General features: G+C 61.9%; 59 protein-coding genes and 3 tRNA genes (2 of these 62 cut by a window edge). 14 read left to right on the top strand and 48 right to left on the bottom strand.

Annotated elements, in window-relative coordinates; translation table 11 throughout:
* The 16 genes from secD to AAC029_RS09390 all read right to left on the bottom strand — a co-directional run.
* Positions 1-9, bottom strand: the 5' end (the start) of a protein-coding gene (gene secD, locus AAC029_RS09315) for a protein translocase subunit SecD (protein WP_339746727.1). The gene continues 1650 nt to the left of window position 1, outside the view; the window shows 9 of its 1659 coding nt (coding positions 1-9); it begins with the start codon at positions 7-9; its stop codon lies off the left edge, out of view.
* Positions 10-37: 28 nt separating this feature from the next.
* Positions 38-346 carry a preprotein translocase subunit YajC gene (gene yajC, locus AAC029_RS09320; RefSeq protein ID WP_339746730.1) on the bottom strand — a complete coding sequence of 103 codons (309 nt, stop codon included), beginning with the start codon at positions 344-346 and terminating at the stop codon, positions 38-40.
* Between the two features lie 123 nt (positions 347-469).
* Complete coding sequence (locus AAC029_RS09325) at positions 470-1327, bottom strand: M23 family metallopeptidase (RefSeq protein WP_339746733.1); 858 nt, start codon at positions 1325-1327, stop codon at positions 470-472.
* A gap of 189 nt (positions 1328-1516) precedes the next feature.
* Entirely contained in the window at positions 1517-2170 is a 654-nt protein-coding gene (locus tag AAC029_RS09330) for a protein-L-isoaspartate(D-aspartate) O-methyltransferase (protein WP_339746736.1), read from the bottom strand.
* 5 nt (positions 2171-2175) lie between these two features.
* On the bottom strand, positions 2176-2970 hold the full coding sequence (surE, locus tag AAC029_RS09335) for a 5'/3'-nucleotidase SurE (RefSeq protein WP_339746739.1): 795 nt from the start codon (positions 2968-2970) through the stop codon (positions 2176-2178).
* 177 nt (positions 2971-3147) lie between these two features.
* Positions 3148-3441: a type II toxin-antitoxin system RelE/ParE family toxin gene (locus AAC029_RS09340; protein ID WP_339746741.1), complete on the bottom strand. Its 294-nt coding sequence runs from the start codon at positions 3439-3441 to the stop codon at positions 3148-3150.
* 3 nt (positions 3442-3444) lie between these two features.
* Positions 3445-3687 carry a type II toxin-antitoxin system ParD family antitoxin gene (locus AAC029_RS09345; protein WP_339746744.1) on the bottom strand — a complete coding sequence of 81 codons (243 nt, stop codon included), beginning with the start codon at positions 3685-3687 and terminating at the stop codon, positions 3445-3447.
* A 310-nt stretch (positions 3688-3997) separates the two neighbouring features.
* Complete coding sequence (gene serS, locus AAC029_RS09350; protein WP_339746747.1) at positions 3998-5275, bottom strand: serine--tRNA ligase; 1278 nt, start codon at positions 5273-5275, stop codon at positions 3998-4000.
* An 83-nt stretch (positions 5276-5358) separates the two neighbouring features.
* Positions 5359-6165, bottom strand: coding sequence for a twin-arginine translocase subunit TatC (gene tatC / locus AAC029_RS09355; RefSeq protein WP_339746750.1), 807 nt, complete (start codon positions 6163-6165; stop codon positions 5359-5361).
* Between the two features lie 5 nt (positions 6166-6170).
* The gene (gene tatB / locus AAC029_RS09360; protein ID WP_339746753.1) at positions 6171-6662 is read right to left on the bottom strand and encodes a Sec-independent protein translocase protein TatB; all 492 of its coding nucleotides are present in this window, start codon (positions 6660-6662) and stop codon (positions 6171-6173) included.
* 5 nt (positions 6663-6667) lie between these two features.
* Positions 6668-6898: a twin-arginine translocase TatA/TatE family subunit gene (locus AAC029_RS09365; protein WP_339746756.1), complete on the bottom strand. Its 231-nt coding sequence runs from the start codon at positions 6896-6898 to the stop codon at positions 6668-6670.
* A gap of 67 nt (positions 6899-6965) precedes the next feature.
* Positions 6966-7769 (bottom strand): SMC-Scp complex subunit ScpB, encoded by an 804-nt coding sequence (gene scpB / locus AAC029_RS09370; protein ID WP_339746759.1) that lies wholly within the window; start codon positions 7767-7769, stop codon positions 6966-6968.
* A complete protein-coding gene (locus AAC029_RS09375; protein ID WP_339746762.1) occupies positions 7762-8571 on the bottom strand; it encodes a ScpA family protein in 810 nt (269 codons plus the stop codon). Before AAC029_RS09375 ends, scpB begins: the two co-directional genes overlap by 8 nt.
* Before the next feature lie 7 nt (positions 8572-8578).
* On the bottom strand, positions 8579-9595 hold the full coding sequence (nagZ, locus tag AAC029_RS09380; protein ID WP_339746765.1) for a beta-N-acetylhexosaminidase: 1017 nt from the start codon (positions 9593-9595) through the stop codon (positions 8579-8581).
* The gene (locus tag AAC029_RS09385; protein ID WP_339746767.1) at positions 9592-10440 is read right to left on the bottom strand and encodes an SPOR domain-containing protein; all 849 of its coding nucleotides are present in this window, start codon (positions 10438-10440) and stop codon (positions 9592-9594) included. The genes nagZ and AAC029_RS09385 overlap by 4 nt, the downstream gene beginning before the upstream one ends.
* 115 nt (positions 10441-10555) lie before the next feature.
* Complete coding sequence (locus tag AAC029_RS09390) at positions 10556-11746, bottom strand: deoxyguanosinetriphosphate triphosphohydrolase (RefSeq protein WP_339746769.1); 1191 nt, start codon at positions 11744-11746, stop codon at positions 10556-10558.
* Positions 11747-11849: 103 nt separating this feature from the next.
* On the opposite strand from AAC029_RS09390, the gene erpA reads away from it, so the two are divergent.
* Both erpA and AAC029_RS09400 read left to right on the top strand, forming a co-directional pair.
* On the top strand, positions 11850-12179 hold the full coding sequence (erpA, locus tag AAC029_RS09395) for an iron-sulfur cluster insertion protein ErpA (RefSeq protein WP_339746772.1): 330 nt from the start codon (positions 11850-11852) through the stop codon (positions 12177-12179).
* Positions 12179-12853 (top strand): nitroreductase, encoded by a 675-nt coding sequence (locus AAC029_RS09400; protein ID WP_339746775.1) that lies wholly within the window; start codon positions 12179-12181, stop codon positions 12851-12853. The genes erpA and AAC029_RS09400 overlap by 1 nt, the downstream gene beginning before the upstream one ends.
* A 3-nt stretch (positions 12854-12856) precedes the next feature.
* On the opposite strand, the gene AAC029_RS09405 is transcribed toward AAC029_RS09400, so the two are convergent.
* A complete protein-coding gene (locus AAC029_RS09405) occupies positions 12857-14119 on the bottom strand; it encodes a M1 family aminopeptidase (RefSeq protein WP_339746777.1) in 1263 nt (420 codons plus the stop codon).
* Positions 14120-14271: 152 nt separating this feature from the next.
* On the bottom strand, positions 14272-15384 hold the full coding sequence (locus AAC029_RS09410; protein WP_339746779.1) for a hypothetical protein: 1113 nt from the start codon (positions 15382-15384) through the stop codon (positions 14272-14274).
* 77 nt (positions 15385-15461) lie between these two features.
* Between AAC029_RS09410 and AAC029_RS09415 the strand changes: the two genes are divergently transcribed.
* Positions 15462-16250: an exodeoxyribonuclease III gene (locus AAC029_RS09415; protein ID WP_339746781.1), complete on the top strand. Its 789-nt coding sequence runs from the start codon at positions 15462-15464 to the stop codon at positions 16248-16250.
* Positions 16251-16259: 9 nt separating this feature from the next.
* On the opposite strand, the gene AAC029_RS09420 is transcribed toward AAC029_RS09415, so the two are convergent.
* On the bottom strand, positions 16260-16703 hold the full coding sequence (locus AAC029_RS09420) for a GFA family protein (RefSeq protein WP_339746783.1): 444 nt from the start codon (positions 16701-16703) through the stop codon (positions 16260-16262).
* A 121-nt stretch (positions 16704-16824) separates the two neighbouring features.
* On the opposite strand from AAC029_RS09420, the gene AAC029_RS09425 reads away from it, so the two are divergent.
* Positions 16825-17220 (top strand): helix-turn-helix domain-containing protein, encoded by a 396-nt coding sequence (locus AAC029_RS09425; protein WP_339746786.1) that lies wholly within the window; start codon positions 16825-16827, stop codon positions 17218-17220.
* Here AAC029_RS09425 and AAC029_RS09430 read toward each other — a convergent pair.
* The 5 genes from AAC029_RS09430 to AAC029_RS09450 all read right to left on the bottom strand — a co-directional run bounded on the left by AAC029_RS09430 (position 17217) and on the right by AAC029_RS09450 (position 24047).
* On the bottom strand, positions 17217-18173 hold the full coding sequence (locus tag AAC029_RS09430; RefSeq protein ID WP_339746789.1) for a DUF3137 domain-containing protein: 957 nt from the start codon (positions 18171-18173) through the stop codon (positions 17217-17219). The two genes, AAC029_RS09425 and AAC029_RS09430, sit on opposite strands and share 4 nt — an antisense overlap.
* An 11-nt stretch (positions 18174-18184) precedes the next feature.
* Entirely contained in the window at positions 18185-20977 is a 2793-nt protein-coding gene (locus AAC029_RS09435) for a valine--tRNA ligase (protein ID WP_339746791.1), read from the bottom strand.
* 62 nt (positions 20978-21039) lie between these two features.
* Positions 21040-21684: a DUF2497 domain-containing protein gene (locus AAC029_RS09440; RefSeq protein WP_339746794.1), complete on the bottom strand. Its 645-nt coding sequence runs from the start codon at positions 21682-21684 to the stop codon at positions 21040-21042.
* 91 nt (positions 21685-21775) lie between these two features.
* A complete protein-coding gene (locus AAC029_RS09445) occupies positions 21776-23167 on the bottom strand; it encodes a TolC family outer membrane protein (protein WP_339746797.1) in 1392 nt (463 codons plus the stop codon).
* Between the two features lie 226 nt (positions 23168-23393).
* The gene (locus AAC029_RS09450) at positions 23394-24047 is read right to left on the bottom strand and encodes a protein-L-isoaspartate O-methyltransferase (RefSeq protein ID WP_339746799.1); all 654 of its coding nucleotides are present in this window, start codon (positions 24045-24047) and stop codon (positions 23394-23396) included.
* A gap of 186 nt (positions 24048-24233) precedes the next feature.
* Here AAC029_RS09450 and AAC029_RS09455 point away from each other — a divergent pair.
* Positions 24234-24307, top strand: a tRNA-Cys gene (locus tag AAC029_RS09455).
* Positions 24308-24364: 57 nt separating this feature from the next.
* Here the strand turns inward: AAC029_RS09455 and AAC029_RS09460 are convergent.
* Positions 24365-24721: a DUF962 domain-containing protein gene (locus AAC029_RS09460; RefSeq protein ID WP_339746802.1), complete on the bottom strand. Its 357-nt coding sequence runs from the start codon at positions 24719-24721 to the stop codon at positions 24365-24367.
* A gap of 394 nt (positions 24722-25115) precedes the next feature.
* Between AAC029_RS09460 and AAC029_RS09465 the strand changes: the two genes are divergently transcribed.
* Positions 25116-25191, top strand: a tRNA-Asn gene (locus AAC029_RS09465).
* Positions 25192-25283: 92 nt separating this feature from the next.
* Here the strand turns inward: AAC029_RS09465 and AAC029_RS09470 are convergent.
* The 5 genes from AAC029_RS09470 to AAC029_RS09490 all read right to left on the bottom strand — a co-directional run bounded on the left by AAC029_RS09470 (position 25284) and on the right by AAC029_RS09490 (position 31785).
* Positions 25284-27608, bottom strand: a complete 2325-nt coding sequence (locus AAC029_RS09470) for a mechanosensitive ion channel domain-containing protein (RefSeq protein WP_339746805.1) — start codon at positions 27606-27608, stop codon at positions 25284-25286.
* A gap of 117 nt (positions 27609-27725) precedes the next feature.
* Positions 27726-28406, bottom strand: coding sequence for an SET domain-containing protein-lysine N-methyltransferase (locus AAC029_RS09475; RefSeq protein ID WP_339746808.1), 681 nt, complete (start codon positions 28404-28406; stop codon positions 27726-27728).
* An 87-nt stretch (positions 28407-28493) separates the two neighbouring features.
* Entirely contained in the window at positions 28494-30371 is a 1878-nt protein-coding gene (locus AAC029_RS09480; protein ID WP_339746810.1) for an ABC transporter ATP-binding protein/permease, read from the bottom strand.
* Positions 30372-30431: 60 nt separating this feature from the next.
* A complete protein-coding gene (locus tag AAC029_RS09485; protein ID WP_339746812.1) occupies positions 30432-30782 on the bottom strand; it encodes a hypothetical protein in 351 nt (116 codons plus the stop codon).
* 7 nt (positions 30783-30789) lie between these two features.
* The gene (locus AAC029_RS09490; protein WP_339746814.1) at positions 30790-31785 is read right to left on the bottom strand and encodes an Ig-like domain-containing protein; all 996 of its coding nucleotides are present in this window, start codon (positions 31783-31785) and stop codon (positions 30790-30792) included.
* 104 nt (positions 31786-31889) lie between these two features.
* Here AAC029_RS09490 and AAC029_RS09495 point away from each other — a divergent pair, with 104 nt between their 5' ends.
* Positions 31890-32483 carry a TIGR00730 family Rossman fold protein gene (locus tag AAC029_RS09495; protein WP_339746816.1) on the top strand — a complete coding sequence of 198 codons (594 nt, stop codon included), beginning with the start codon at positions 31890-31892 and terminating at the stop codon, positions 32481-32483.
* Here AAC029_RS09495 and AAC029_RS09500 read toward each other — a convergent pair.
* The 4 genes from AAC029_RS09500 to gltX all read right to left on the bottom strand — a co-directional run bounded on the left by AAC029_RS09500 (position 32480) and on the right by gltX (position 35493).
* Entirely contained in the window at positions 32480-32683 is a 204-nt protein-coding gene (locus AAC029_RS09500; protein ID WP_339746818.1) for a helix-turn-helix transcriptional regulator, read from the bottom strand. The two genes, AAC029_RS09495 and AAC029_RS09500, sit on opposite strands and share 4 nt — an antisense overlap.
* A complete protein-coding gene (locus AAC029_RS09505) occupies positions 32680-33066 on the bottom strand; it encodes a hypothetical protein (RefSeq protein ID WP_339746821.1) in 387 nt (128 codons plus the stop codon). Before AAC029_RS09505 ends, AAC029_RS09500 begins: the two co-directional genes overlap by 4 nt.
* 9 nt (positions 33067-33075) lie before the next feature.
* Positions 33076-33975: an alpha/beta hydrolase gene (locus AAC029_RS09510; protein WP_339746823.1), complete on the bottom strand. Its 900-nt coding sequence runs from the start codon at positions 33973-33975 to the stop codon at positions 33076-33078.
* Positions 33976-34149: 174 nt separating this feature from the next.
* Positions 34150-35493: a glutamate--tRNA ligase gene (gene gltX, locus AAC029_RS09515; RefSeq protein ID WP_339746825.1), complete on the bottom strand. Its 1344-nt coding sequence runs from the start codon at positions 35491-35493 to the stop codon at positions 34150-34152.
* Between the two features lie 160 nt (positions 35494-35653).
* Here gltX and AAC029_RS09520 point away from each other — a divergent pair, with 160 nt between their 5' ends.
* A complete protein-coding gene (locus AAC029_RS09520) occupies positions 35654-36910 on the top strand; it encodes a pentapeptide repeat-containing protein (RefSeq protein WP_339746828.1) in 1257 nt (418 codons plus the stop codon).
* 900 nt (positions 36911-37810) lie between these two features.
* Here AAC029_RS09520 and AAC029_RS09525 read toward each other — a convergent pair.
* From AAC029_RS09525 to AAC029_RS09535, 3 genes are all read right to left on the bottom strand, one after another.
* A complete protein-coding gene (locus AAC029_RS09525; protein ID WP_339746830.1) occupies positions 37811-39472 on the bottom strand; it encodes an NAD+ synthase in 1662 nt (553 codons plus the stop codon).
* Between the two features lie 42 nt (positions 39473-39514).
* Positions 39515-40441, bottom strand: a complete 927-nt coding sequence (locus AAC029_RS09530; RefSeq protein ID WP_339746832.1) for a Gfo/Idh/MocA family oxidoreductase — start codon at positions 40439-40441, stop codon at positions 39515-39517.
* Positions 40442-40546: 105 nt separating this feature from the next.
* The gene (locus AAC029_RS09535; protein ID WP_339746835.1) at positions 40547-41050 is read right to left on the bottom strand and encodes a GNAT family N-acetyltransferase; all 504 of its coding nucleotides are present in this window, start codon (positions 41048-41050) and stop codon (positions 40547-40549) included.
* A gap of 229 nt (positions 41051-41279) precedes the next feature.
* Here AAC029_RS09535 and AAC029_RS09540 point away from each other — a divergent pair, with 229 nt between their 5' ends.
* Positions 41280-42275: an NADP-dependent oxidoreductase gene (locus tag AAC029_RS09540; RefSeq protein WP_339746837.1), complete on the top strand. Its 996-nt coding sequence runs from the start codon at positions 41280-41282 to the stop codon at positions 42273-42275.
* A gap of 122 nt (positions 42276-42397) precedes the next feature.
* Here the strand turns inward: AAC029_RS09540 and AAC029_RS09545 are convergent, their stop codons facing one another.
* Positions 42398-42559, bottom strand: a complete 162-nt coding sequence (locus AAC029_RS09545) for a hypothetical protein (RefSeq protein ID WP_339746839.1) — start codon at positions 42557-42559, stop codon at positions 42398-42400.
* Between the two features lie 232 nt (positions 42560-42791).
* Here AAC029_RS09545 and AAC029_RS09550 point away from each other — a divergent pair, with 232 nt between their 5' ends.
* Positions 42792-43058 carry an HU family DNA-binding protein gene (locus AAC029_RS09550; protein ID WP_091767795.1) on the top strand — a complete coding sequence of 89 codons (267 nt, stop codon included), beginning with the start codon at positions 42792-42794 and terminating at the stop codon, positions 43056-43058.
* 93 nt (positions 43059-43151) lie between these two features.
* Here AAC029_RS09550 and AAC029_RS09555 read toward each other — a convergent pair whose 3' ends face one another.
* The 5 genes from AAC029_RS09555 to glmU are packed head-to-tail and all read right to left on the bottom strand — an operon-like array spanning position 43152 to position 49471.
* Positions 43152-44519, bottom strand: coding sequence for a 3-deoxy-7-phosphoheptulonate synthase class II (locus AAC029_RS09555; protein ID WP_339746841.1), 1368 nt, complete (start codon positions 44517-44519; stop codon positions 43152-43154).
* A 1-nt stretch (position 44520) separates the two neighbouring features.
* The gene (gor, locus tag AAC029_RS09560) at positions 44521-45912 is read right to left on the bottom strand and encodes a glutathione-disulfide reductase (RefSeq protein ID WP_339746843.1); all 1392 of its coding nucleotides are present in this window, start codon (positions 45910-45912) and stop codon (positions 44521-44523) included.
* Between the two features lie 36 nt (positions 45913-45948).
* The gene (rpiA, locus tag AAC029_RS09565; protein WP_339746845.1) at positions 45949-46650 is read right to left on the bottom strand and encodes a ribose-5-phosphate isomerase RpiA; all 702 of its coding nucleotides are present in this window, start codon (positions 46648-46650) and stop codon (positions 45949-45951) included.
* The gene (locus AAC029_RS09570) at positions 46647-48116 is read right to left on the bottom strand and encodes an NAD-dependent succinate-semialdehyde dehydrogenase (RefSeq protein ID WP_339746847.1); all 1470 of its coding nucleotides are present in this window, start codon (positions 48114-48116) and stop codon (positions 46647-46649) included. The genes rpiA and AAC029_RS09570 overlap by 4 nt, the downstream gene beginning before the upstream one ends.
* Positions 48113-49471 (bottom strand): bifunctional UDP-N-acetylglucosamine diphosphorylase/glucosamine-1-phosphate N-acetyltransferase GlmU, encoded by a 1359-nt coding sequence (glmU, locus tag AAC029_RS09575; protein WP_339746849.1) that lies wholly within the window; start codon positions 49469-49471, stop codon positions 48113-48115. Before glmU ends, AAC029_RS09570 begins: the two co-directional genes overlap by 4 nt.
* A 117-nt stretch (positions 49472-49588) precedes the next feature.
* Between glmU and AAC029_RS09580 the strand changes: the two genes are divergently transcribed.
* A complete protein-coding gene (locus tag AAC029_RS09580) occupies positions 49589-50278 on the top strand; it encodes an HAD hydrolase-like protein (protein ID WP_339746852.1) in 690 nt (229 codons plus the stop codon).
* Between the two features lie 6 nt (positions 50279-50284).
* On the opposite strand, the gene AAC029_RS09585 is transcribed toward AAC029_RS09580, so the two are convergent.
* Entirely contained in the window at positions 50285-50503 is a 219-nt protein-coding gene (locus tag AAC029_RS09585) for a phosphoglycolate phosphatase (protein WP_091767813.1), read from the bottom strand.
* 249 nt (positions 50504-50752) lie between these two features.
* Here AAC029_RS09585 and AAC029_RS09590 point away from each other — a divergent pair.
* Positions 50753-50827, top strand: a tRNA-Val gene (locus AAC029_RS09590).
* Positions 50828-51210: 383 nt separating this feature from the next.
* On the opposite strand, the gene AAC029_RS09595 is transcribed toward AAC029_RS09590, so the two are convergent.
* The 3 genes from AAC029_RS09595 to AAC029_RS09605 all read right to left on the bottom strand — a co-directional run bounded on the left by AAC029_RS09595 (position 51211) and on the right by AAC029_RS09605 (position 53229).
* Positions 51211-52284: a Glu/Leu/Phe/Val dehydrogenase dimerization domain-containing protein gene (locus AAC029_RS09595; protein ID WP_339746856.1), complete on the bottom strand. Its 1074-nt coding sequence runs from the start codon at positions 52282-52284 to the stop codon at positions 51211-51213.
* Positions 52285-52394: 110 nt separating this feature from the next.
* The gene (locus tag AAC029_RS09600) at positions 52395-52985 is read right to left on the bottom strand and encodes a uracil-DNA glycosylase family protein (RefSeq protein WP_339746858.1); all 591 of its coding nucleotides are present in this window, start codon (positions 52983-52985) and stop codon (positions 52395-52397) included.
* Positions 52972-53229, bottom strand: a complete 258-nt coding sequence (locus tag AAC029_RS09605) for a DUF3253 domain-containing protein (RefSeq protein WP_339746860.1) — start codon at positions 53227-53229, stop codon at positions 52972-52974. Before AAC029_RS09605 ends, AAC029_RS09600 begins: the two co-directional genes overlap by 14 nt.
* A gap of 44 nt (positions 53230-53273) precedes the next feature.
* Here AAC029_RS09605 and AAC029_RS09610 point away from each other — a divergent pair, with 44 nt between their 5' ends.
* Positions 53274-53996: an acyltransferase gene (locus tag AAC029_RS09610; protein ID WP_339746862.1), complete on the top strand. Its 723-nt coding sequence runs from the start codon at positions 53274-53276 to the stop codon at positions 53994-53996.
* Here the strand turns inward: AAC029_RS09610 and AAC029_RS09615 are convergent.
* Positions 53993-55282, bottom strand: a complete 1290-nt coding sequence (locus tag AAC029_RS09615) for a nucleoside transporter C-terminal domain-containing protein (protein ID WP_339746865.1) — start codon at positions 55280-55282, stop codon at positions 53993-53995. The genes AAC029_RS09610 and AAC029_RS09615 overlap by 4 nt on opposite strands.
* A 98-nt stretch (positions 55283-55380) precedes the next feature.
* On the opposite strand from AAC029_RS09615, the gene AAC029_RS09620 reads away from it, so the two are divergent.
* Positions 55381-55396, top strand: the start of a protein-coding gene (locus AAC029_RS09620) for a DUF1289 domain-containing protein (RefSeq protein ID WP_339746867.1). Its footprint extends 197 nt past the window's final position; only the first 16 of its 213 coding nucleotides appear in the window; the start codon lies at positions 55381-55383; the stop codon falls past the right edge of the window.

Genomic DNA, 55396 nt, shown 5'->3' on the forward strand with positions numbered 1-55396 from the left:
TTGCAGCATGACGGCGAACCTTGTTCAGCAGGAGCGGTTAGGTATTGGCCGCATCATTGGCCGGCTTCGGTTCAGTCCGACCGCGCACATCAGCAATGGTGTGCTTGATGACCCGCACTTCGACGCCCTTGGACAATTCGACGACGGCTTCGCCCTCTTCGACCTTGACCACTTTGCCGACCAAACCGCCCTGGGTGACGACGACATCGCCGCGCTTCAGGCTTTCGATCAGGTCGCGGTGTTCCTTGGCGCGCTTTTGTTGCGGCCGGATCAGCAGAAAGTAGAAAACGAGGCCCATCAGGACGAGCATCGGGATCGGCGATTCGAGAATGGTCTGGAGATTCATAGCGGGCTCCGCTTGCCGGTGACGCGCTGCCGCAGGGGCAGCAGGCCAAATTCGATTTCGCCGGGACTATATCGGTGCGGGGGCCGGTTGCAACAAGGGTGACTGCAGGAATTCCCGCCACGCTCAGCGCAAATAGCGCATCGGGTCTTCCGGATTGACGCCGCGGCGGATTTCAAAATGCACCTGGGCGATCTCCACAGTGCCGCTGGAGCCGGCCGATGCGATCACCTGGCCGCGCGTCACCTGGTCGCCTTCGCGCACCAGAAGCCGGCTGTTATGAGCATAGGCGGTGACAAAACCACCCTCATGGCGCAGCAGGATCAACTGGCCATAACCGGCCAGTTCCGAACCGGCATAGACCACCTGGCCCGGCGCGGCCGCATGGACCTCGGCGCCGGCCCGCGCTTCGATATTGATGCCGTCATTGCGGCTGCCATCGGGTTTGCGGCCAAAGCCGGACAGGACAGTGCCGCGGATGGGCCAGTCGAAACTGACGGCGGCATTGGTCACTTGCTGCGCGGCCGGCAAGGTCGATTGCGCAGGCGGCGGACTGCGATAGGGCGTGCTCGGCGCGCTGGCCGCAGAACTGGCGCTCGAACTGGCCCCGGAACTGGCCACCGCTGCACCATAGGGCAGCTGGATCGACTGACCGACCTCCAGCTCGTAGGGCGAGCGGATACCATTATGGCTGGCCAATTGCTGGAAAGGAATATTGTAGCGAAGCCCGATCCGGTAAAGATTTTCACCGCGCTGCACCACATGCACCGGCGGATGCGGCATCGACAGGGTCTGTCCCGGACGCACCGTGTAGGGCCGGTTGAGCCCGTTAGCCTGGGCCAGCTCTGCCATCTGAACGCCGCAGCGCTCGGCGATTTCCGACAGCGTATCGCCGGACCGCACAGTGTAACCGCCATTGGCGCAAGCGCGCGAGACCGTTTGCGAACTGCCGGAATAGCTCGACGAGCCGGTGCGATAATCCACGTGCGCAGGCTCGCGCGGCACCGAAGAGCACCCCGCCAACCCTGCACCCAGAGCCGCTACCACGCAGATCAAAACATTCCAGCGCATCGTCCCGACACACACCTCCGGCCAGTCATTCCGGCGATATCAAGCCAGAGAAGGCTTAACCGGCGGTTAGCCATGCGGGAGAAAACGACACAAGGGAAAATTCTAAAGCGATTTCGCTTCGCCCTTCACCAGCGGAACAAAGCGTACATCCATGATATCGGTGCGGGTCAACTCATCGCCTTCGCGCTGATAGCGCACCAGCACCTGTTTGGTACCACGGTCGAGCGGAGCGATGGCGATGCCGCCATCCTTGAGCTGGGCCAGGATTTCGTCGGGGCGCACCGGGGCCGAGGCGGTCAGGATGATGCGGTCGAACGGGGCCTGTTCCGGCCAACCCAACGTGCCGTCGCCGACGCGGGTGGTGATATTGGTCAGCCGCATTTGCGCAAAGCGCGCCTCGGCCTCGCGTGACAGGGTGCGATAGCGTTCGACCGAATAGACCCGCCGCGCCAGGCGCGACAGAACGGCCGCCTGATAGCCGGAGCCGGTGCCGATCTCGAGCACTTTGCAACGATCATCGAGTTTGAGCGCCTGGGTCATCAGCGCCACGATCAGCGGCTGGGAAATCGTCTGGCCGCAATCAATTGGCAAAGCGCGATCATCAAAGGCCTGGTCGCTGAAACGCTCCGGCACGAAAAGATCGCGCGGTGTGCGCTCGATGGCCGCGAGCACGCGCGCATCGGTCACGCCGCCGCCCCGCAGCGCCATCACCAGCTGGATCATGCGCGGATCGGGCATTCGCATCGCGTCAGACATGGATTTCAGCTCCGCGGCGGGACGCCGCCCAGCATGCGCTTGAGCTTGCCCAGCGTCTCGCCATGGGTGAGGTCCATATGCAGCGGCGTCACCGAAATCTTGCCTTCATAGATGGCGCGCAGATCAACGCCCTCGGGCGGATTGGACAACAGGCCCTTGAAGGCCAGCCAGTAATAATCATCGCCGCGTGGATCGACGCGATGTTCGGCGTGCAGGATATGCTGGTCACGCCGGCCCTGACGGGTGACCTCAACCTCGGTCACATCCTCAACCTTGGCGTCGGGGAAATTGATATTCATCAACACATCCTCCGGCCATTGCAGATCGAACAGCCTGCGCAGGATCGGCGCGCCGAAAGTCTGCGCCGTCTCCCACTCGATCGGGTCGCCCTTCTTGAAACCATAGGCCTGCGACAGGGCAACGGAGGGAATGCCCAGCTGCATGCCCTGCATCGCACCCGCCACCGTGCCGGAGAAAGTGACGTCCTCGGCGATATTCTGGCCGCGATTGACGCCGGACAAGACCAGATCGGGCTTCTTGCCCTTGACCAGATCCTGCACCCCGATCAGCACGGCATCGGTCGGCGTGCCGGACACGGAAAAGCGCCGCTCATCATATTGACGAATCCGCAGCGGAGCATGCAGCGACAGCGACCGCCCTGCCCCCGACTGCTCAAGCGCCGGCGCCACGATCCAGACATCATCCGACAATTCCCGCGCAATCGCCTCAAGCACCTTGAGCCCCCGCGCATGCACGCCATCATCATTGGTCAACAGAATGCGCGGATTTTCCGGGATCATGGCGGACAGCTTTCATGGCGGCGATTGAGTGGCCCGCTTCTAAACGATGGGAGACGCGCTGGACATAGCGCGATGCGGTGACGGGGGGCGTCGCGCGTGTTTTTAGCGGGCGCCCGCCTCTTCCTTGATGGAAGAGGTGTCGGCAAGCTGACAGAGCTGGTGACGATGTGAGTCGATCTATCGCCCCGCCCGGTCCCAATCCTCCCGTCCATGGCGGATACGCAGAATTTCGATGCGCCCCGCATCAGCCTCCCGATAGACCATGATATGCGAGCCGCACGGATGTATCCGCACCGGCGGATCGATCTCCATTCGCAGACGGGCCATATGCGGATTGGCGGCGATCCGCTCGAAGCTCGCGACCAGTGCTGCGAAATAGGCCTCTGCCTGGGCGACACCAAACAGTGCGACCCCCTCACGATAAATACCGACGAGATCGGCCTCCGCAGCCCGCGTCAGCCGATAGCGCATGACCTATTCCGTCTCTGACATGTCGCGCACCTGCGCCAGCACATCGGCAATCGGCCGATCGCTGAACCCGCTCGCAAGACCCTCGCTGACCAGATGCTGCATGTTCGCCAGCTTCGAGGCTCGATCCTGGTCGCGCCGGATCAGGTCGCGGACATAATCACTGGAATTGCTGTAGCGCCCGGTCAGGGCCTGCGCCTCGACCCAGTCCTTCATCCCGTCAGGGAGTGAGACATTCATAGTCGCCATTTTTGCCTCCTCAACCGATATGGCAAAGATTGGCGGATATTGATCAATAATTCAAGCGCGCCGCCGGGAAATATGCCTCTTGCGCCTATCCGCTCCCTACAGCGCTCCGCTATAGTGGCGACACCATAATCGGCGCAAGGAACGCAGAACTCAGAAAATAGCGCTAAAAACTGAGGCAGAAGCAACCTATCCAATTGATTTTTATGAAATTTCCAAAAAACCAACCCGAGACAATCCAACCACCCAACCGCAAGCCAGCGCCCGGCTAACGCCAGCCCAGCGATAACCCGGCGATAGCCTAACAGCAGGCTTACGCCTCCAGCCGCTCCAGCCCGCCCATATAGGGCCGCAGCACGGTCGGGATGGTGATCGAGCCATCGGCGTTCTGGTGATTTTCCATAACCGCGAGCATGCCCCGTCCGACGGCGACGCCGGAACCGTTGAGGGTGTGCAGGAAGGCGGGTTTCTTCTCGCCCTCCTTGCGATAGCGCGCATTCATCCGCCGCGCTTGGAACTCACCGCAATTGGAGCAGGACGAGATCTCGCGATAGGCGTCCTGGCTGGGCAGCCAGACTTCGAGGTCATAGGTGCGCTGGGCCGAGAAACCCATATCGCCATTGCACAACAGCATCACCCGATAGGGAAGCTCCAGCAATTGCAAGACTTTTTCGGCACAACCAGTCATCCGGTCGAGTTCGGCGGCGCTGTCTTCCGGCTTCACCAGGGAGACCATTTCGACCTTCTGGAACTGGTGCATGCGGATCATGCCACGCGTATCGCGGCCGGCCGAACCGGCTTCGGCGCGGAAACAAGGCGTATAGGCGGTCATCCGCATCGGCAGCGTGTCGTCGGCGTGGATCGCATCGCGGGCCAGATTGGTCAGCGGCACTTCGGCGGTCGGGATCATCCAGCGACCATCTGTGGTGCGGAAGAGATCCTCGGCGAATTTGGGCAATTGGCCGGTGCCGAACAGGGCTTCGTCGCGCACCAGATAGGGCGGGCTGACTTCGAGATAGCCGTGCTCGCCGGTGTGCAGATCGAGCATGAATTGCGCCAACGCCCGCTCCAGCCGCGCCAGACCGCCCTTCAGTGCCACAAAGCGCGCACCGGACATGGCAGCAGCACCCTCGAAATCCATCTGGCCAAGGCCCTCGCCGAGATCGACATGGTCTTTCGCCTTGAAACCCAAAGGCTTCGGCTCGCCCCAGCGGCGCACTTCCTGATTGTCAGCCTCATCCTTGCCCAGCGGCACATCGGCCTCGGGCAGATTGGGCAGGGCCGCGAGATGCTGGTTCAGCGCCTCGTCGAAATGCTTCGCCTGCTCGCCGCTCTCTTCGAGCACGGTTTTGAGCCGGTCGACTTCACCGCGCAGGCGATTGAACTCGGCCTCATCGCCGCTCGCCTTGGCGCGCCCGACCAGCTTGGACAGGGCATTACGCTCTGTCTCGGCTTCCTGCTGGCGCCCGAGCGCTTCGCGGCGCTTGCTGTCGAGCTCGAGCAGGGCCGGCGATTGTGGCTGCAGGCCACGCCGGCCAAGGGCGGCGTCAAAAGCGGCAGCATCGTCACGGATGAGCTTGATATCGTGCATGGCGGTGATCTCGGTTCAACAATCTGTGAGCGGGCTATAGCCTCAGCCGCCATTTTCGTAAACCGGGTCAGGCTCAGGCCGGATCAGGCCTCGTCGACCTCTGTCGTCTTCGGTTCCATCCAGCGCATCATCACGATGGACAGGAAATACAGCAGCAGCAGGGCCGAGCCGAGCATGATCTGGCTGATCGGATCGGGCGGCGTCACGAAGGCCGCGAACAGCGCGATGCCAACGACGGCAAAGCGCCAACTGCCCAGCATCTGCTTGGAATTGATGATCCCGGCCTTGGCCAGCAACATCATCAGGATCGGCATCTGGAAGGAGATCCCAAACACCAGCATCAGCGTCGTGATCAGATTCATATAGTCGGAGACATTGAGCAGAAGCTCGATCGAAATCCCCGGCCCCGCACTGGCCTGTTCCTGGCCCAGCGAGAAACGCATCACCATCGGCAAAACAAGGAAATACACAAAGCTCACCCCGGCCGCGAACAGCACCGGCGACAGGCCCAGGAAGGGCGCGAAAGCGCCACGTTCATTCTTGTACAGACCCGGCTGCACGAAGCCATAGATCTGCCAGGCGATCACCGGGAAGACGACCATGATCGCGCCGACCAGAGCCAGCTTCAGCTTGACGAAAAAGAATTCCAGCGGCGCAAAGAAATTCGCCGTCAGGTCGAGATCCTCGACCGGCACGCCGCGCACGATCGAAGCCGCGTGGCTATAGGGCGCGAGCAACCATTCATACAGGATCGCCGAAGCGAAGAAGCAGCCGATAAAGGCGACGGTCAGAAAGCCGATCACCACCAGCAGGCGCTGACGCAGCTCGATCAGATGATCCATCAACGGCGCGCGGCTCGCCTCAACCTCGTCGTGTTCAATCTCGGCCATGATGGCTATTCGTCATCCCTGGAAGGTTCTGGCCTGGCCGGTTCTAGCTTGGAAGGTTCTGGCTTGAAAGGTTCTGGCTTGGAAGGTTCTGGCTTGGAAGGTTCTGGCTTGGAAGCTTCCGGCTTTTTGGCCTCAGGCTTTTTGGAGTCCGGCTTGGGCGCATCGAAGCGCTCATCGCCGATCCGATTGGCGCTGGCCATTTTCAATTGCCGGATCTTGTCATTCTGGGCTTCAAGTGCGGCCTTATCGAATTCGCCGGAAATTTCCTCGATCGGATTGCCGCGCTTCAGGGCTTCGATTTCCTTGCGCAAATCGGACAATTCTGTCTCGCGACCGAGTTCCTCGAAACTGGCTTGGAATTCCCGGGCCATGCCGCGGGCCTGGGCCAGCATGCGACCGATCCGCCGCATCAACACCGGCAATTGCTGCGGGCCGACCACAACGAGCGCCAGCACCAGCACCACCAGCATTTCCGGCATTCCGATGCCGGGTGCCATAGCGATTAAACTCCGGTTTTTTCGTCTTCACGCGCAGCGGCGTCGAGTCCGGGTGCGGGAGCGGCGGCGTCATCGCTTTCGCCCTCACCCTCGTCATCCTCATCTTTCAGCCCCTTGCGGAAGCTGGTGATGCCCTTGGCGAAATCGCCCATCACGGCTGCAATCTTGCCGCGGCCGCCAAACAGCAGCACTGCGAGCAATACGACGAGAAGGATTTGCCACATTCCGGGAGCCATCTGCCCCTCCGTCTAACCAATTGTCACAAGGTCTAATCCAGTTACCCGGTCGCGTCCAATACGGCGATCAGATATCTGCTTCCCCACCTTCGCCATCATCATCCATGAAGTCGACATGGAATGTGCGTTGATCTTCAGCATCCAGCGGATCTTCATCGGCCATATCGCCTTCACTGCGACCGGGGTCAGGCATGAAGAAATCAGCCGGGATGCGCGCATCGAGCAGGCCGGCTGCCTTGAGATCGGCTTGCCCGGGCAAATCGCCGATTGCCGCCAGTCCGAAATACTCGAGAAAGCGCGGCGTGGTGCCATAGGTCAAAGGCCGGCCCGGCGTGCGGCGGCGGCCACGCGGACGGATCCAACGCAGTTCGAACAGCAGGTCGAGCGTGCCTTTCGAGACCGCGACGCCGCGAATCTCCTCGATCTCGGCCCGCGTCACCGGCTGGTGATAGCCAATGATGGACAGGGTTTCGAGCGCCGCTTGCGATAGCTTGCGCGGCTCCTGACGGACTTCGTTGAGGGCTTCGGCCAGATCGGGCGCCGTCTCGAAGCGCCAGCGTCCGCCGACATCGACCAGACGCACGCCGCGCGAGGCGTATTCCTCGGCCAAGGCGGCGAGCAGGGCCTGGATATTGGCTTCCAGCGGAAGTCGCCCGATCAGGGTTTCTTCGTCAAGCGGTTCGGCGGCGGCAAACAAGAGCGCTTCGAGCAAGCGCAGATTTTGCCGCTGCGTGTCGACCGCCAACCTCAGACCGAGCGCCTCAGAGGCCTCGCGATCCGAGCTGGGGCCCTGATGCGCCGCCTGGGCACGCAGACTGGCGATTGCATCGGCGATCGGGTCAGCGGTCTGGATATCGTCTTCATCACTCATCAGCGGTCTCATTCCTGTCGCAGCCGCGCACATAGAGCGGTGCATAGGGCGCACGCTGGCGCAGCTGCGCCTGCCCGTCCTTGGTGATCTCAAGTGCCGCCAGCACCGAGCTGGCCCGCACCGAAATGCGTGGCGGCGGGTTGGGGCCGAGATCGGCCTCGCCCGGCAGAAGGCTATCAAATTCGCGCCAGTCTTTCATCTGCGGCAGCAGCGATTCGAACCGCGCACGCGCAGTTTCCAGACCGTAAACGCGCGGCACTTGCGGCCGGTAGACCGAGCGGGTCAAGGCCGAACGGCGCGTCGCATAGGCGCTCAACAGATCGTGCAGATCGGCCTCGTAAAGCACCGAACGGGTCGAGCGCACGCCTTCGGGCGCACCGCGCATGAAGACATCGCGATTTTCCAGTGGCCGCGCGTGCAGCGCCTCACCGGCGGCGCGCATCGCATCAAGCCGCCGCAAACGGAAGGCCAGAGCCTGGGCCAAAACCTCAACCGGTTCTTCGTCATCGCGCGGCGGTTTGGGCAGGAGGAGTTTGGATTTGAGGAAAGCCAGCCAAGCGGCCATCACCAGATAATCAGCCGCGAGATCGAGCCGCTTTCGGCTGGCTGCAGCCATGAAGCCGAGATATTGCTCCGCCAGTTCCAGGATCGAGATGCGCGCGAGATCGATCTTTTTCTTGCGCGCCAGCGCCAACAGCAAATGCAACGGCCCTTCGAAACCATCCAGATCGACGACAAGCGCTTCCGTCTCGGCCTCTTCGGCCGCCTCGAAGCGAAGGTCTTCCTGGAAGTCGTCGGTCACATCATCCTCAGCGCTTGGCCAGTTTCAACAATGCATTGAGCTCTGATTCGCCGGTCTCCGGATCAAAATCCTCGATCACATTGCGGGCCTGCTCGGCCAGCGCGGCCCGCTCCAGTGCCTTGCCGGCCAATCGCGGCGCCGCTTCGGCGACCTGGCGCATTTCGCCGCGATCACCATTGCAGTGTAGCAGAATATCGCAGCCGGCGCGGATCGAAGCCTCACCACGCTGGCGGAATGTGCCCGAGAGCGCCTTCATCGAGAGGTCGTCGGTCATCAGGAAACCGTCAAATCCGATCTCGCCGCGAATGACATTCTGCACCACATCGCGCGAGGTGGTGGCGGGATTTTCCGGGTCGATATCGGCATAGACAATATGCGCCGTCATCGCCATCACCGCCTTGTTGAGCTTGCGGAAAGCGGCAAAGTCCGTCTCCGAGAGCAGGCCATGCTCCTCGGCAACACGTGGCAGCGACAAATGGCTGTCGGCATCGGCGCGGCCATGGCCTGGAATGTGTTTGATCACGGGGGCAACACCGCCCGCGATCAGCCCGTCCATCGCCGCCTGACCCAACAGGGCCACGATATCGGGTGTCTCACCGAAGGAGCGGTCACCGATAATATCGTCGGCGCCGGGAATGCGCAGATCGAGCACGGGCGCGCAATCGACATCGACGCCAACACCGCGCAGTTCATGCGCCAGAAGGCGGTGATTGAGCCGCACCGCTTCAATCGCCGCTTCCGGCTCACGTTCGAACAAATCGCCGAAATCCTGCGCTGGCGGGGCCTTGCGCCAGGTTGGCGGTTTGAGCCGGGCGACGCGTCCGCCTTCCTGATCAATCAGGATCGGCACATCACGCCCGAGCGCATCGCGCAGGCTGCCGGTCAGACGGGTGAGCTGGCGCGGACCGTCGATATTGCGCGCAAACAGGATGAAGCCCCAGGGATCGGCATCGCGAAAGAAGGCCTTCTCGACTGTCGTCAGCTTGGGCCCCGACAATCCGTAGATCGCGGCACTGATGCTCATCGGCGCGCGACCAGGCAGTCCTGCCCGCCCTGCTGCAAGCGGGCGCAATACGCCACAGCCGCGTCGCGACTGGCAAAGGCGGCGATGCGCAGGCGGTGATAGACGCCGCGCTCAGGAATATTCACCTCGGCAACGTCCGGCGCGACACCGGCGGCGATGCTGGAAAAACGGGTCCGAAAGGCCAGCCAGGCCGCTTCGGCATCGGCTTGCGAGCGGAAAGACGCGATCTGCACCACCCACTCACCACTGGTATCAACGGCGATGTCGGAGGCTGCCGGCGTCGCCACCGGGGCCGGCTCTGGCTCACGCACGGCTTCGCGCACGGGCGCGGCAGGCCGTGTTTCCGGCTCAACCTGTTGCGGTTGCGGCCGGTCGGGCGCTCGACGCGGTGTCACATCCGGCGTGGCGGCTGATTCAGGCGCAGGCTGATCGCCGGTCTGATCGGCGTCGACGGTCTCGATCCGCAGGGCCGGCCGGCTCTCATCGAGTGGCTCTTCTGGTCCGGGACGCGTGGTGACAGCTTCATCGCTGTGATCATCGCCGGTCAGGCGGTCATAGACATCCATGTCGGTGTCAGGCGTCTGGACGCCACCCGGATCGAGCGGCCGCTCGCGATAGGGCTCGCTATTGGCCAAAAGTCGTGGTGCACCATCGCGGCCGCTCTCGCGCAGGCCCTGATTATAGGCGCTCCACACCACTCCAAGAAACAGTACGAACACGGCAAAGGCCGCGGCCAGCAAGAGCGGGCCGCGCCGCGAATCCTCGTCGCGCGCGTCGAATGTTGCGAACTCGTCAGTCGGGGGAGCATAGGCCCCGAGGCGCGCGTCGTCGTCCTGATCCGTCATCTTGTCCTGGCGTCTGGCAATGATCCTGCGGCGCGCGAATCGCGCGTCACCCCATCACGATAACACTGTCTGCCCCATGCACTTACCGATCTCGCAGCCTGACAGGCCCGCCGCATCAATAATAGCCCTGTACGGTAAACAGTCGGCGATGCTCCTCGACCGCAAAGCGATCCGTCATGCCGGCAATATAATCGCAAACTGCGCGCGCTGTCTGCGCCGAACCGGCCTCGCCCATATCCCTTTGAACATCGGGCGGCAGGACGCCGGGATCGCCGAGATAGAGATCGAACAGATCGCTCATCACCCGCTGGCCCTGGCTCATCATGCGGTTGACCTTGTAATGGCGATACATATTGGCAAACAAATGCCGCCTCAGGGCCGCGAGAATCTCGAGCATATCCGTTGAGAAGGCGACCACGGGTTGGCCGAGCTGACGCAAGGCAGCGGCACTCTCGGGCCGCGCTGCGTCCAACAGCCCGCTGGTCTCGACCAGCACATCGCTGACCATCACACCGATCAGTTCACGCACCGCTTCATGGATCAACACCGTGCGCTTGATCTTCGGCCAGCGCGCCCGCACGCGTCGGAAAATGTCGCCGACCAGCGGCAAGTCGAGCAAGGGGTCGATCTCCAATATGCCGGAGCGCAGGCCGTCATCGAGATCGTGATTATTGTACGCAATGTCATCGGAAAGCGCCGCGATCTGCGCTTCAAGCCCGGCATGGGTGTGCAGCTCCAGCGCTTTCCAGTCGGAATAATCGGTGAAGGCCCAGGCGAGCTCGGATCCATCGCCGCCAGCCGGCATAAGCGGGCCATTATGCTTGACCACGCCTTCGAGCGTTTCCCAGGTCAAATTGAGCCCATCGAATTCCGGATAACGCACCTCCAGCTTGGTGACGACGCGCAGCGCTTGGGCATTATGATCGAAGCCACCGAATTTTTTCATCTTGTCAGCCAGAACACGCTCGCCGGCATGACCGAAAGGTGGATGACCGAGGTCGTGGGCCAAGGCCAAGGTCTCGGCGAGATCCTCATCGCCGCCCAGCGCCCGCGCCAAGGTGCGGGCGATCTGTGCCACTTCCAGCGAATGCGTCAGCCGGGTGCGGTATTGATCACCCTCATGGGCGACGAAGACCTGGGTCTTCTCCTTCAGCCGCCGGAAGGCGCCGGAATGGATGATCCGATCGCGGTCACGCTGGAAGGCGTTGCGCATCGCGCTCTCGGGCTGGGCGAACTGCCGGCCGCGCGATTGCGACGGGTGGCAGGCATAGGGCGCGCGAAATCGGTCATTGGCCGCTATTTTCATGTCGCCCGATCTTTCTTCATACCGTTCTGGTCTTTCATCACCGTCTGTGCGGGTCCATATAGAGCATCAAGCTCTGAAACTGAACGCCGGATATGGTCTGATCATGACGACACCTGTGACGCTCTCCGCCAATGCGGCGCAACAAATCAATTCCATCCTCGCTGCCCAAGCCGCTGGAAACCTGCTGCGGATCGGCGTGATCGGTGGCGGCTGCTCCGGTTTCTCCTACACATTCGACCTCGACACCGCCGTCAATGCCGATGATCTCGTGCTTGAACGCGATGGCGCCAAAGTGGTGATCGACGAAGCCTCACTGCCCTTCCTGGAAGGCGCAGAGATTGATTATGTTGACGAGCTGATCGGCGCCTCCTTCCAGATCCGCAACCCCAACGCCACGGCGGCCTGCGGCTGCGGCACGAGTTTTTCGATTTGATGGACGTGAGTGAAGCGCTCACCGCCCGCATCTCCACGCGCGCCTATCTCGACACCCCGGTCAGCGAAGCACAGGTGCGCGACTTGCTCGCCCTCGCCGGCCGATCGCCTTCGGGCGGCAATCTCCAGCCCTGGCAGGTTCACGTCGTCACCGGCGAAGCGCGTCAGCGCGTGATCGATGCCGTTAAGGCGACCCAGGCCGTCCACCCAATGGGTGAACCGGCGCTGGAATACCAAGTCTATCCCAAGCCGATCACCGATCCCTGGCGCGCCCGGCGCTTTGCCTGTGGCGAAGCCATGTATGCCACGCTTGGCATTACCCGCGAGGACAAGATGGCGCGGCTGATCCAGTTTGCGCGCAATTTCGAATTCTTCGGTGCGCCGGTTGGCCTGTTCGTCTCGCTGCACCAATCGATGCAGCCGGGCCAATGGTCCGATTGCGGCATGTTCATCCAGAGCTTCCTGCTCGCCGCCCAAGAGGCAGGCCTCGCCACCTGTGCCCAGGAATTCTGGTCAGCCTTTCCACAAGCCGTCAAAACCAGCGTCGGTATCGCCGACGACTACACCCTGTTCTGCGGCATAGCCCTGGGTCATGCCGACCCCGACGCGCCGATCAACGCGACCCGCACAGCACGGGCGGATGTCGATGAATTTGCGAGCTTCGACGGTTTCTAGCGGCTATTCGGCGAGGATCACCTCGAACGCCGTACGGGCCTCTGCGCCGGCGACAGACTGGAACACGTCCAACATTTGCGGCGTCGTGGAGACACGCGCCTGCATGGCCGCCTGAAGGAAGCGCGCGAACAGCTCGCGTCCAATCAGCCCCTCGGCACGCGCCAGCGCCAGCGGACCCTTTCGATAGGCCACCAGATAGGGCGGACGCTCCGTTGTCGCCGGCGTCCAGACCGGTGGGAGGTCGTCCGGGGCTTCGTCGATCTGACGCTGATAGGCGGCCATGCGCTCGTCATAGGCAGCCTCGCCCAACGCAGCCCGCATGCCAATGACGGCGGTATAATCGGCGAAGCTTTCATTGAGCCAGTTCTCGACCGTCATCGCATTGCCATGGCTCCAGTAGTGGCCCAGCTCGTGGCAGATGAACTGGGTCAGGCTGGCCTCGGAAGTCTCCGCGATATCGGTCAGTGCGATCAGCGTGCCACGGGAATAGCCGCCCTCATGGCGGCTGGTCACAATGATCGAAGCGTCCGGCAAGGGTCCGGCCCCGGCTGCGAGGTCGTTGAGAAAGCCGGTGCAATGTTCCAGCGCGCCGACCAGGGCGTCGAGATTGCCACCGCCCGGATTGCGCGTGTCATAGATGACATAGCCGGGCGCCTCGACGCGCTGAAAGTCCGACATCAGGGTAAAAGCGAGATCTAATGCCGGTGTGTCCTGGTCGATATGAAACCCGCCAGCCGTGCGCGCGATGGTCTGCATGGTGACGCCATCCCACTCACCCGGCAGCCAGATATCCAGATCAGCGGTCAGCAAGGACGAAAAACGCTGATCGAAGGGCATCCAGAAACTGTCGACCGTGAACTCGACCTTGCCCGGATCCAGCGTGTTGATCGCCGATTGGGGCGGTTCGGGAAAGAGCGGGCCGGCATACTGCATCAGCATAACCCGGTCGGCGCCCTCGAGCGCGGGGGCCAGCGTCACGGTGTAGACACGCAACGGGCCGTTGAAACCCTCGGTCAGAGCGCTGGTAACCGCGACAACATCCGGTCCGTCAATCTGCGCCTCACCCAGCGCGGCATTGAGCAGGAAGCTGACCTCGGTCAAATCATCCTCATGGGCGGTGATGGTCCAGTGGGCCGACAAGCTCCCCGTCTGCGGGCTCAGGCGGAGATCGCCATCATAGTGAAAACTGGCCTCCTGAGCCGCCACAGGAGCACCCAGGCAGGCCGCAGCGACGCAGGCGAAAAACATCACTTTGAGGACAGTCATCTGATCCACCGAATCGAGCTTCGGTACTTTGATGCGCCAAGGGGGCGGATTGGATGCAAAGGACGATACGCCTCGCACCGCACTGGCGGAGGTTGATGAGATTGCGATTTCCGCGGCGTTTCAGGCGGCAGGGAAAACCAGTTAACCCTCGTTCAGCCAGGCCGACTGAATGCCGGCGCATCCGGTGCCCATTCCGGCCCCAGGAGCAGAACAATGTCCGCGCGGTCAGGGCGTTCAAACCGGATCTGTGAGCCGTCGACGGGCCCTGCGGCCTGACCAGGTCGAACCGAGACCAGCAGGACCTGCCCCGACTCAGGGTCGCCCGGCCTGAGCTCCATTTCCGGGTAGCCATCATGACCGCTGGGATCAGACAGCGGCGCGAGCCGCACACCGTCCTCGGTGAACACGACCCGGCCTTGCCGGCTGCCCGACACCGAGGAATAGGCGTCAAAGCGAGCCTCTCCCGCTTCGGCGTCCCAATAATAGATCGTCTCCTCGCGAACATCGCCGCCCGAGCCCGTCACGACCTCAAGCTGGCGAAGGAAATGCCCGCCATACATCGGCTCGCCGCCGCGAACATGGTGAAGTCCGTCGCCCGGGTCATCCGCCACGCCAATCCGGAGCATGAACTCCATCGGCGCGAGTTGATGGCTGAGGTGAGCCGCCATGTATGACGGCACACCAAGGCGGCGATAACTGTCCCACTCGGCGACTTGCCAGGCCCCGTCACAGCAGGCCCCTCGATCCTTATTCAGTCTCGGCGGCCGACGCTCAAACCGTAGAGGCTGTTGCAAACCTCGCCCGGAACCCGGTGCCAGTTCCGCCGCATCAAGCGCGTCGGATGAGACGAACCGGAATTGATAAGGGCTTGCACTGCCCGCATCGGGACTGAGGCGGATACCGTCGCCGCGAAATGCGAGGCTGTCGGCTGTGACGATAATCCACCCCTCCGCCACATCCCCGCTTGAGGTATATTGCCGGTAGGCGATGCGGTGCTCAGCCGCGTCCCAGTACAGGATCAGATCGGCCCCACTAAAGGTCATGGTGTCATTCCAGTCTGTCTGGACCGCACGAAGAATTTGTCCGTCCAACTGGGTATCGAAACAAAACTCCAGCCCGTACAAATCACGGTCGAAACTCCAACAGGCGTTCGCCAAAACCTCCAGCGCTGCGAGCTCCGGACGCAAAGCCTGACGGGTCTCTTGCGCATCGCATGCCGGCATCAGGCCGAGGGCCACGCCAAGCAATATCCACCACTGCCTCATCTGGTGCCTCCGCGCTTCACTCAGCCTGCAAATCGCCTATGGTGCCACCACCCGCAGGCAACCCCGAGCGATCCACCATGACTCTGACCCTCGCATCCTGGAACGTCAATTCCATCAAGGCCCGTCTGCCCAATGCGCTCGACTGGCTGCGCGAGGCCAAGCCGGACATTGTCTGCCTGCAGGAAATCAAGACGGTCGATGAGGGCTTCCCACGCCTGGAGATCGAGGATCTCGGCTATAACGTCATCACCCATGGCCAGAAGAGCTATAACGGCGTCGCCATCCTGTCGAAATTCCCGATAGAGGAAGCCCTGCCCGGCCTGCCCGGCGATGAGAGCGACGAACAGGCGCGCTATCTCGAAGCAGTGATCGCGGCGCCGAATGGCCCTGTGCGCGTGGCCTCGATCTATCTGCCCAATGGCAATCCGGCACCGGGCCCGAAATATGATTACAAACTCGCCTGGATGGACCGCCTCGCGCGCCATGCCGAAGACCTGCTCAAGCTCGAAGAACCGCTCATCCTCGCCGGCGATTACAACGTCATCCCGCGCGACAGCGATTGCTGGGATCCGGAAGTCTGGGAGATGGACGCGCTCGCCCTGCCGCAAAGCCGCGCCGCCTTCGACCGCCTCAAATGGCTCGGCCTGACCGAAGCCTTCGAACAGCTCGATGGCCGCGCGCACCAATACACATTCTTCGACTATCAGGCCGGCCGCTGGCAAAAAGGCCATGGCATCCGCATCGACCATTTGCTGTGCTCACCACAAGCCGCCGACCGGCTGGAAAGCATCGAGATCCACAAGAAGACCCGTGGCGAACCCAAGGCGTCCGATCACATTCCGATCGTCGGGACGTTTTCGCTTTAGCGGTCCGGCCTATCCGGCTCCCTCAATGACCTCCTTGGGGCCGCCTGCTGGTAGTTCCGCAAACGATGGCAGATTGGGATCAACCGGATCCCAAGACGCAGCGCGACTGGCATAAACCGACATGGCCGGATGCGCGATTTCTGGATCGTCGAGGCTGGACGCGCGGGGAAACACCACCCCCGGCATGCCCGAATTGGTCGAATAGACCGCCGAGCCGCAATTCGGGCAGAAGCCGCGGCTGACGATATTGCCGCTATCGGCCGGGCGATCATAGAATTTGACGGTCCCGGTCGAGGTGAAGCCCGCCTCGGGGCTGACGAGATGCGTACAATGGCCCGTTCCGCTCGCCTTGCGGCAATCGACACAATGGCAATGCGCCGCCAGTTGCGGCGCCACAGCGCTTTCGTAGCGAACGGCGCCGCACAGGCAACCGCCGGTAAATCCATCAGACATGCGTGTCTCCCTGTTTGGCGGCACCCTTGAATGCCGCAGTTTTGCCAGGCATTAATAGCATATTAATTGTTAATTGCAATTTACAAGTTACTACCAAATAGCCGGGTATGGAGTCGCTTCGATGAAACAGATCATTTCCAGGTCCGGCTGCCCGATTGCCTCGACGCTCGACCTTGTCGGGGATCGCTGGACGCTGGTCATTCTACGAGACCTGATCAATGGCAAGCGGCGCTTCACCGACTTCCTCACCTCGCCTGAACGGATCACCACGAATGTGCTCACCGACCGGCTTGGTCAGATGGAGCAGGCGGGCTTGATCACCCGCACCGCCTATCAGACACGTCCGCCGCGCTTCGAATACCGGTTGACGGCGAAGGGTGAAGGTCTGCTGCCCGTGATCCAGGAAATGTGCCGCTGGGCCAACATCAACATGCCCAGCACCTGGGAAGCGCCCGAGAGCTTCATGGCGCTCAAACCCGGTGCGATCCCGGCAGCACCGCCCCCCAAGCGAAGCTAGCCGCTCTCGCCCAGCTCCGGCGGTTTGACCAGGTTTTCGATGATCTCGGTGACGAGCAACATTTCCGAGACCAGTGTGGTTACGCGGGCTTCGTCAGCGAGTGGTTTGAACATTGAACCGGCTTCGAACAGATTGCCGGTCTCGGCCGCGATCAGCAGTTCGCCCTGGCCGCTATGCTCGTCGAAGGCGGCGCGAACATTCTTGCCCTTCAGCGCCGTCTCCAGCTTGAGCAGGCGTTCCATGAAGGCCGGGTCCAGCATATAGCGCGCCAACACCTGGTCGGTGCCATAGACCTCGAAGGCCTTCTCGAATCTCGGATCAACGAGCGCGATGCGTTCAAGCTTCTTCGAGCCGAAAGAGCGCCCAAGAGCTCCCAGCCCGTTGAAGACACCCATATCGCGCGTGATCACGGTGACGCCCTCAACCTTGCGCGGGAAATTGATCCGCAACAGCACGCCGCGAAAGACGGTCACGTAATGGGAGGATTTCCCATTGCTGCGGCGTTGTTTGAGATGAGCTTCATAGAGCTCGAAATCACATCCCAGCCGCTCGCCGCTGAAATGATCCTCGAAGGCGCAACGCGTATAACTGGGCAGCAGGCCGTAACCACGGAATGTCTCGAAGCGCGCCGGCGTCGATGGCTTGAGTGCATAGCTGAGCTGGCAAACTTCCGCGATCTTGGTGTTGAGTTCGCACTTCACCGATTTGCGCAGGCGCTCCAGACGCCGCCCACCGATGAGGACGCCAGCCACGCCGCCGAAAACCAGCCCGACCGGCAAAAAGAAAATATCGCCCCCGCGGGTGAAAAAGTAAGCCGCTATCGCGAGCCCGAGCAGGACGCCGCCAATCGTCCAGACAAGAAATTGCGTCACGCTGCCTTTGCGTTCAGCTTCCAGACCTGCCAGCCAAGGCTCCAGCGTATCGCGCCAGAGCCCCTCAAATTCCTTGTTCACGCCGTCCCCCGTCACATCGCGGCGAGCCGCTCCAATGCTTCCGCCATCTTATCGCGTTGCGTCGCATAATCAGCCAATTTCTCGCGCTGCTCGGCAACAAGGGCTTCAGGCGCATTGGCGATGAAACGCTCATTGCCCAGCTTGCCTTCCAGCCGTTTGATCTCGCCCTCGAGCTTGGCGATCTCTTTGCCAATTCGGGCGCGCTCGGCGTCGAAATCGATCACACCAGCCAGCAGCAGGGCGTAAGTCGCCTCGCCGACCACGGTCTGGGCCGAGGCCTGCGGTGCGCTGTCCGAGGCCGTCACACTGGCCAACCGTGCCATGCGTTTGACCAGCGTGTCCTGACGCTCAAGGCGCGCCAGGGTCTCGGTCGAGGCACCGATGACGGCGACATCGAGCTGGGCGCCCGGCGGGATATTCATTTCGGCGCGCAGACGGCGCAGATCGGTCACCAGGCCGATCAGCCAGTCCATCTCGGCCTGGGCGTCGGTATCGGTCAGCCCGTCCAGCTGTGGCCAAGCGGCGGTGATCAGCTGGCTGTCGCGCGTGCCGGTCTGGGCCCAGAGCTCTTCGGTGACGAAGGGCATGAAGGGGTGGAGCAGCTTGAGCGCTTGATCGAGCACGAAAGCGGTGGTCGCCCGTGTCTCGGCCTTGGCCGCCTCGTCATCGCCCATGAAGAGCGGTTTGGCGAGTTCGAGATGCCAGTCGCAGAACACATTCCACACGAAGCGATAGGCCGCAGCAGCAGCCTCGTTGAAGCGGAAACCATCGAGACCGGCATTGACGGCTTTCACCGTCTGCTCGCACTCGGACAGGATCCAGCGATTGACCGTCTGCTTGACCGATTTGGGATCGAAAGCGGCGTCCGGCTTGCACTCATTCATCTCGCAGAAACGTGCCGCATTCCACAGCTTGGTGGTGAAATTGCGATAGCCTTCAACGCGATCCTTGGACATGCGGATATCGCGGCCCTGCCCGGCTTGGGCGGCGAGGGTGAAGCGCACGGCATCGGCGCCGTATTCATCGATCAACTCGAGCGGATCGATCACATTGCCCTTGGATTTCGACATTTTCTGACCGTGCTCATCACGCACCAGGGCATGGATATAGATGTCCTTGAACGGCACCTCGCCCATGAAATGGATCCCCTGCATCATCATGCGGGCGACCCAAAAGAAAATGATGTCGAAAGCGGTGATCAGAACCGAGGTCGGATAGAAGCGCGCCACTTCAGCGGTCTTCTCCGGCCAGCCCAGGGTCGAAAACGGCCACAGGGCGGAAGAGAACCAGGTGTCGAGCACGTCTTCGTCTTGAGCGAGCACAGCGGTTGTCAGTGTGTGATGCTCGTTGTTGTCTGTGTCCCCGACGCCGAGCGGAATCGTTCCAAATTCAACCGAGACGCTCTCACCGTAATATGCCCGCGCTTGTTCCAGCGCTTCGGCCTCACTGGCCGAGACGAATATCTTCGCTACCGGGCTGCCCCCTGCACTATATCCGTCTTCATTACTCTTCGGCCCGTACCAAGCCGGAATGCGATGCCCCCACCAGAGCTGGCGCGAGACGCACCAGGGCTGAATATTGCGCATCCATTCGAAATAGGTCTTTTCCCAATTCTTCGGATGGAAAGTCGTACGCCCGTCCTCGACGGCCGTAATGGCGTCTTTCGCCAGCGTGGCGGCATCGACATACCATTGGTCGGTCAGCCACGGCTCGATCACCACATTGGAGCGATCACCGAAGGGCTGCATCACCAGCTTGTCCTCGACTTCGCGCAGCAGGCCGAGCTCGTCCATGCGGGCGACCAGTAGCTTTCGCACTTCGAAGCGATCCAGGCCGCGCCATTCAACGGGAATCCGATCCAGACCGCCCGTGCCATCATCCTCGGTCAGGAAACGGGCTTCCCGGTCGAGCAGATTGATTTTGGGCAGATCATGGCGTTTGCCGACTTCGAAATCGTTGAAGTCATGCGCCGGCGTGATCTTGACGCAACCGGTGCCCTGTTCCGGGTCGGCGTGTTCGTCGGCAACAACGGGAATTTCGACATTGGCGATCGGCAGTCGGATCATCTTGCCGATCAGATGGCTGTAGCGCTCATCATCGGGATGCACGGCCACGGCGGCATCACCGAGCACGGTTTCCGGGCGTGTGGTCGCGACCACCAGCTCGCCGGAACCATCGGCCAGCGGATAGGCGAAATGCCAGAAATGGCCCTGGACTTCGCGATTCTCGACTTCGAGATCGGAGATCGCGGTCTGAAAATGTGGATCCCAGTTCACTAGCCGCTTGTCGCGATAGATCAGGCCCTGCTCATGCAGCTCGATAAAGACTTTCTGCACCGCAGCGGAGAGGCCGTCATCGAGGGTAAAGCGCTCACGGCTCCAGTCACAGGAGGCACCGAGACGGCGCAATTGCCCCATGATCTCGCCGCCGCTTTCCTCTTTCCAGGCCCAGACGCGCTCAATGAAGGCGTCGCGGCCCATATCACGGCGCGATTGATTGCCTTCCGCGGCCAGCTGGCGCTCAACCACCATCTGGGTGGCGATGCCGGCATGGTCGGTGCCCGGCTGCCACAGCACGCTGTCGCCGAGCATGCGCTTATAGCGGATCAGCACATCCTGCAGCGTGTTATTGAGCGCGTGGCCGATATGCAGACGGCCCGTCACATTCGGTGGCGGGATGACGATGCAGAAGGGATCCGCGTCGGGATCGTCTTTCGGCTTGAAGGCACCGGATGATTCCCAAGCCTGATAGAGGCGGGTTTCGGCTTCGCGGGGGTCGAATGTCTTTTCCATCATGACGGGCATGAATAAAGGGCACCGACGATGCCGTCGATGCCCTTTTATGAATTCAGTGCTGCCTGCTGCAGTTAGCGGCGGCGGCGCGCGACCCGGTCGATCTCAGCCTGGACCTTTTCATCAACGATGGCCGGCAGATTGGTATCGAGCCAATCTTTCAGCATCGGACGCAGCAAGGCGCGGACAACGCCTTCCAGCGTGCGGCCTTCCTCATCGGAAATCCGGATCGTATCGGCCAGTGAATGGAAGGAGCCCATCGCCGCAGACACCGCGGGCTCGCTCATAATCCCGTCTTCGACTTCGGTTTCGAGCGCCGAAAAATCAATCTCAGGCTCGGGTGCCGGTTCGGGCGGCGAATCATATTCCGCTTCTTCCGCGACCACAGGTTCGAAATTGTCTTCGCGGTCGACAATCATCAGATCGTCGTCCCCGACAATCGGATCGGTACCGCCTGCGGGCTCTTCAATCCGGTCGGTCAGTTCGAGAACATCGCCGCCATCATCATCACCGGCATCGCCGAAAATATCGTCGATCGCGCCCTGGTCATTGCCAGCTGGCTCGGCTTCGGGCTCAGGCGCCGCAGCGGCGGGCTCGGGCGCCGCAGCAGCGGGCTCAGCCTCGGCTTCAGCCGGAGCGTCGTCTTCATTGATGATCCGTCGAATTGAGGAGAGAATCTCCTCCATTGATGGTTCGTTTTCGGCGGCTTGCTCTGCCATGATCGCGCACGTCCCTAACCGGTCGTTTCTCGTATCAGGCGAATAAAGCGGGCCTTGCCCCGCCTGTCCAGCCCAAGAATCTTTTATAAAGTTAATTCCAGGGTGTTAAATCAAAGTTAGGGAAAGCAGAATGATCGCCCTGGTCAGCCACATCATAATAATCGACGTTCAGTCCCATACGTTCAGCCGATAACAGCCCCATCGCTTGCAACAGGCGATAACCGGCGACGTATGAGTCACGTTCGGCGGTCACGAGCGTCAAGCGCGAGGCCAGTAATTCCTGTTCCGCATCAAGCACATTGAGGGTAGTACGCAGGCCGACATAGGCTTCCTGCTCAACCCCGTCGAGGGCGATCTGATTGGCCCGAACCGCTTGGCGGCTCGATTCGATCACAGCCAGCGAGGTGTTGTAGGCACTCCAGGTATTGGTGACACCTTCGGTCACCTGACGGCGCGCAAGCAAGACCTGCTGGCGCGCCTGTTCTTCCTGGGCGAGGGCCGCGCGTACGCGCGACCGATTCAACCCACCGGTGAAGAGCGGCACCGAGACCTGACCGACAATCTGGGTCGAATTGCGTTCGTCACCGGCATAGGACGTATCGCGCGCGCTTGAGGCCGAGGCCGAGAGTGAGACTTGCGGTCGCAGCGAGCTGCGCGCCATCCGGATGGAATGGCGGGCGGCATCTTCGCCATACTGGGCCGCCGCCAATTGCGGGCTGAAGCGGTAGGCGGTCTCGGCTGCATCGGCGAGCGCCGCCGGCAAATCGGGCAGCGCCGGCGGATCCTGCAGCGTGGCCGGTGGCTGGCCGGTAACGCGCTCATAAGCGGCCCGGCTGGTCGCCAGCTGCGACTGCGCCTGGGACAACTCAGCCTGGGCGCCGGACAGGCGCGCCTCAGCTTGCGCGACGTCGGTGCGGGTAATCTCGCCAACTTCGAACCGGTCGCGCGCGGCCTGGAGATGCTGGTTCAGCACATCGGCATTGTTGCGGCGGATATTCACCACCTCAGAATCGCGGCGCACATCCATGAAAGCGGTGATCGCATCAACCAAAACCGTCTGTTCGACCGAGCGCAGGGATTCGCGGCCGGCATAAATCAGCGCCGTCGCCTGGTCGACCGCGCCGCCATTATAGCCCCCGCGATAGATCGACTGGCTTGCGGTGACCGAATAATTTTTCGGCGTCGAATCGGTGGTGCTGCCGGTCGAGAGCGGCACGCCGTTAATGACAAATGTGCTATGCGATTCGCTATGCTGTGAGCTCATCGACGCCGAGGCTGAAACCTGGGGCAAATATCCGGCCCGGGCCTGGATGCGGCCTTCATCGGTCGCGCGCAACCGCGCACGTTCCGCCAGCAGGGTCGGGTTGGAATTATAGGCCAGCGCCAGGCTTTCTTCGAGGCTCTGAGCCTGCGCCGAAGCCCCCATCGCCAGAAGCGACACACTGCCGGTCACGGCCATTGCCCATAATTTCAAACGCGTCATCTGCAAATCCCTTTGCCAGCAGCAAACCGTCCCGGCCGCAGCTCAATCATCATAGCGCTTCAGGCGCGAGTGGCCAGCACCACTCCTATTGCAGCCATATAGGCCCTTAGATCGCACAAATGAACACCGTTCACCGTGACACTTCTGTAATTCCGCCTGCGCACCGCCATGTAACGGTTCAGGACTGAAAAATCCGTCGCAGGAATGCAACACCCGCCGCCCTTGATTACAGCGCGAAACGCGGCTCGAGCTCGAATCCGGGCAATAGTTTTGCCGTCGCATCGAACACGATGCGTTCGCCGATGCCCGCCGTCGAGCGTGTAAACACCGTCGCCTTGCCCACCGGGCCCTTGCGGATAATGGCTACCAGCCGGCCACCGACGGCCAATTGGTCGAACCAGGCCTGGGGCACTTCGCTGACCGAGCCGTTGACGAAAATCACATCAAACGGTCCCTGCGAGGGCACGCCCGGCTTCACATCACCGGTGACCGCGACCGCATTATCAGCCCCGGCCTGCGCCAACAGGCCACCAATACGCGAGACACCGTCTTCGTCATCATCGAGACCGACCACGGTTTCGGCCATATGGGCGAGGATGGCCGTCGAATAGCCGCGGCCACAGGCTATATCGAGCACCAATTCATCAGGCTGAACGTCGGCGGCGTGGATCAGCTTGGCCAGATCGCGTGGTCGCATCATCGTCCGGTGATCGCCCGTCGCGACTTCGGCATCGGCATAGGCCGACGCGATGCGGGCCCGCGGCGTAAACAGGTGGCGCGGCACATTCAAGAACGCCGCGATCAGCCGGCGGTCCGTGACATCGGCCGGGCGGATCTGGCAATCCACCATCTGTTTGCGGGCCTGATCAAATTCGTTCACGGCTTTCTCCCTGCCTGGGTCCGGCTGCGCGCCGGCGGATGGCGCTGATATATCCTGCCACGGGCAAGGCGGGCAAGCATCGTGCTGTGTGCGCGGCAAATTGCATCACGACAAAGAAGATCACATCGCCATGCCCTCGCGGATTGCCCCCGGTGCGCGGCGCGGTTATAGCTCCATTTCAAAGCTGGCACCGTGGCGGAGTGGTTACGCAGCGGATTGCAAATCCGTCCACCCCGGTTCGATTCCGGGCGGTGCCTCCAAGCTTTTCCCTCATGCTGATTCGCAGACCAACGCGGCCAAACCAGCCCGGCTGATCTTCAGTTGTCGGACCCGGCCAGCGCGGCGCTTTCCATCACACCGGCCCGCATCAGCTCGGCATCGAGCCGCCCGGTCAGGAAAAAAGCGTACATCCTAAAATCACCGATCAGCGACCAGAGCGGATAGGTGAACGTCGCCGGCTTGTTGCGTTCGACCAAGGCATGGCTGACCCAGGCGAAGACATATCCCGCCAGCGGCACCGCCAGCAGCGCCCACCAGTTCTGCGTCAACACGGCGCCAATCAGGACCAGGAGCGCCAGCGTTGAGCCGACATAATGCCAGGAACGCGTCGCCGGCTTGGCATGCTCACGCAAATAATAGGGCCAGAATGATTCGAAATTGGCGTGCTCGCGCATCCATCGCTCCCATTGGCTAAATCAGGTGATTCGGGTCGTTGGCCTGATATGCGGCCTCAGGATACACGAAATCCAGCTTCGATCATGGCTAAGACGAACATAACCCTATGCCCCATATTTCCATGTATCCATTAGGCATTCAGCAATTACATTGAACCAAATACGAAATTTGCACGACGAAATTAACGGCTCTTTAAGGGTTGTGAGGCGAATTTAGGGGCGTCTTCCCGTGAAGACACCCCACCATCCACCCAATGCCTTTTCGGGAGCCCAAGCGGCTCCCGATTTTTTTTGCCTGCGAATAGCAGAGCAATTGCAGAACTCTGGCAGCAACGCGCTTGCCACCGCCGCAATAGCTCTGATATACGCGCCGTCTCGCTTGCGAGAGAGATGTTCCCCGGTAGCTCAGTTGGTAGAGCAAGCGGCTGTTAACCGCTTTGTCGCTGGTTCGAGTCCGGCCCGGGGAGCCACTCTCGCAAGCGACTATTTCCTTCAGTCCCGAAAACCGGCCTCACACCCGGAGCGCTGCTCCGGATCCGGCACACCGCGTGATGGCAATGCCTCACACGTCGGGCAGCTGACCGCCCGCCCCGCCACTGCGAATATGGATATCGCGTTGCGGGAAGGGGATCTCTATCCCGGCTTCCTTGAACGCCTCGAAAATCGTGAAGCGCAGATCGTTGCGCACCCGATAATGCCGGCTGACATCCTTGATGAAGGCCCGCACTTCGAAATTCAGTGATGAGTCGGCGAAATCCGCCCAGTAAATGAAGATGGGCGGCTCTGTCAGCACTTCCGGGTGCTCAGCAGCACAGCGCTGCAGAATTTCCCGCACTTTTTCGGGGTCCGAATTGTAGGACACCCCCACCGGCAGGATAATTCGACCGGTTCTGTCGCGGCGCGTCCAGTTGGTCACAGTGGAGCCGACCAGTTCCGAATTCGGAACCACGATCGCCGCCCGGTCAAACGTCTCGATCTCGGTTGAGCGGATGCCGATACGGCGGACCCACCCCTCCCCGGACGCCGTCACGATCCAGTCGCCCAGGCGAATCGGCCGTTCGAACAGCAGAATCAGGCCTGACACGAAATTATTGACGATCGTCTGCAGGCCAAAGCCAATACCAACCGAAAGCGCACCCGCGATCAGCGCCAGATTCTGCAAACCGATGCCCAGCGCGCCCAGCGCCATCACAACCGCCATCATCAGGCCCAGATAGCCCAGCAAGACCCGCACTGAACTGCGAAAACTGTCATCCTCATGCGAGACTGACTTCATGCGTTGGTCGAGCACGCGCTGGGTCAGGCTGGTAACGAACAATACGGCGATAAACAGGATGATCGCGCCACCAATGCGGCCGAGCGAGATGGAGACGCCTCCGATTTCGAACCCGTAGAGCAGCCGCTCGAGTACAGCCCGGATTTCGTCAAGCTCGACCCCGAAAATCAACAGAACCGGGATCCCAAACACCCCCAGCATGATGAGGTCTGTCACCAGTCCGGCCCAAAAACGCAGCATGCCGGTCGATGGGTCCTCGCTCCGACCAGCCCGCTTGCGACCGGAGGACAGCCAGGCGTCGACGGCGCCGAGGGATTCTGAATACACCCGACGTGCGATCCAGAAGAGTATGGCCAGGGCAGCCAACACCATCCCGCGCCCGATCAGCGTTTGAGCCAGGGCGGTATAGCCCGTCACCAGCATCAGGGCGCTCAGGATCGCAACCAGCCGCAAACCAAGTCGCAACCAGCCTGCCCCTCGCTCGTGGACCGGCCACCAGCTGGGCCGGGTCAACACCCAGCTCGCTGCGGCGACCAGCGCCGTCAGAAACGTCTCGACAAGCTGGACCGCCTCGATCGGGGCTGCCACCTGGGTCAACGACCACATCGTCACCCGGTCAAGGGCAAACAGGACGGTGATGGTATCGATCACGACCCGCAGTTTCGCGGCCTTGCCTGGCGGCACATGGAAGAGTGACCATTCACGCCGCTTCGGCGCCATGAAGGCTGTCGCAAAGCCGTCGACGACCAGATACAGGGCAATGGCGTTGAAGAGCAGCCAGGCCAATTCGCCCATCGGACCTGGCAGATAACCTTCATTCGTCATCGTCCACAGGATCAGGGCGCCCACAATCGCGCCAGGCAAGACCCGAACCCCGACCCGGATCAGCGCCACGGCCGTCCGGCGGGCTTCATTCGGCTCCAGCGACTCCAGTCGTCCGGTAATCAGCCTGTCACCAGTCCGTCCGCTGACGACCATCAGGACCAGGCCGCCGAAAACGGCGAGTATGGTCCAGATCGCTGCAGGTACGCCGCCGAAATTCCGGGCTCCACCCCACCCCTGCCATGTGCCCGAAATATTATGGGCCACGTCCTGGCCAGCCTGGCCGAGCGCCGCAAAAGTGTCTGCGTTCAGGGGAACCGGTGTACGGTCAAAGACTTGTTGAATGAAATTGACGCGTCGACGCCCGGCGACCTGCGCGAGCAAGCGCTCGGACGCTGCCAAGTTGAGCGCATTGATCCGAAGATATCCATCAACGGTTTCATATTGCTCCGCCAACCGCTGACGCTCGGCAACGACCTCCTCGGATTCGCTGCGATCCGTCGGGACCGGTCCGAGCGCGTCAATCAGGCGATTGACTTGTGCCTGACCGTCGACGAGAGCGTGGCGCGCCTCGAGTGAACTAACCCGCAGCCCGGTCAGCTCGACCCGCAAGGCTTCCACGGGCAAGGCCGTCGCGTTGGCGAGCTCGACCTCGATCTGCTGTAGCCTTTCCTGACGTTGCTGCCCTCCAAACTCCGGCAGCGGAACACCGCTTTGGGCCGATGCGGCCGAACAGCCGAGCCAAACGGACAGGATCAGAACCAGTGAACGCGACAGAAAGGATATCATCAGGCTCGGGCTCCACAAATCGGGTGCATAACCGCGCCCGCCGGCTTCACCATTTGCAACCAGCGACGCAATTGAATCCGATTTCGGCCCGCTAGGCGAGTCCGTAACAGCCCAGGTTCAAAACCGGTGCCGCGTCGCCGGACATTGGCACGCAAATCCGCCGACGATCTCGCCCTCATTCTCGATATAATCGAAATTGACTTCCTCGCCCGCGCGTATGGCCCGGTTAGCGCGCAACAGCGGACGCGCCGGATCACTCGCATCAATGACGCTATTGGCCTGACAGCAATGATTGATATAGCGCAAATACCCGGTCGGCTCGCAGTGAACCTGATCTGTAATACGGGCGGAATGCGGGGTTTGCAGCTTGGTCATCTCGCCCCGAATGACGGTGATAATCTCACCGGAAGCCAGGTCGCGCTGCGCGAACACGCCGTGACCATGGATCGCGCTGGTCTGGATCGCGACACGGGCATCGTATTCGGCCATGAAGGCTGCGCGGCCGCCATTGGCTCCGTCCTGGCCAAGTTCCACGCGTTGGCCGGACAAGACCATTTCACCCTCGCCGCGCTCGACCACGCTGAGATCGAGGATCGCCGTCGCCGCACCGACAGCGCCAAGCTCGGCGATGAACCCGTCCGCATTGCCGCTGCGGCTGCGCAGATGCGTCGAACCACCGCCCGCGCCCAGCCGCGTGACCTGCCCCATCCACACATCGCCCTGACGGCGAAGCTCGATCCACTCGAACACGCGCCCATTTTCACCTGGATAACTCGCCAGGAATTCACCAACTCTCACAACACAACTCCCATGGAACTCGCGCAAAATCTCGCACAGCCCTAACGTGCGGAATAGGGCGTAGATGTCACGGTCGTGAACAAAGAGTCAAAGCGCGTCGAGCACCATCGCCGGGTCACCCGCTTCGCTCTGGCGCTTCCACATCCGCGCATAGAGCCCGTCCAGGCCCAGCAGCTCGGTATGCGTGCCCGCTTCGGTGATGACGCCGGCGTCCATCACATAGATCCGGTCGGCATTGGCAATCGTCGACAGGCGGTGAGCGACGGCGATCGTCGTGCGCCCCTTGGCCGCTTCGGCCAGCGCCGTCTGGACTTCCTGTTCGGTCTCGCTATCGAGGGCCGATGTCGCCTCGTCGAGGACCAGCACCGCCGGGTTCTTCAGGATCGCGCGCGCCACGCCGACGCGCTGCTTTTCGCCGCCGGACAGTTTCAGCCCGCGCTCGCCAACCCGCGTCTCCAAGCCTTCGGGAAGCTTGCGCACAAACTCGCCCAGCTGCGCCCGCTCCAGCGCATCAAGAATCTCGGCTTCGCTCGCCTCGGGGCGGCCATAAATCACGTTGGAGCGGAGCGTATCGTTGAACAGCACCACATCCTGCGGCACCAGCCCCAGCGCATCGCGCAGGCTCTCCTGGGTGACATCGGTCAGATCCTGGCCGTCGATCAACACCCGCCCGGCCTCGGGATCATAAAACCGGAACAGGAGCCGCAGGATCGTTGATTTGCCGGCCCCTGACGGCCCGCACAGGCCGACGAATGTGCCCGGCGCCACATCGAGGCTGACGCTCTCGATCGATCGCGCACGGCCATCATGGGCGAAGCTGACCTTGTCGAATGTCACCGCGCCGCCCTTGAGCACGAGCGGTTTGGCATCGGGCGCATCAGCGACATCGGGCTTCAGCGCCAGCGTGTCGAACAGGCGTTCCATATCGACGGCGCTCTGCTTGATCTCGCGATAGGCCCAGCCAAGGATATTCAGCGGCTGATAAATCGTCATCAGGATCAAAGTCACCGCCGCGACATCACCGGGCTGCAAGGCCCCGTTCCACGCTTTCCAGCCCGCCGTCAGCGCCATCGCCAGCAGGCCGGCATTCATCACCAGCGCTTGGCCGGCATTGAGTACGGCGAGCGAGGATTGTGACTTGGCGGCGGCATGGGCATAGCGCTGCATCACGCTGTCATAGGCATCGGTCTCGCGCTGTTCGGCGGCGAAGGCCTTGACGGTCTCAAAATTGATCAGGCTGTCGACAGCGCGGGCATTGGCCTCGTTATCGGCATTATTCATGTCGCGGCGGATCTTGACGCGCCAGTCGGTCACCGACCAGGTCATCGCCATATAGACGCCGACGGTGACCAGCGAGATGACGGCAAATTCCCAGCCATAATTGGCGCTCAACACGCCGGCCGCAAGCACCAGTTCGAGCAGGGTCGGGGCGATGTTGAAGACCAGGAAGCGCATCAGGAAATCAACGGCACGGGCGCCGCGATCAATGATCCGGTTGAGCGCCCCGGTCCGCTTCATCTGGTGAAAACCGATCGACAGGCCCTGGACATGGCCGAAGGCTTTGACCGAAGTCAGGCGCTGGGCGTCCTGGCTGACCGGCGCGAACATCGCATCGCGCAATTGCGGCGCCCCGACCGAGAGGAAACGCGCCGCCGCGTAGGCGAGAAAGGCCAGCGCGAAGCCCGCCACGGCGCCACTGGCCATCCAGCCGGTCGCCGCGCCGGGCACAGCGGCGGCGGTTTCATGCCCGGAGATCGCGTTAATCCCGTCGCCAAAGAAGACCGGCGCATAGACGGAGAATAATTTGGCGATCACCGTCAGGATCAGCGCCACCACCATCCGCACCCGCCAGCGCGCCATCTCCGGCGAAGCCAGCAGGCCAAACAGCCGTGCCATCGCCGGGCCGAGGCCACCATCATTGGCTTTTGTGGAATCGTCGGTGGGATCGGGGGTTGAGGGTCTCATCGCGTCCACAGATAGGGCGCGCAGGCCCCGAGCGCCAGAGGCACACGCTGCGCTGATCGATCAGGGCAGACGCTCGAGCCAGTCGAAATGGCCAACCACGGGGATGGCCAATGCGATCGGGAAAAAGGCGAGCCGGTGCCAACCGGCAATGCTGATGGCGGCACGAACCGGCAGCAACAGCAGCAGCGCCCCCGCGACCTGGCCCCACCACCATAATCGCAGCAGGTAGGGCGTTGCGAGCCAGTCAAAGAAGCGCATCACGCGCGGCACAGTGTCGGCGGCATCCATCGCGGTCGGGAAAAACGTGTGCAGCAGCGCAATTTCGATATGGATCAGAAAAACGGCAATCAGGACATCAAACAGGATCGGACTCCAGCGCCGCGAAGGCGAGGAATCCAGATCCAGTGACACTGCCCGCTCAGCCCTCGTCGGGCCCGGCTTCGTCCGGTGCCTGCAGCACTTGGCCGGGATAAATCAGATTGGGATCGCGGATCTGGCTGCGATTGGCTTCATAGATCACGGTGTACTGCACGCCGCGGCCATAGAGCTGGCGCGCCAGCCGCCACAGCGAATTGCCCGGCTGCACGACCACCGAATCCGGACCCATATTAAGATCCTCGGCGGCGACGCGCTCGAAGGGCAAGGCGATGACGGCGGTGACATTGCCGTCACTATCAAGCTGATCGACCTGGAGGTCATAGCGGCCAGGTGCCAGCAAGGCGCCGGCCTGCAGGGCCCATCGCCCGTCCGGACCCGCAGTGACCGATCCGACCAAAGCGCCATTGGCAAAAATCCGCACGGTTGAACCCGCTTCGGCACGGCCAGCAAAGATCACGGCGCCGGTCTCGTCATAATCGACGGTTTCGAGCACCAGCGAGCCCATTTCGCTGTCGGCACAGGACGGGCATTGCCAAACACGGCTGGCCTCACCGGGGCGTCCGACCACGACCAGCGGCGTTGCGCCGCGCGCTTCGGGAATCGAAACCAGCACCACTTGTTCGGAGCGCAATTCACGGCCATCGACGGCCCGCATCATCAGGCCGAGCTCGATCGCACCTGACGGCAGAGGATCGTTGAGGATGATCACCCATTCGCCGCGATCATTGACCGTCTCGCGGGCAATCTCCTCACCATTCGCGAGCACGACAATCGTCGCACCGGGCTCGCCGCGTCCGGCGATGACCGCCGTACCGACCGGCGCCACGCGCACGATGTCGAACACGGGCGCGGCGAGCAGCGCGGTCGCATCGGCACCCGAGCTGATATTGGCTCCGGCCGCAACGGCACTGTCGGACTGGGTTGGCGATTGTGCAGGGCCGCTCAGGGCAGGCCTGTACAGGATGAAGGCCAACGCGGCGGCGATCGCCAGCGCAGCCAGTGCCGCAGCAATGATGAACGACCGCGTCGCGGTCATGTCCGTACTCCTGTTTCAATCTGGCCCGGGGCAAAGCTGTAATCGATCATAAAAACACCTGATGCAAACCTCGCGCCGCCGGGCAAGGGCGAATACCATCACCAATGAGCAAATCAAACAAGGGCGATGCTTCAATGGCGAAACTAAGGTCGATTGGTGTTTTTTGCGGTTCACGTCTCGGTGAACGCGAAAGCTATCAGGACGCCGCCGAAGCCGTCGGACGTGCCATTGCCCGTGCCGGCGCGCGGCTGGTCTATGGGGGTGGCGATGTTGGGCTGATGGGCGTTGCCGCCTCGAGCGCGGCAGCCGAGCGCGGCCAGGTCTTGGGCATCATCCCCGGCTTCCTGATTGCCCGCGAAGGCCAGCTGGAGGGCGTCGACATCCGCATCGTCGAGACCATGTCAGAGCGCAAAGTGCAGCTGATCGACGAATCCGACGCCTTCATCATCCTGCCCGGCGGCACCGGCACGCTGGAAGAAGTCTTCGACGTCATCTCACGCCAGCAACTCGACCTGCACGACAAGCCGGTGGCTTTTCTCAATGTCGACGGCTTCTGGGATCCGCTGGTTGCGCTGATCCGTCACACCGTCGAACAGGGCTTCACGCCGCCATCGCTGGCCGCCCATATCGCCCTGGAAGCCGATGCCGAGCGCGCCGTGCGTGATATCATGGCGACGCTCGACAAAGCCGCGACCTAATCAGCCTCACCGACCGGGTCGAACACCTCCTCGATCCGCAGATCAAACGCCCCGGCCAGCGCGAAAGCCAGGTTGAGCGAGGGATCATGCTTGCCGGTCTCGACCGCATTGATCGCCTGGCGCGAGACGCTGACCCGCTCGGCCAGCTCGGCCTGGCTCCAACGCCGCTCGGCGCGCAAGACTCTGAGCCGGTTCTTCATCTGTAGAGCCAGCGCAGGATGCAACTGATCAGCCCCGCCAGCCCGACCATCACCGGCAAAACCCAGATCATGGAAATCTCCGGCAGATCCACTGCGCCCTCGATGAAACCATAGGCGAAGCAGGCGAAACCGGTCAGCAGGGCCGCAGCGAGCATGGATTCAGAGATGATGCGGCGTTTGAATTCATCGCGGGTGTGGAAGAACACCATCACCGCGTGCAGGGCATAAAGGCCTGGCAGAACCGGCAGGACAGCGAGTACGCCACGTTGCCATTGCGCCAGCTCCATGCTGTTCAGCAGGGAAACCGTACCAAACAGAAGCAACATATAGACGAGCATCGCGGCGCCGAAATGGACGAGGTAACGTTTGACTGGGGCTTGCATCGACATCTCCTATTCTCCGGCGGGCAAGACAGCGGTCAGCTCGCGCATGAATGCTTCGGGCTGATCCAGCATGATGAAATGGCGCGAGTCGGCAATGATGTGCACCTGCACGTCGGGCAGGCTGGCATATTGACCTTGGTAGACCGCCAGCAATTGTTCGGCTGTCATTGGCGCGCCTTCGGACCAAGCGGCCAGCACTGTCACTTTGGCGCGCACATCAGCGAGGGTCGGCGTGAAATCCGTGCCGGCGACTTCAACCATCGCCCGGGCGACCGCGTCTTGATCGGCCCGCTCTATCCAACCCATCACTCGGGCCTGTCCCTCGGGGGTCATCGACTGGATCGCCAGTCCCTGCTGGCTCATGGCGAGGAATTGTTCGCGGGGCATGGCGGCCAGCTGCGCGGCCATCATCTGCCCGTACTGAGCCGCCTGCTCCGGCGTTGCCGCCGGATTGAACAAGCGCAGGAAAAACGGCGCGCTGTCGACCACGAGGACGCGGCCGACATGTTGCGGGCGCAGTGCCGCAAGCTGGAGCGCGATCTGGCCGCCCATCGAATGGCCGACGATGGTCACGTCATCGAGATTCTGGCTGTCGAGATAATCCGCCAGCTCCGCAACCAACGGGTCGAGAAACGCCCCCTCGCCCACCGCAGGCACATCGCCGAAGCCGGCCGCAGTTATGGTGTAAATGTCGGCAGAATTGCCCAGCTCGGCCACCGTATCAGTCCAGACTTCACCGGGCGTCGCCAGGCCGGGAATCAGGATCAGCGCCGGGGCGCCAGCCATGCCGGCGTGGTCGACCTCGAACCGGGTCTGCGCGTCGGAATTCGCCGCGATACAGGCGGCCAGCGCGATCGCGGTCAAAAACCAGCGCATCGGCGTCATCGGTTGGCATAATTGAATTCGCATTCCAGTCTCCATCAGGTGATCATGACACAATGTAATGATAACCTGACATATCGACTCGAATTGTCAAGCTAGCCTTACATAATGTTGTGATAACCTGTCATAGCAAGACCCCACACCAGAGTGCGGGGCCTTGTCATGCATGGCATTGTGCAAAAAATTCTGGCCGTCCCGCGGTTAAGCGATCTCGCCCTTGAGCCGGGCGATGGATCGGTCACGCCCGATCAAGGGCAGCATCACCGCCATCTCCGGCCCGTGGGCCTCACCGGTCAGCGCCAGACGCAGCGGCATGAACAAGCCCTTGCCCTTGCGGCCGGTCGCTTCTTTCAGCGCCGTCGTCCAAGCCCCCCAGCTGTCAGCGTCGAGCGTGCCGGCCGGCAGCATGTCGGCGGCGGTCGCGGAGAATTCAGCATCCTCGGCCGCGATCACCGGCGTCACCGGCCCGGAGACCAGAGCCGCCAAGCCCTTGGCATCAGACAGGCGTTCCAGATTGGAGCGGACGCCGTTCCAGAAAGCTTCGCCGCCATCGGCTCCCATCGCTGCGAGGCGGTCCCTGACCTCACCATAGGGTTTGGCGTGCAGCAGCTTGGCATTGATGCGTTTCAAATCTTCCGGATCGAACCGGGCCGGCGAACGCGACAGCTTGCCCAGATCAAAGCCTTCCAGCAGGCCTTCAACCGTCTCGAACGCGTCGACCGCATCGGACGTGCCCAGCTTGGCCAGCAGCGAGATCACCGCCATCGGCTCAAAGCCCTCGACATCGCGGATATCAGAGATCCCGAGCGAGCCGATCCGTTTCGACAGCTTGCCGCCATCGGCCCCGACCAGCAATGCCTGGTGCCCGAAGAAGGGCGGCTTGCCACCGAGTGCTTCGAAAATCTCGATCTGGGCTCCGGAATTGGTGGTGTGATCCTCGCCGCGAATGATGTGGGTGATCTTGGCGTCGATATCATCGACGACGCTCGGCAGCGTATAAAGATAGCTGCCATCCTCGCGGATCAGGATCGGGTCGGACAGCGAAGTCGTCTCGATCGAGACAGGCCCGCGCACCAGATCCTCCCAAACCACCGGATTGCCCGACAATTTGAAACGCCAATGCGGCTTGCGCCCTGCCGCGTCGAAAGCGGCCTTGTCGGCATCGGTGAGCTCCAGCGCCGCGCGGTCATAAACCGGCGGACGGCCGTTTTTCATCTGCAGCTTGCGTTTGCGATCGAGATCCTCGCCGGTCTCATAGCAGGCATAGAGCAGACCATCAGCGCGCAGCTTCGCCGCCGCCGCCTCATACAGATCAAACCGCTCGGACTGTTTAAACGTCTCATCCCAGCCAATCCCCAGCCAGGTCAGATCCGCGCGGATGCCGTCCTCATAGGCCGCCGTCGAGCGCTCAAGATCGGTATCGTCGATCCGCAACACGAAAGTCCCGCCCGCCTTCTTGGCGAACAGATAGTTGAAGATCGCGGTGCGAACATTGCCGACATGAAGCTTGCCGGTCGGGCTCGGAGCAAAACGGACTTTGGTCATGGGATGAAGCCTGCCTGAAGTTGAGGCGGTGGCTTAGCGCTGTCGCGGGTTTGGGGCAAGCGGGGGTGTCGGATGTGAGGGGAGGCGAACGCCCCTCTGGCCATTTCCCCCCACCTGCGCCAGTCTCCTCGCGACATGCGGGTAGACGGAGTGCGTTCACATGGATGCAGAGCGTGACATCGACGGGACGGCCCACAGGGAGCGCAACGCGGCCTGGTGGGCTGGCTGGTGGGCGGCGGATTTCTCCTGGGACGGGCTGGCGGGCAAGGACTGGCTGGGCTGGTCGGTGACGCCGGATGGGCGGCTCGTCGAGACCGGCAGCGCGCCCGACGGCGCGCGCGGCGCCAGTCTGCAGGACTATTTCCGCCGTGACGGGCAAAGCGAGACCCTGCGCAGCGACGCGGCGCTGATCGCGCTCGGATTGCTGGAGCGGGCGCCGGCGCGCACGCTGATCTCCCGGCTTCTGCGGCGAGACACACCAGGCCACCGCCTGTTTCACATCCTGCACCTGCCGCCCCGCTGGCAGGATGGCCGGGCCAGCTGGAAAGCCGATCCGGCAGCCGGAAAGCGATGGGCCCCGCTCGAGGCCGAACTTGCCCGGCAGCTGGCCGCAGCGCGTGAAACCGAATTCGATGAGCTCGAGCGTCCGGTGGGCGCAGACCGGCGGGCCCAGCTCGACGGCTGCGTGATCCGCACCCTGCCTCTCCCCGCCGAAATCGGCGCAGACGCACTGCATCTGCGGGCCCGGCATTTACACGTGCGCGGCGATCTGAACCTGACCGCCGCCATATTCGGCCCGCAAGCGGACTTCAGCGGCGCCCGCTTTGACGGCATTGCGGTCTTTGAGGGCGCGCAGTTCAACGGCGAGGACATTTATTTCGAGGCGGTCAGCTTCAATGGTGAAGCGAATTTCAGGGATGCGCACTTCAACGAAAATGCCTGGTTTTCGCGCACCGTCTTTGCCGGCATCACCCTGTTCGACAACGCCAAAATCGGGGGGCTTGCGGATTTTGCCCGGACCCGTTTCACCGACGATACCAGTTTCCGGGCCATCAGCGTCGATGACGACGCCGACTTCATGGGCGCCCGTTTCAATGTCGATACCGACTTCCGCGACGCCAAATTCAACGCCGGGGCCGGCTTCCTCGACATCAATTTCAACGCCGAAGCAAACTTCCAGGGGGCCAGCTTCAACGCCACAACAAGCTTCTGCGACTCCCATCTCGACGGCGTCGACGGTTTCAAAGGTGATGCAGACTTCCGCGGCGCCATCTTCAACGGCGAGACCTGCTTCCTCGGCCTCAGCTTCAACGCCAGAGCGGATTTCCAGGACGCCAGATTCAACGCCGAAACATACTTCACCGGCCTGCACTTTTCTGGTGTCGCAAACTTCAAGGGCGCGACTTTCAACAGCTGATGCGGCGGGTGGTGTTCCTCTCGGATAGCGAATTGCGAGGCGGTCACCAGCTCCGTCCCGGAACAAGTCCGGGCCACCTCTTCCATCAAGGAAGAGGTGGCCGCGAAGCGGTCGGAGCCGGTGAGGATGTTGGGCGCGACGATGCTCGGTTTGGTTTTTCTAAATAAATACAAACCTCTACTTCCCCCGGATTCATTCCGGGGCCCGCCGGACGGGGGTCCAGTCAAGCTCGCGACCGATGGCAGGCCCCGGAATTCGCTGCGCTCCTCCGGGGGAAGATGGTGTGTTGGGTCGGGGTGCGAATTCGCGACTTATCCAGCATTAACGCCAAAAATCCGCGTCATCCCAGCGCAGGCTGGGAACCAGATTCACGCACCGACATCTATTTGATTTGGCGCCCGTTTTCGCCCGGCTCCGCGCTATGAACTGGGTTCCAGCCTGCGCTGGAATGACGATTTATGGGGCCAACTTATCCCCGCCCCCTCCACCTGCGCTTATGCTTCAGCTGTTCCGGTCGCACGGGAGGCACGAGCTCAGTCATTTGCGGCGGTCGGGAGCGTGCAGCCTGTCCGGGCGAAGGGGTGACATCCCGAGCGCTGGCAGGGCGTCCATTAAGGTCTGACGGCACTAAACGACCGACCTGAGTACCTTTCTGGATTGGAACCGGGGTGGAGACAGCCCGAGAAAACTGCACGTGCGGGACGTCACGAATGTCACGCTACTTACATTACCGGTTACCGGCATTCGCCGGCGTCCCACACCCTCCCATCCCTCCAGCGGCAAGCCGCGTGGAGATTTTGGTGCAACCTAAAAAGGGGACAGGTATATTTAACGCGCAATCATGCCGGTTTGCCCATCGGGCACCGTGGTGCGGGCGCGTTAAATATACCTGTCCCCTTTTCAATCGGCGCGGAAGCGGTTGGTCATGGGGTAGCGACGGTCGCGGCCGAAATTCTTCGGGCCGATCTTGACGCCGGGCGGCGCCTGGCGGCGTTTGTATTCGGCGCGGTAGAGCAGGTTCTCGACCCGGCGCACCGTCGGCTCGTCATAGCCCTCGGCGATCAGATCACGCGGGGCTTTCTCGTCTTCGATCAAGCCATAGAGGATGGCGTCGAGGATCTCATAGGGCGGCAGGCTGTCCTGGTCGCTCTGATCGGGACGCAGTTCGGCGCTCGGGGCCTTGGTGATGATGCGCGAGGTGATGACCTCACCGGCCGGGCCGAGCCCGATGGGCTCGCGGAGCGCATTGCGCCAGCGCGCCAGCTCATAGACCTCGGTCTTGTAGATATCCTTGAGCGCGTTGAAGCCGCCATTCATATCGCCATAGAGCGTCGCATAGCCGACCGCCATTTCCGACTTGTTGCCGGTGGACAGCACCATCGGTCCGAACTTGTTGGACAGCGCCATCAACACAACGGCGCGAGCGCGCGACTGGATATTCTCCTCGGTCGCATCGCTCTCGCTGCCGCGAAAAGCCGGGGCCAGGATCTTGCCGAAACTGGCAATTGCCGGCTCGACATCAATGATGTCATAGCGGATGCCGAGACGCTGAGAACAGTCCTTCGCGTCTTCCAAGCTGTCCTGACTGGTGTATTTCGACGGCAGCATCACGGCCCAGACCTTGTCCGGCCCGAGCGCATCGACGGCGATGGCAGCACTGATCGCGCTATCGATGCCGCCCGACATGCCCAGGACGACGCCGGGAAAGCCATTTTTCGAAACGTAATCGCCCAGCCCCCGGCACATCGCCAGCCAATCGGCCTGCGGCCCGGTGACGGGTTTGGCCTGTGCTGCGCCGTCGCTGTGCCAGCCGCTTTCGCTGCAGGTCCAGCAGGCCAGGTCCATACTTTCTTCGAAAGCCGGCAGGCGTTGGCATTCAGTGCCATCGCTATCAAACGAAAAACTGGCGCCATCGAAAACGAGTTCGTCCTGACCGCCGATCTGATTGACGAAGATCAGCGCTTTCGGCCCGGTCCAGCGCTCATACCAACGGGCAAAGGCCGCCTGCCGTTCGAGCTCGATCGTGCGCCGCCAGGGCGAACCATTGATCGAGATCATCATCTCGGCGCCTTGGGCGATCAAGTCATTGGGCACCGCATCGAGCCAGATATCCTCGCATACCGGCAGAGCGAGCTTGATGCCGCGCCATTTGACGATTTCCGGCATCGGGCCGGGCGCGAAGACGCGCTTTTCGTCGAACACGGAGTAATTCGGCAGGTCGTGCTTGAAGCGCAAAGCGAACAGCCGGCCCTCATCGAGCAGGGCGACGGCATTGTGCAGCAAATTGCCCTGGCGCCAGGGCAGACCGATGATGATCGCCGGGCCTGTTTTGGTGTCCGCTGCCAGCGTGTCGAGGGCGCGCTGGCAGGCCTCGATCGCGGCCGGTTTGAGAACCAGATCCTCCGGCGGATAGCCAAGCAGGAAAAGTTCGGGAAACACGATCAGATCGGCACCGCGTGTGCGGGCATCGGCATGGGCCGCGCGGGCCCGGGCCAGATTGCCGGCAACATCGCCGACCACCGGGTTGAGCTGGGCCGAGAGGATATTCACTGTCTTGGTCATGGCCCGCGATCTATCCCGCCATGGCGCGTCCGGCAAGCGCCGTCAGGACCCGTAAACCCGCGCCCCGTCGACAGCGCGTGCTGCATCAAGCGCCCGCAGGCCGGCAATGCCGGGCACGGCGACCGGCGCGCCATCGAGGACGGAGGCGATGAAGGCCTTCACATTGGCGCCCAGCGAATCGCGCGCCATTTCGGTATCGGCGAAACCGGGATTGAGTTTGAACGGAGTCGAATTCTCGAACGTCTTGGCGATGAAATCGACATCGACGACGCCCTCGGCGTATTCGACCCGCATCTTGCGATCACGCTCATGATGCACCCGGCTCGAGCTCAGCTCGGCGACGCAGCCATTCTCGAAGGTCAAAATCGCATGGGCAATATCGGGATGGCCGAAGCGACCCTGATCAACCTTGCCTTCAACCTTGGTCACGGCAGCGCCGGCCAAAGCGATGGCCAGATCGAGATCATGGATCATCAGATCGAGCGTCACCGAGACGTCAAGATTACGATCCGAGGCTGGCCCCATCCGCCGGGCGACGATCCGCTTCGGCGCAGCGGGTACTTGGAACAGACCCATCGCATTAAAGACGAAGCGCTCCTGATGGCCGACCTGCAGCACGCAGCCATGCGCGGCGGCCAGAGTGATCAGTTCGCGCGCTTCCTCGACCGACGAGGCGACCGGCTTTTCCACCAGCACATGCCGGCCCGAAGCCAAGCTCGCGGCGGCAGCCTCAAAATGGTTCACGGCGGGGCTGGCAACGGTCACCGCGTCACAGGCGGCGATCAGTGCGGCGAGTGTGTCGAAGCTCTTGGCGCCGTGCTTGGCAGCCAGCTCCCGGGCGCGCTGGGCGTCCGGATCGTATATCCCGACCAGTTGCGCACGATCATCGGCAGCATATTTGCCGGCATGGAAGCCGCCGAACACGCCGGCACCGACGACGCCGGCACGGAGGAATTTGGAATTAGGCATTTTCAAAACATTCCTTGGCAGTATCCGGCTCAATACAAGCGCCGACGGTGCAATCAAGGCCCGGGCGCATCACCACTTGGTTACCGGCCTTGCAATGGCTTGGCCTCAATGCTGGCCTGCGAGCTGTTTGCTCATGCGATAATTATGCAATTCGACGCCGCGCAGCAGCCGAGTCTGTTCTTCCTCAACGACCCAGCCCTGACGTTCAAACAGGATACGGGCCCGGGCGCTGGCATCGCTGTACAGCCGCTCCATCGCCTGTTCACGGGCATGGGTTTCAAGCCGGTCATACAATAATTGCGCCACGCCATGACCGATATGGTCCGGATCGACAAAGGCCAAATCGATATAGCCATCCGCTTTAACGCTCATGAAGCCGATCACCGCGCCGTCGAGTTCGGCGACAAACACGGTCTGCGGCGTCAGCCGCTTGTCCCAAGCCTCGACCTCCGGCGGTGCCGGCGCCCACGCCGCACGTTGCTCGCTGGAGTATTCCGGACCCGCGCCCTCACGGACGGCGCGATAGAAGACGCGAGTCAGCGCAGCGATATCACTGCGCTCGCCGCGGCGGACGCGAACTTCGGCAGGGTTGTCGAGTGTCGTCTGCATGGGTCTCAGCCTCCCCTACTTGCGGTCCGCCGTCCGCGCTCTACCATGAAGCGAGATCAGAGGGGATGGCCGGTGGCAGAAAATTTCAAGGTCGATGGCCTGACACCGGGACCGTTCTATCTGGCGGATACACTGTCGCAGGCGCTGCCTGCTCGCGACCTTATGCAAAATCAGCGATCCCGGGTCCACCGGGACGGCCCTCCCCCAAACCCTTGCAAGGAGAGACATCATGAAGTCTCGTGAAATCCATCTCAACGCCTATCTCAAGGGCGCCCCGAAGACCGAAAACTACTCGGTCGTCGAAACCGATCTGCCGGCCCCCGCCGAAGGCCAGGTCACGGTGCGTAACCTCTATATCTCCGTCGACCCCTATATGCGTGGCCGGATGAGCGGGATCAAAACCTATATCGACCCGTTCAAACTCGGTGCTGTGATGGAGGGTGGCGCCGTCGGTGAAGTCGTTGAGAGCCGGTTTGAGGGCTTGAAGGCGGGCGATCACGTGATGTCGATGCTGGGCTGGCGTGAAGGCTATACGGCTTCAGGCAAGGCGGTACAGAAGATCGATACCAGCCTGCTGCCACCGCAAGCCTTTCTCGGCATTGCCGGCCTGACCGGGCTGACCGCCTATGTTGGTATCAAGCGGATTATCGACCTTCAGGCCGGTGAGACTATGTGGATGTCGGCCGGTGCCGGCGCTGTCGGTTCTGCCGGTATCCAATTTGCGAAGGCCATGGGCGCGACCGTCGTCGCTACCGCTGGCGGCAAGGATAAATGCGATTATCTCAAAACCATCGGCGCCGATCACGCGATCGATTACAAGGCGACCGACGATCTCACCGCGGCGATCCGTGCGGCCGTGCCCGGCGGCGTTGACGGTTATTTCGAGAATGTCGGCGGCACGCATTTCACCGCCGCCCTCAACACGCTGAAACAGTTTGGACGCATGGCCGCCTGCGGGATGATCCAGCGCTATAATGACGCCGAGCCGGCGAGCATCACCGACAATCTGACTTTCATCGTCGGCAAATCGCTCAAGATCCAGGGCTTCATCGTCTCCAACCATCTCGATATCCAGCCGGAATTCATCAAGGATCTGAGCACCTGGATGATGGCCGGCAAGATCACACCGGCCGAGACCGTTCTGGACGGAATCGAGAAGGCGCCTGAAGCCTTTGCCGGCCTGTTCGCCGGCCTCAACAAGGGCAAGATGCTGGTCAAGATTTGACCTGACCCAAGCCGATCTCGGGGCCAGCGTGGCCCGGGGGTAGACTGGGCGAGATCTTGGGCTTCAACAATTGGAGCCCAGGACCTCGCGTGGCCCGGTGCCGCTTGTTCGCGACGGTCTGGCTAGCGCCGGGTCAGCCGTCCCAGCACCCAGCCGCCGGCGATGGCCGCCACCAAGGCCGACCAATCCGAGCCCAGACCGAAGCGCTCCAGCAGGAAATATGTGCCTGCCGCGGCCGCCAAAGCGAAGGGCAGCACGCGAATCGCGCGAATCGCTGACGGCATATTAGGGTCTGGTTCACCTTGAAACATGCTTCTCCAGGCACGCAATTACGGGGCCGGAGGCCCTATTTCGGGCATTTGCCGATAAAAATGCAGCGATTTCGAGCCGATTCACCTGTTGGGGCTTGCAAACAGCCTCGGTTGTTGGCCTTGTTGACCAGTCAACGAACACGCGAAAAACCGGCTGGATGCGATGACCGTGTCGGCCGGAACGCGACAAACTGGGGGGAACCCTATGAACAAGTCAGACCTCGCCAAAGCCGTCAGCGAAAAGACCGGCCTGTCCCGCACACAAGCGGGCGACGCCGTCGACGCTGCGATCGATGCCATCATCGGTTCGGTCAAAGGCAATGACAGCGTCCAGCTTGCCGGTTTCGGCACGTTCCACGCCAAACATCGTGAAGCTCGTGAAGTGCGCAATCCGCGTACCGGCGAGAAGATGATGTCGAAGGCTCGCACCCAGGCGGCATTCCGTCCGGCTGCTGCCCTCAAAGATATCTAATCAGCGCTTCTCAGCACTGATGAAACGCCGCCCGAAGCAATTCGGGCGGCGTTTTTCGTTTTGGGATGCAAGGCGCGTGAACGGACGGCGTGGTCAGGCCGCGTCGACGGACCGACTGGTGCGGACCCGTTTGAGCGATTCCGAAATACGAAACGCCATCTCCAGTGCCTGCTCGGCATTGAGCCGCGGATCGCAATGGGTGTGGTAGCGCGATGACAGGTCGGCTTCCGTGACCGCATTGGCGCCGCCGACGCATTCAGTGACATCGCTGCCGGTCATCTCGATGTGGACACCGCCGGGATAAGCCCCTTCGGCGTAGAGCACATCCATGAAGCCCTCGAGCTCATCAAGGATGCGCTCGAAATCGCGTGTCTTGTAGCCGCTGGCGGTCTTCATCGTATTGCCGTGCATCGGATCACTCGACCAGACGACCTTGCGTCCGGCGCGCGTCACAGCGCGGGCCAGGGCCGGCAGTTTCTCGCGTACATTATTGGCACCCATCCGGGTGATCAAAACCAGGCGTCCAGCCTCATTCTCCGGATTGACCGCATCGATCAGGCCGAGAAGATCATCCGGATTCATGGTCGGGCCGCACTTGATCCCGATCGGGTTGGAAATCCCGCGGGCATATTCGACATGGGCCCCGTCGAGCTGACGCGTGCGCTCGCCGATCCACACCATGTGGGCCGAGGTCGCATACCATTGGCCGGTATTGGGATCGCGGCGCGTCAGGGCTTCTTCAAACGGCAGATGCAGCGCTTCGTGGCTGGTGAAGAAGTCCACCGTTTCCAGCGAGGGCGCGCTGTCACGGCCAACACCGCAGGCTTTCATGAAGGCAAGCGCTTCGGAAATCCGGTTGGCGGTCTCCTCATAGCGCTCGGTCGCCGGACTGTCGGTGACATAATCCAACGTCCACTGGTGCACATTATTCAGGTCGGCATAGCCGCCCGAAGCAAAGGCGCGCAGCAAATTCATCGTCGAAGCCGACTGGTCATAGGCCCGGATCAGACGCTGTGGATCGGGCTCACGGCCCTCAGGCGTAAACGCCATGTCATTGACGCTGTCGCCGCGATAGCTCGGCAGGGAGACCCCGTCGATCGTCTCCATGTCGGATGAGCGCGGCTTGGCGAACTGGCCGGCGATCCGGCCCAGCTTCACCACCGGCTTCGAAACGGCAAAGGTCAGCACCACCGCCATTTGCAGCAATACCCGAAACGTGTCGCGCACGCCTTCGGTCGAGAACTCCTTGAAACTCTCCGCGCAATCACCGCCCTGCAACAAAAAGGCATTACCCGCAGAGACATCGGCCAATTGCCGGCGCAGACGGCGCGCTTCGCCCGCAAACACCAATGCGGGACGGTTGGCCAATTCGGCGATGGCGCGGTCAAGAGCCACCGGGTCGGCATATTTGGGCAATTGTTCGACGTGTTTGGAACGCCATGAATTCGGAGACCAGGTCATATCACTCAGCAGCTTTCAACTCGGGCGGCGACCATTTTTCCTTCATGGTCACCAATTCTTCGGCACTGGTCGGATGCACGGCACAGGTCATGTCGAACTGTACCTTGGTCAGACCCGCTTTGACGGCAATCCCCGCCATCTGGATCATTTCCGGCGCATCCGGCCCGACAATATGCACGCCCAACACCCGGTCTGTCTCCCCGTCGACGACAAGTTTCATCAACATACGGCTTGCGTCATTGGTCAGCGAGATTTTCATCGGCCGAAATGTGGTCTTGTAAATGTCGACCTGAGCAAAGGATTTGCGCGCATCGGCCTCAGACAGACCAACCGAACCAACTGGCGGCTGGGTGAAGACGGCAGAGGCGATGTCATTGTGATCGTAGGCGGTTGGGTGGCCGCCGAATACGGTCGCCGCAAAAGCCGCGCCCTCGCGGATCGCCACCGGGGTCAGATTGACCCGATTGGTCACGTCGCCGACGGCATAGATATGGCTGGCGGTCGTCTGGGAAAAGTCATCGACCTTGATCGCGCCCTTGGCATCGACATCAACGCCAGCCTTCTCCAGGCCCAGCCCGTCGACATGCGGATCGCGCCCGATCGCGTACATCACGACATCGGCATCGACATGACTGCCATTGGAAAGCTGGACACGCTTCATCCCGTCGCCGAGATCGGTGATTTTCTCAAACACGGCGTGGGTGATGACCCGGACGCCCGAGCGCACCAGCTCCTCATGGACATGGCTGCGAACATCATCATCGAAGCCGCGCAAGACGGTGTCGCCGCGATAAACCTGGCAAACCTGCGAGCCCATGCCGGCGAAAATCTGCGCAAACTCACAGGCAATATAGCCGCCACCGGCGATCACGATGTGCTTGGGCAGGGCTTCCAGATGGAAAGCCTCGTTGGAGGAAATCCCCAGCTCATGGCCTTCGATATCGTCCGGCCTGAACGGCGTGCCGCCCGTAGCGACCAGGATTTTGCCGGCGGTGACCGTTTTGCCCGATTTCACCAAGCGCAGCGTATGAGCATCTTCGAAGACGGCGCGATCCTCAATGATCTCGACGCCAGAGTTGGACAGATTGCGCCAGTAAATCCCGGACAGCCGGTCAATCTCGGCATCCTTGGCTTCGATCAGTTTTTCCCAATCAAATGTCGGCTCGCCAACCGACCAGCCATAGCTGGCCGCCAGTTTGAACGTTTTGGCGAACTCACTGGCATAAACGAGGAACTTCTTTGGCACGCAGCCACGAATGACGCAGGTGCCACCAACCCGGTATTCTTCTGCGATCCCGACCTTGCCGGCCCCATATTGACGCGCCATACGCGCCGCACGTACACCGCCGGAACCGGCACCGATGACGAAAAGATCGTAGTCATATTGGGTCATGTCGCTATCCATTATGAGGGTCATTCGTGGGCGCCGTTATAATTCCAGTACGCGCGCTTCGGTATCTTCACCCACGATCACGACGCGGGCGAGGCCGATGAACAGACCGTGCTCAACCACGCCCGGCAGCGTCTTGAGCCGATAGTCGACCATCGCGGCATCGGGGATCGCGCCGCAGGCACAATCGAGGATGTAGTGACCGCCATCAGTGACAAAAGGGTCGAGCCCGTCGCCCTTGCGCCGCAGCTGGACATCCGGCTTGGCAATGCCGCAAGCACGCAGCACATCGTAAATCTGTTTGGCGGTTATTGAGAAGCCAAACCGGTCGACCTCAACCGGCAGCGCAAAACGCCCCAGCTTCGAGACCAGCTTGCTCTCATCAATCACCACGATCATCAGGTCGGATGCTTGCGCGATGATTTTCTCGCGCAACAGACAACCGCCGCCACCCTTGATCAGCTGGAAATGGCCGTCGACCTCGTCAGCGCCATCCACCGTCACCGAGATATGGTTGACATGATCGACATCGATCAAAGGCACGCCGACTTCGAGCGCCAGCGCTGCCGTCTGGCTTGAGGTCGGCACGGCGCGAACACGCAGGCCATCCTTGATGCGTTCACCAAGCAAGCGCACGAAAATCTCCGCCGTCGAACCGGAACCGAGCCCCAGCGTCATGCCGTCTTCGACATAGGCAAGCGCCGCAGCGGCGGCGAAGGTTTTCTGGCGGTCAGCACTCATGCCTGGACGCCTCCGAGCAGCACGTATTTGAGTTCCGAGAATTCCTCGACACCCCATTTGCCGCCTTCGCGGCCAATCCCCGATTCCTTCATGCCGCCGAACGGCGTTGAGGCCGAACCGACCATTGGCGCATTGACGCCGATCATGCCGTAATCGAGCCCTTCGGTGATGCGGTAAACGCGGTTGACGTCGCGGGTATAGAGATAGGCCGCAAGCCCGTAGGGCGTGTCATTGGCGAGATGCAGAATCTCCGCCTCGGTATCGAGGCGATAGATCGAGGCGACCGGTCCGAAAATCTCGAAACAGGCCAGATCCATCGACGGATTACCGCCCTCAATCAGGGTCGGGGCGTAGTAGGCACCGCCGAGCTCATCGGTAAGCGGGTGCCCGCCAGTGACGATCCGCGCACCGCTCTCGCGGGCATTGCGCACCAGCGCATCGACCCGCGCGACCGCTTCGTGATGGATCAGGGGGCCGAGATCGGAGCTGGCATCAAAGCCATCGCCGGCCTTGAGTTTCGAGACGCGCGCTTCCAGTGCGGCGACGAAACGGTCCGCGATACCGCTCTGGACGATGATCCGGTTGGCCGAAACGCAAGTCTGGCCGGAAACGCGGAATTTCGAGGCGATGACGCCATCGGCGGCCGCTTCGATATCGGCATCGTCCATGACGATGAAAGGCGCATTGCCGCCAAGCTCGAGTGCGACTCGCTTCACCCCATCAGCGGCTTGGCGCATCAACAGCTTGCCGACTGCCGTCGAGCCGGTGAAGCCGATCATTTTCACCTCGGGCGCACCGGTCATCACCGGACCGAGCACCTGGGCGTCGCCGCAAATCACATTGAACACGCCGTCGGGAATGCCGGCGCGCTGGGCCAGTTCCGCCAGAGCCAGCGCCGAGAGCGGCGTTTCCGGTGCCGGCTTGAGCACCATGGTGCAGCCCGCCGCGAGCGCCGGCGCGCATTTGCGCGTGATCATCGCATTGGGGAAATTCCACGGCGTGATGCAGGCGACCACGCCAACTGGCTGGTGAATCGTCCAGCCGCGTGAATTCGGGAAGGGCGGCTGCATGGTCTCGCCATGGATCCGCTTGGCTTCTTCTGCCGACCATTCGATGAAGGCAGCGCCATAAATGACTTCGCCCATCGCTTCGCGCTGGGTCTTGCCCATCTCGAGCGTGATCAAAACAGCCAAATCGGCGGCGTTCTCGAGAATCAGCTGGTGCCAGCGCATCAACAGCCTGCTGCGCTCGAACGGCGAAGTGTGCTTCCAGCTCTGAAACGCCGTCGCGGCTGCGGCGATGGCTGCTCTGGCACCGTCGGCACCGACATCGCCGATCTCGGCGATCATCTCATTATTGGACGGATTGAGGATCGGTTTGCTGCCCTCCCCACGAACCCAGGCTCCATCGATGAAGGAGGCGGTGCGGTAGAGGGATTTGTCCTTCAGGCGATCTGCAACACTCATGAAGCCGTGTCCTTCTTGGCTTTTCGGGTCAACTTGGCGCGGCGGAAACGGGCCGCCCAGCCATCCTTGTTGGTTTGCCCCGCCCGGGCCAGGGCCAGCGCGTCGTCGGGCACGTCCTCGGTGATGACACCGCCAGATCCGGTCATGGCACCGGCGCCGACCGTTACCGGGGCGACCAGGCTGGTATTGGAGCCAATGAAAGCCCCCTCACCGATAACCGTGCGGTATTTCTCGAAGCCGTCATAATTACAGGTAATCGTCCCGGCACCGATATTGGCGCCGGCACCCACGCTGGCATCTCCTACATAGGAGAGGTGATTGACTTTCGCACCCTCTCCCAGCTGCGACTTTTTGATCTCGACGAAATTGCCGACCTTGGCCCGCACACCGATTTCGGCGCCGGGGCGCAGACGCGCATAGGGACCGATCTGGGCTCCCTCACCGATTGTCGTCCCCTCGAGGTGGGAGAAGGCGTGGATCACCGCATCCTCGCCAATCGTCACGCCCGGGCCGAACACGACATGAGGCTCGACAGTGACATCGCGCGCGATTTTGGTGTCCCAGGAGAAGAATACGGTTTCCGGCGCCACCAATGTGACACCGGCCGCCATCGCCTCACGGCGCATCCGGGTTTGCAGCGACGCTTCAGCTTCGGCCAGATCGATCCGCGAATTGACGCCGAGCACTTCGTCGGCCCCCGCCTGCACAACGACCGCCTTCAGGCCGCGCTCCCGCGCCAGCCCAACCACGTCCGTGAGATAATATTCGCCATTGGCATTCTCATTGCCGACCTGGCCGAGCAGATCGAACAGCAGCGAGGCATCGGCCGCCAGCACGCCGGAATTGACCAGACCGATGGCCCGTTCAGCCGGGGAGGCATCCTTGTATTCGACGATCCGGTCGAGATTGCCCTCGGCATCAAGCACCAGACGGCCATAGGCAGCCGGCTCGGCCGGTTCGAAGCCGAGCACAGCAACCGCAGCGCCGCCCTCCAGCGCCGCAAATACGCGCTCCACAGTCTCCGGCTTGATCAGCGGTGTGTCGGCATAAAGGACGATGGCATTGCCCTGGAAGTTTTCGAGCGCTTCGCGAGCGGCGAGCACGGCATGGCCCGTCCCCAGCGGCGGATCCTGCAAGGCCGTGGCTGAGCCGAGTGCCTCGGCCGCATCGCGCACCGCCGGCGAGTGGGCGCCATAAACCGTCACCATTCGCGCGGCATCGCTTCGTATGGCCAGATCAATCGCCCAGTCGAGCATCGGCCGCCCGCCAACGCCGTGCAGCACCTTGACCGTCTTGGACTTCATGCGCGTGCCTTGTCCGGCAGCCAGAATGACTGCGGCGCGGGATCGTGACATGGGGCTATCCTCTCGGACCAAGGGCGTGTTGGACATGTGTCAGGGCGCTATAGCCTATCGTGCGATAGCGCGTAACCATACAGCGTCGCAATCGCCAGTCCCAAAGAGCAAAATCACATGCCTCAGCCCCTCGACACCGACCTGTTCGCCCGCGCCTCGATCGCCTTCGATCTCGACGGCACGCTGATCGATACGGCGCCCGACCTGGTCCGCGCCCTCAACGCGACCATTGAGCCGGACGGGCTGTCGTCGGTTCCTGTGCACGAGCTGCGAGCCCTGGTCGGACGCGGCGCCCAAGCGCTGCTGGAACGGGCCTATGCGCAGCAGGGCCGGACACTCTCGCCAGAGGCGGCGCCGGAACTGGTGGCGCGTTTCATCGAGATCTACCAGGCCGATATCGCCGCTGACAGCCGCCTCTTTCCGAATGTGGAGGCGACGCTGGCGCGGCTACAGCGGGCCGGCGCCACCCTGTCGGTGTGCACAAACAAGCCGTCAGGCCTGTCAGATTTGTTGATCGGGACGTTCAAGTTGACGGATTATTTTGCCCGCATTGTCGGGCCGGACCGAACCACGGCGAAAAAGCCTGCCGCCGATCATGTCTTCACCGCACTCGGCTCTGGCTATTCGCGCGCCGCGATGGTGGGCGACAGCGCGCCGGATGTCGGTGCCGCACAAGCCGCCGGTGTCCCGTGCATTGTGATGAGCTATGGTTACAGCGAAGCACCGGCCGGCTCGCTGGGAGCCGACCGGTTGCTGCATGATTTCAGTGATATTCCGGGGGCGCTCGCCGAAATCTGGCGAACGTAATTTTGATCAGGCGGAGCGACGCTCGCGACCGACATCATTGGCAGGCCGGGTCGGCATGCCATTGACCAGGTTCGACCGCACATCGGTGCGGGCAGAACGCATGGCCGGCATGAAGCCTGCTTCGACGAGATCGACATTGACGTCGTAGCCACGCTCAGCCCAGTAAGCTTCAATACGCGCTTTGAGACGGCGCGCGCCTTCCGGCGTGCACAGATCGTTATTCATGAACAATACCTCCAATACGACCGAAGCTTCCCTCGGCCGGGAATTGCGTCCAATCTGATGATAATAGTCGCCGGCGCACTGGATGCGCTTCCGGTTCGGGAGGGCTGATATAGGGCTGATGCTTGCCTGACGAGGTAAAATTAGTGTGGCAAGTTGTCGCACTAGGGTTTTTGAGCAGGTGCAGATCAGCGTGCAGGCAGAGTTGACCACCTGTAACCACGTGCTTATACGAGCGCTTTCCGGGATACCGGGCGATTAGCTCAGCGGGAGAGCACCTCGTTCACACCGAGGGGGTCACTGGTTCAATCCCAGTATCGCCCACCATTTCCTTCCAAAAATATGAAGATGCCGAATCAGCACGGGCACCCGCGTCGCGGGAAATTTCGCGCCCGATTCAAGTTTGAGTCGAGTGTTGTCGCGCAGGTCGGGGCGCTGCGCGCGCCGAAATCACAATTCTGCCCGATCCAATTTTTCCCCGGACACGCGAAAAAATTTTCTGAGATCGCGATCGAGGCGGCCCAACCGACCCGAACCTCGTCAGAACGGGAACTGAGCGTGCGCCAGGAGGCCAACTGCGATTGATTGGGGTTACGCCCCCAAAACACCGCCCAACGCCCGTCTGAAGCTCACATGCGACCACCCCCGCCATGCGGCGAGGGTGGCCTGTAATCAGCTCGGGATTATGCGAGACGTTCGGTCGGTTCGGCTCAGGCGAGCTTCGCGACTTTGGCGAGGCGCAACTCTTCGATCCGGTTGCGGGCGATCTCGTCGGCGACCAGATTGGACGGGCGGCCTTCCTTGTCGGCCTGGTCGAGAATCTCGCCCAGGGTCTTTTCGAGACCGGCCAGCTTGCCCTGGACCCAGGCGGGGTCGAAATCGCCGGCGATCTCGCCCATCACATTGATGATACCGCCCGCATTGAGCACGTAATCCGGCGCATAAATCATGCCACGCTTCATCAGCTCAGCGCCCATTTCGCGGGTTGCGAGCTGGTTGTTTGCGGCACCGGCAATGATCTTCGCCTTGATGCGACCAACCGTCTCCGGATTGATCACCGCGCCAAGGGCGCAGGGGGCAAACACGTCGACATCCTGGTCGTAAATCTCGTCGAGCCCGACAATCGTCGCACCATACTCGGCCTTAAGACGCTCAAGCCCCTCAACATTGATATCGGTGACGATCAGCTTGGCGCCGGCTTTGGCCAAATGTCCGCTAAGATAGGAGCCGACATGGCCGGCAGCGCCCTGGATCGCGACGGTCACGCCGGACAGGTCGGTTTTGCCGAGGCCACGTTCAATGCAGACCTTCATGCCGCGGAACACGCCCTCGGCGGTCACTGGCGATGGATCACCCGAAGCATCCTTGCCCTCCGGCAGGCCAACCACATGCTTGGTGAAACGGCGCACGGCCATCATGTCGGCCGGGCTGACCCCGACGTCCTCGGCGCTGATATAGGCGCCATTCAGGCTCTCGACAGCACGACCGAAAGCTTCAAACAGAGCCACGCGGTCGAAATTGCCGGCCGGCTTCATGATCACGCTCTTACCGCCGCCGATAGGCAGGCCGGCCATGATATTCTTGTAGCTCATGCCTTGGGACAGGCGCAGCGCGTCGTTCAGCGCCTCGGTCGAGCTGGGATAGGTCCACATGCGGCAACCGCCGCAGGCCGGACCGCTGGCAGTGGAGTGAACGCCGATAATAGCTTTCAAACCTGTCTGCTCGTCAGTGGCGAACAGGACTTTCTCGTGATTGTCAAAAGACGGGTTCTCGAAGACACTCATGAAGCGCAGACCCTTTTTCCGTGGGCGCAGCTTGATCGCTGCAAAATTCGGCGCCGGGATACCCTTTCGCACCGCCAGATACAAGCGCGTGAAAACACCGCGATATGAGCTTACAGTAACAATTCTTTTATGCGGCAGCGCAGCAATGGGAGAATTTTTGCCGCAAACCAGGGGTTTTTGCGCAACCAGGCACTATTCCGCCAAGACGGGTGCGGTAGGGGGAGATAATCTGGCCCGAAGCTGGCAGCATCGCGCACTGTATCGGTCATGGTTTTTCGCATCTGCGAACCAAGATAAAAGCGTTGAGCGTACATCCCGACGAGCAAGGTGAGCCTCACCTTGCCCAATTGCTCGGTCAGTTTTCGCTGCCAAAGCGGGGCGCATTCCTTGCGTGGTGGCAGATCCGACCCCGCCGCATCGAGGCCGGGAAAGCAAAAGCCCATCGGCACGATGGCGATTTTGGCGGCGTCGTAGAACTCCGCCTCATCAACCCCCATCCAGTCACGCAACCGGTCGCCGGACGGGTCGGTAAACGGCCGGCCCGAGGCATGCACACGCGTGCCCGGCGCTTGGCCGACGATCAGAATCTTGGCGCTGGAGGACGCCTGCACAATCGGGCGCGGCTCATGCGGCATGAAGGGCGCGCAGACACGGCAGGCCCGGATGTCGCTCAGAAGTTGATCGAAATCAGACCCGGCCAATCCGATAGACCCCTTTGAAGGTCTCGGCATCTGTCACTGGCTTACCCTTGCGCAAGATCGCCACTTGGCCCTTTTGCATCAAGCGGATCGCGGCCTGGCGGACATGGCCGAAGCGCTTGTGCCAATTGTCCGGATCGGCGGCGCGCGCGACATCCTCCGGGGCGATGGAACGCCCCTCGGGAGCGGCTTTCACCAATTGCAGGATAACGGCTTCGATTGGGTCGTCGGATGATGTATCGGTCATGGGCGATATCTATTCCAGCTTGCCCCGCGTTACCAGAGGCTGCCATGCGCCGCGATCACCGCCCCTATTGGATGCACCGGCTCTGGGAGCGTTATGAGAACGCCTGGACGCGGCATTTCCTGGAACCGCATTTCGAGGCCCTAGGCAGCGATCCGAAGATCGTACGGCCTTGGCATGTCGAAGTTTTCGGTCCGAACATTGAGGCTGGCGACAAGCTGCACATCGTCGCCAGCGCTGCCGATCCGGTCCGCCTCACCGTCTGGTCACCGCAGGACCAGCAAGGCCGCATCACGATTGGTGACGGTGTTTTCATGGCCGGTGGCACCCGGCTATTGGCGGCCGGTTCAATCGAGATCGGCGATGCCTGCCTGATTGCCCGCGAAGCCGTGATCACCGATTGCGACTGGCATTCCCTCTATGACCGCGTCGACCCGGCTCCGCCCTCCAAACCCGTCAAGCTGGGCAAGAATGTCTGGATCGGCGATGGCGCCTTCATCGGCAAAGGTGTGACAATCGGCGACCACGCCGTGATCGGTGCCCGCGCGGTCATCACCAAGGATGTCGACGCGTATGCGGTGATGGTCGGCAATCCGGCACGCCTCGTCAAACGCCTCGATCCCGACCTGCCGATGAAGACAAGGCTCGACCTGCTGGGCGATCTCGCCGGCCTCGAAACCTTCATGGAAAACGCTTATCGCGACGCGTTAAAGGACAATTCGACCACCGGCTGGCTGAGCTCAAAATTCTGGCCCCGACGCGGCGACTAATTACCGAACAGGCTCATCGGGAAGACGCCAATTGCGGCACCGGTCATCAAGGTCGCCAGCGTGCCGGAGATCAGTGCCTTGGGCGCCAGGGTGAGGATGTCCTCGCGCCGTGTTGGTGCAATGGCCACCAGGCCACCGGTCAATATCCCGACACTGGCGAAATTGGCGAAGCCGCACAGGGCATAGGTCATGATCAGGTTGGAGCGCGGGCTGAGCGCATCGCCCAGCCGCGCCAATTGGTCATAGGCATAGACTTCGTTCAGCGCCGTCTTCAACCCCATCAAGGAACCAGCAGTCGTCGCCTCGCGCCAGGGAATGCCGGCCAGCCAGACGATGGGCGCAAACAGCCAGCCCAGGATGCGGTTGGCGCTGAGCGGTTCGCCGAACACGTCCGGCAGCAATCCCAGCAGGACATTGGCCAGCGCCACCAGAGCGGTGAAGACCAGAAGCATAAAAATGATGTTGAAATAGAGCCGCATCCCGTCGGAGACGCCGGTCGTCAATGCATCCATCGAGGAATTGTAGATCGGCGCAGGAATTCGCTCCTTCTCCGCCGCTTTTTCCAACGCTGCCGCATCGGGGTCGGCCGGCATCATCAGCCGCGCCAGCAGCACCGCCGCTGGCACCGAAATCAGTGAGGCGGTGAAGATATGCCCGGCTGCATTCTCGATCACGCCGGTCAGCTGACTGACATAAAGCGCCATCACCGAGCCGGCGACGGTGGCAAAGCCGACCGTCATGATCAGGAAGAGGTCCGGCTTGCTCATCTCAGGCAAGCGTGGCCGGATTAGAACCGGGCTTTCCGTCATGCCGAGAAAAATGTTCGCCGCAGCACCGAGGCTGGCAGCACCCGACAGGTTGAGCAGACGGCGAAACGCATAAGCAAAACCTTTCACCAAGAGTTCGAGAATGCGCCAGCGCCACAACAGGGCCGAGAGCGCCGACAGCACGATCACCATCGGTAGCGCCTGGAAGGCAAACAGGAAGAGGCTGCCGCCCTCCGGATCAACGAGGAATGGTGAAGGCGCACCCGACAGATAGCCGAACACGAATTGCGCGCCCTCATTGGTCACCTCCTGCAGCACCACGACGACACCCGTCAGCGATTGCAGGAAGGCCCGAAACGGCGCGACCGAGTAGAGCAGCCAGGCGATCAGCAATTGCAAGCTGATCGCACCGAGCAGCAACATGACGGGAAAGCGCTTGCGCGGCCCCATGGCCCAAGCCAAGCCCGCGAAAATGAACAGGCCCGCAAAACTGCGCAATTGCAGCGTCATGTCTTCCATATCGTCCCCCCCGGAAAAGCGCTGCGGCACCCTATTCCGCCCGCCCGCGCAGCTGCAAGCACTTGCCTCAACGCCCACAGCGCGAAATGCTGGCGCCCATGAGCCCTGCCCCGA

Origin of the sequence: uncultured Maricaulis sp. (assembly GCF_963975345.1) — a bacterium.
GTDB lineage: Bacteria > Pseudomonadota > Alphaproteobacteria > Caulobacterales > Maricaulaceae > Maricaulis.

Bases quoted from the DNA above. Each gene is read 5' to 3' on its own strand.
- AAC029_RS09495 (WP_339746816.1), top strand. From the start codon at position 31,890: ATGAGCAAATCAAACAAGGGCGATGCTTCAATGGCGAAACTAAGGTCG.
- AAC029_RS09330 (WP_339746736.1), bottom strand. From the start codon at position 2,170: ATGTCTGACGCGATGCGAATGCCCGATCCGCGCATGATCCAGCTGGTG.
- AAC029_RS09385 (WP_339746767.1), bottom strand. From the start codon at position 10,440: ATGACGGATCAGGACGACGACGCGCGCCTCGGGGCCTATGCTCCCCCG.
- AAC029_RS09615 (WP_339746865.1), bottom strand. From the start codon at position 55,282: ATGGAAGACATGACGCTGCAATTGCGCAGTTTTGCGGGCCTGTTCATT.
- AAC029_RS09520 (WP_339746828.1), top strand. From the start codon at position 35,654: ATGGATGCAGAGCGTGACATCGACGGGACGGCCCACAGGGAGCGCAAC.
- serS (WP_339746747.1), bottom strand. From the start codon at position 5,275: ATGCACGATATCAAGCTCATCCGTGACGATGCTGCCGCTTTTGACGCC.
- AAC029_RS09435 (WP_339746791.1), bottom strand. From the start codon at position 20,977: ATGCCCGTCATGATGGAAAAGACATTCGACCCCCGCGAAGCCGAAACC.
- rpiA (WP_339746845.1), bottom strand. From the start codon at position 46,650: ATGAGTGCTGACCGCCAGAAAACCTTCGCCGCCGCTGCGGCGCTTGCC.
- AAC029_RS09440 (WP_339746794.1), bottom strand. From the start codon at position 21,684: ATGGCAGAGCAAGCCGCCGAAAACGAACCATCAATGGAGGAGATTCTC.
- AAC029_RS09490 (WP_339746814.1), bottom strand. From the start codon at position 31,785: ATGACCGCGACGCGGTCGTTCATCATTGCTGCGGCACTGGCTGCGCTG.
- yajC (WP_339746730.1), bottom strand. From the start codon at position 346: ATGAATCTCCAGACCATTCTCGAATCGCCGATCCCGATGCTCGTCCTG.
- tatB (WP_339746753.1), bottom strand. From the start codon at position 6,662: ATGGCACCCGGCATCGGAATGCCGGAAATGCTGGTGGTGCTGGTGCTG.
- AAC029_RS09425 (WP_339746786.1), top strand. From the start codon at position 16,825: ATGAAACAGATCATTTCCAGGTCCGGCTGCCCGATTGCCTCGACGCTC.
- AAC029_RS09540 (WP_339746837.1), top strand. From the start codon at position 41,280: ATGAAGTCTCGTGAAATCCATCTCAACGCCTATCTCAAGGGCGCCCCG.
- erpA (WP_339746772.1), top strand. From the start codon at position 11,850: ATGACGACACCTGTGACGCTCTCCGCCAATGCGGCGCAACAAATCAAT.
- AAC029_RS09545 (WP_339746839.1), bottom strand. From the start codon at position 42,559: ATGCCGTCAGCGATTCGCGCGATTCGCGTGCTGCCCTTCGCTTTGGCG.
- AAC029_RS09525 (WP_339746830.1), bottom strand. From the start codon at position 39,472: ATGACCAAGACAGTGAATATCCTCTCGGCCCAGCTCAACCCGGTGGTC.
- surE (WP_339746739.1), bottom strand. From the start codon at position 2,970: ATGATCCCGGAAAATCCGCGCATTCTGTTGACCAATGATGATGGCGTG.
- AAC029_RS09570 (WP_339746847.1), bottom strand. From the start codon at position 48,116: ATGAGTGTTGCAGATCGCCTGAAGGACAAATCCCTCTACCGCACCGCC.
- AAC029_RS09415 (WP_339746781.1), top strand. From the start codon at position 15,462: ATGACTCTGACCCTCGCATCCTGGAACGTCAATTCCATCAAGGCCCGT.
- AAC029_RS09605 (WP_339746860.1), bottom strand. From the start codon at position 53,229: ATGACCGATACATCATCCGACGACCCAATCGAAGCCGTTATCCTGCAA.
- gor (WP_339746843.1), bottom strand. From the start codon at position 45,912: ATGACCCAATATGACTACGATCTTTTCGTCATCGGTGCCGGTTCCGGC.
- AAC029_RS09470 (WP_339746805.1), bottom strand. From the start codon at position 27,608: ATGATATCCTTTCTGTCGCGTTCACTGGTTCTGATCCTGTCCGTTTGG.
- AAC029_RS09480 (WP_339746810.1), bottom strand. From the start codon at position 30,371: ATGAGACCCTCAACCCCCGATCCCACCGACGATTCCACAAAAGCCAAT.
- AAC029_RS09510 (WP_339746823.1), bottom strand. From the start codon at position 33,975: ATGCGAATTCAATTATGCCAACCGATGACGCCGATGCGCTGGTTTTTG.
- AAC029_RS09500 (WP_339746818.1), bottom strand. From the start codon at position 32,683: ATGAAGAACCGGCTCAGAGTCTTGCGCGCCGAGCGGCGTTGGAGCCAG.
- gltX (WP_339746825.1), bottom strand. From the start codon at position 35,493: ATGACCAAAGTCCGTTTTGCTCCGAGCCCGACCGGCAAGCTTCATGTC.
- AAC029_RS09405 (WP_339746777.1), bottom strand. From the start codon at position 14,119: ATGACTGTCCTCAAAGTGATGTTTTTCGCCTGCGTCGCTGCGGCCTGC.
- tatC (WP_339746750.1), bottom strand. From the start codon at position 6,165: ATGGCCGAGATTGAACACGACGAGGTTGAGGCGAGCCGCGCGCCGTTG.
- AAC029_RS09345 (WP_339746744.1), bottom strand. From the start codon at position 3,687: ATGGCGACTATGAATGTCTCACTCCCTGACGGGATGAAGGACTGGGTC.
- nagZ (WP_339746765.1), bottom strand. From the start codon at position 9,595: ATGAGCATCAGTGCCGCGATCTACGGATTGTCGGGGCCCAAGCTGACG.
- AAC029_RS09585 (WP_091767813.1), bottom strand. From the start codon at position 50,503: ATGAATAACGATCTGTGCACGCCGGAAGGCGCGCGCCGTCTCAAAGCG.
- AAC029_RS09365 (WP_339746756.1), bottom strand. From the start codon at position 6,898: ATGGCTCCCGGAATGTGGCAAATCCTTCTCGTCGTATTGCTCGCAGTG.
- glmU (WP_339746849.1), bottom strand. From the start codon at position 49,471: ATGTCACGATCCCGCGCCGCAGTCATTCTGGCTGCCGGACAAGGCACG.
- AAC029_RS09505 (WP_339746821.1), bottom strand. From the start codon at position 33,066: ATGCAAGCCCCAGTCAAACGTTACCTCGTCCATTTCGGCGCCGCGATG.
- AAC029_RS09530 (WP_339746832.1), bottom strand. From the start codon at position 40,441: ATGCCTAATTCCAAATTCCTCCGTGCCGGCGTCGTCGGTGCCGGCGTG.
- AAC029_RS09535 (WP_339746835.1), bottom strand. From the start codon at position 41,050: ATGCAGACGACACTCGACAACCCTGCCGAAGTTCGCGTCCGCCGCGGC.
- AAC029_RS09390 (WP_339746769.1), bottom strand. From the start codon at position 11,746: ATGAAAATAGCGGCCAATGACCGATTTCGCGCGCCCTATGCCTGCCAC.
- AAC029_RS09460 (WP_339746802.1), bottom strand. From the start codon at position 24,721: ATGCGCGAGCACGCCAATTTCGAATCATTCTGGCCCTATTATTTGCGT.
- AAC029_RS09555 (WP_339746841.1), bottom strand. From the start codon at position 44,519: ATGACCTGGTCTCCGAATTCATGGCGTTCCAAACACGTCGAACAATTG.
- scpB (WP_339746759.1), bottom strand. From the start codon at position 7,769: ATGAGTGATGAAGACGATATCCAGACCGCTGACCCGATCGCCGATGCA.
- AAC029_RS09420 (WP_339746783.1), bottom strand. From the start codon at position 16,703: ATGTCTGATGGATTTACCGGCGGTTGCCTGTGCGGCGCCGTTCGCTAC.
- AAC029_RS09595 (WP_339746856.1), bottom strand. From the start codon at position 52,284: ATGAGTGTCTTCGAGAACCCGTCTTTTGACAATCACGAGAAAGTCCTG.
- AAC029_RS09610 (WP_339746862.1), top strand. From the start codon at position 53,274: ATGCGCCGCGATCACCGCCCCTATTGGATGCACCGGCTCTGGGAGCGT.
- AAC029_RS09550 (WP_091767795.1), top strand. From the start codon at position 42,792: ATGAACAAGTCAGACCTCGCCAAAGCCGTCAGCGAAAAGACCGGCCTG.
- AAC029_RS09340 (WP_339746741.1), bottom strand. From the start codon at position 3,441: ATGCGCTATCGGCTGACGCGGGCTGCGGAGGCCGATCTCGTCGGTATT.
- AAC029_RS09580 (WP_339746852.1), top strand. From the start codon at position 49,589: ATGCCTCAGCCCCTCGACACCGACCTGTTCGCCCGCGCCTCGATCGCC.
- AAC029_RS09400 (WP_339746775.1), top strand. From the start codon at position 12,179: ATGGACGTGAGTGAAGCGCTCACCGCCCGCATCTCCACGCGCGCCTAT.
- AAC029_RS09410 (WP_339746779.1), bottom strand. From the start codon at position 15,384: ATGAGGCAGTGGTGGATATTGCTTGGCGTGGCCCTCGGCCTGATGCCG.
- AAC029_RS09445 (WP_339746797.1), bottom strand. From the start codon at position 23,167: ATGACGCGTTTGAAATTATGGGCAATGGCCGTGACCGGCAGTGTGTCG.